Source organism: Thioclava sp. L04-15, assembly GCF_002020275.1.
GTDB lineage: Bacteria > Pseudomonadota > Alphaproteobacteria > Rhodobacterales > Rhodobacteraceae > Thioclava > Thioclava marina.
This window is the reverse complement of the sequence record NZ_MPZW01000004.1, coordinates 224,623-282,293: the sequence shown is the minus strand read 5'-3', so window position 1 is coordinate 282,293 and position 57,671 is coordinate 224,623. Positions and strand designations below refer to the sequence as shown.

At 63.6% G+C, this 57,671-nt stretch carries 39 protein-coding genes, 2 tRNA genes and 2 pseudogenes (2 of these 43 only partly in view); 13 read left to right on the top strand and 30 right to left on the bottom strand.

Annotated elements, in window-relative coordinates:
* The 6 genes from BMI90_RS11460 to tnpA form a co-directional block, all read right to left on the bottom strand.
* A protein-coding gene (locus BMI90_RS11460) for a ribonuclease E/G (protein ID WP_078529468.1) crosses the window boundary here: on the bottom strand, positions 1-931 show its 5' portion. Its footprint begins 122 nt before the window's first position; 931 of the gene's 1,053 nt are visible here — the first part of the coding sequence; its start codon is at positions 929-931; the stop codon falls past the left edge of the window.
* Entirely contained in the window at positions 928-1,500 is a 573-nt protein-coding gene (locus BMI90_RS11455) for a Maf family protein (RefSeq protein ID WP_078529467.1), read from the bottom strand. Before BMI90_RS11455 ends, BMI90_RS11460 begins: the two co-directional genes overlap by 4 nt.
* Complete coding sequence (gene infA, locus BMI90_RS11450) at positions 1,497-1,715, bottom strand: translation initiation factor IF-1 (protein ID WP_010397442.1); 219 nt, start codon at positions 1,713-1,715, stop codon at positions 1,497-1,499. The genes BMI90_RS11455 and infA overlap by 4 nt, the downstream gene beginning before the upstream one ends.
* Before the next feature lie 81 nt (positions 1,716-1,796).
* Positions 1,797-2,690 (bottom strand): carbon-nitrogen hydrolase family protein, encoded by an 894-nt coding sequence (locus BMI90_RS11445; protein WP_078529617.1) that lies wholly within the window; start codon positions 2,688-2,690, stop codon positions 1,797-1,799.
* Between the two features lie 8 nt (positions 2,691-2,698).
* Complete coding sequence (locus BMI90_RS11440) at positions 2,699-3,280, bottom strand: GNAT family N-acetyltransferase (RefSeq protein ID WP_078529466.1); 582 nt, start codon at positions 3,278-3,280, stop codon at positions 2,699-2,701.
* A complete protein-coding gene (gene tnpA / locus BMI90_RS11435; RefSeq protein ID WP_246831544.1) occupies positions 3,280-3,762 on the bottom strand; it encodes an IS200/IS605 family transposase in 483 nt (160 codons plus the stop codon). Before tnpA ends, BMI90_RS11440 begins: the two co-directional genes overlap by 1 nt.
* A gap of 9 nt (positions 3,763-3,771) precedes the next feature.
* Here tnpA and BMI90_RS11430 point away from each other — a divergent pair, with 9 nt between their 5' ends.
* Complete coding sequence (locus BMI90_RS11430) at positions 3,772-5,049, top strand: RNA-guided endonuclease TnpB family protein (protein ID WP_078529465.1); 1,278 nt, start codon at positions 3,772-3,774, stop codon at positions 5,047-5,049.
* A 43-nt stretch (positions 5,050-5,092) separates the two neighbouring features.
* Here BMI90_RS11430 and BMI90_RS18960 read toward each other — a convergent pair.
* The 8 genes and pseudogenes from BMI90_RS18960 to BMI90_RS18745 form a co-directional block, all read right to left on the bottom strand.
* Positions 5,093-5,191 (bottom strand): annotated as a pseudogene (locus BMI90_RS18960) (GNAT family N-acetyltransferase); the annotation flags it as partial.
* Complete coding sequence (locus BMI90_RS11425) at positions 5,191-5,598, bottom strand: ketosteroid isomerase-related protein (RefSeq protein WP_078529464.1); 408 nt, start codon at positions 5,596-5,598, stop codon at positions 5,191-5,193. The gene BMI90_RS11425 and the pseudogene BMI90_RS18960, both read right to left, overlap by 1 nt.
* Positions 5,599-5,602: 4 nt before the next feature.
* Positions 5,603-6,055: a low molecular weight phosphatase family protein gene (locus tag BMI90_RS11420; RefSeq protein ID WP_078529463.1), complete on the bottom strand. Its 453-nt coding sequence runs from the start codon at positions 6,053-6,055 to the stop codon at positions 5,603-5,605.
* A 5-nt stretch (positions 6,056-6,060) separates the two neighbouring features.
* Positions 6,061-6,537 (bottom strand): UPF0262 family protein, encoded by a 477-nt coding sequence (locus tag BMI90_RS11415; RefSeq protein WP_038073687.1) that lies wholly within the window; start codon positions 6,535-6,537, stop codon positions 6,061-6,063.
* The gene (gene hisD / locus BMI90_RS11410) at positions 6,537-7,850 is read right to left on the bottom strand and encodes a histidinol dehydrogenase (protein ID WP_078529462.1); all 1,314 of its coding nucleotides are present in this window, start codon (positions 7,848-7,850) and stop codon (positions 6,537-6,539) included. Before hisD ends, BMI90_RS11415 begins: the two co-directional genes overlap by 1 nt.
* Before the next feature lie 138 nt (positions 7,851-7,988).
* Entirely contained in the window at positions 7,989-8,468 is a 480-nt protein-coding gene (locus BMI90_RS11405; RefSeq protein ID WP_078529460.1) for a DUF2948 family protein, read from the bottom strand.
* A gap of 51 nt (positions 8,469-8,519) precedes the next feature.
* Positions 8,520-9,788, bottom strand: coding sequence for a UDP-N-acetylglucosamine 1-carboxyvinyltransferase (murA, locus tag BMI90_RS11400; protein WP_078529458.1), 1,269 nt, complete (start codon positions 9,786-9,788; stop codon positions 8,520-8,522).
* Between the two features lies 1 nt (position 9,789).
* Positions 9,790-9,960 carry a hypothetical protein gene (locus tag BMI90_RS18745; RefSeq protein WP_158521731.1) on the bottom strand — a complete coding sequence of 57 codons (171 nt, stop codon included), beginning with the start codon at positions 9,958-9,960 and terminating at the stop codon, positions 9,790-9,792.
* Positions 9,961-10,080: 120 nt separating this feature from the next.
* Here BMI90_RS18745 and BMI90_RS11395 point away from each other — a divergent pair.
* Positions 10,081-10,155 (top strand) — tRNA-Thr (locus tag BMI90_RS11395).
* A gap of 167 nt (positions 10,156-10,322) precedes the next feature.
* On the opposite strand, the gene BMI90_RS11390 is transcribed toward BMI90_RS11395, so the two are convergent.
* The 8 genes and pseudogenes from BMI90_RS11390 to BMI90_RS11360 all read right to left on the bottom strand — a co-directional run bounded on the left by BMI90_RS11390 (position 10,323) and on the right by BMI90_RS11360 (position 33,656).
* A complete protein-coding gene (locus tag BMI90_RS11390) occupies positions 10,323-28,202 on the bottom strand; it encodes a leukotoxin LktA family filamentous adhesin (RefSeq protein WP_168172764.1) in 17,880 nt (5,959 codons plus the stop codon).
* A gap of 51 nt (positions 28,203-28,253) precedes the next feature.
* Positions 28,254-28,889 (bottom strand): invasion associated locus B family protein, encoded by a 636-nt coding sequence (locus BMI90_RS18530; RefSeq protein WP_146671267.1) that lies wholly within the window; start codon positions 28,887-28,889, stop codon positions 28,254-28,256.
* Positions 28,890-28,903: 14 nt separating this feature from the next.
* Positions 28,904-29,998 carry a ShlB/FhaC/HecB family hemolysin secretion/activation protein gene (locus BMI90_RS11380; protein WP_281491815.1) on the bottom strand — a complete coding sequence of 365 codons (1,095 nt, stop codon included), beginning with the start codon at positions 29,996-29,998 and terminating at the stop codon, positions 28,904-28,906.
* A gap of 135 nt (positions 29,999-30,133) precedes the next feature.
* A pseudogene (locus tag BMI90_RS19075) lies at positions 30,134-30,271 on the bottom strand (POTRA domain-containing protein); the annotation flags it as partial.
* 15 nt (positions 30,272-30,286) lie between these two features.
* The gene (locus tag BMI90_RS11375) at positions 30,287-30,469 is read right to left on the bottom strand and encodes a hypothetical protein (RefSeq protein ID WP_078529452.1); all 183 of its coding nucleotides are present in this window, start codon (positions 30,467-30,469) and stop codon (positions 30,287-30,289) included.
* Positions 30,466-30,933 carry an invasion associated locus B family protein gene (locus BMI90_RS11370; protein WP_168172762.1) on the bottom strand — a complete coding sequence of 156 codons (468 nt, stop codon included), beginning with the start codon at positions 30,931-30,933 and terminating at the stop codon, positions 30,466-30,468. Before BMI90_RS11370 ends, BMI90_RS11375 begins: the two co-directional genes overlap by 4 nt.
* A 561-nt stretch (positions 30,934-31,494) precedes the next feature.
* Positions 31,495-32,481 (bottom strand): glyceraldehyde 3-phosphate dehydrogenase NAD-binding domain-containing protein, encoded by a 987-nt coding sequence (locus BMI90_RS11365; RefSeq protein ID WP_078529448.1) that lies wholly within the window; start codon positions 32,479-32,481, stop codon positions 31,495-31,497.
* Positions 32,482-32,564: 83 nt separating this feature from the next.
* Positions 32,565-33,656 (bottom strand): transglutaminase-like domain-containing protein, encoded by a 1,092-nt coding sequence (locus BMI90_RS11360; RefSeq protein ID WP_078529446.1) that lies wholly within the window; start codon positions 33,654-33,656, stop codon positions 32,565-32,567.
* A gap of 169 nt (positions 33,657-33,825) precedes the next feature.
* Between BMI90_RS11360 and BMI90_RS11355 the strand changes: the two genes are divergently transcribed.
* On the top strand, positions 33,826-34,293 hold the full coding sequence (locus tag BMI90_RS11355) for a GNAT family N-acetyltransferase (RefSeq protein ID WP_078529444.1): 468 nt from the start codon (positions 33,826-33,828) through the stop codon (positions 34,291-34,293).
* A 41-nt stretch (positions 34,294-34,334) separates the two neighbouring features.
* A tRNA-Arg gene (locus tag BMI90_RS11350) sits at positions 34,335-34,411 on the top strand.
* A gap of 184 nt (positions 34,412-34,595) precedes the next feature.
* Here BMI90_RS11350 and BMI90_RS11345 read toward each other — a convergent pair.
* The 7 genes from BMI90_RS11345 to BMI90_RS11315 all read right to left on the bottom strand — a co-directional run bounded on the left by BMI90_RS11345 (position 34,596) and on the right by BMI90_RS11315 (position 46,538).
* The gene (locus BMI90_RS11345) at positions 34,596-36,455 is read right to left on the bottom strand and encodes a TniQ family protein (RefSeq protein WP_168172761.1); all 1,860 of its coding nucleotides are present in this window, start codon (positions 36,453-36,455) and stop codon (positions 34,596-34,598) included.
* 41 nt (positions 36,456-36,496) lie between these two features.
* The gene (locus BMI90_RS11340) at positions 36,497-37,249 is read right to left on the bottom strand and encodes a SprT family zinc-dependent metalloprotease (RefSeq protein WP_078529442.1); all 753 of its coding nucleotides are present in this window, start codon (positions 37,247-37,249) and stop codon (positions 36,497-36,499) included.
* A complete protein-coding gene (locus BMI90_RS11335) occupies positions 37,239-40,307 on the bottom strand; it encodes a type I restriction endonuclease subunit R (RefSeq protein WP_078529441.1) in 3,069 nt (1,022 codons plus the stop codon). The genes BMI90_RS11340 and BMI90_RS11335 overlap by 11 nt, the downstream gene beginning before the upstream one ends.
* 43 nt (positions 40,308-40,350) lie before the next feature.
* A complete protein-coding gene (locus BMI90_RS11330; RefSeq protein WP_078529438.1) occupies positions 40,351-41,637 on the bottom strand; it encodes a restriction endonuclease subunit S in 1,287 nt (428 codons plus the stop codon).
* Complete coding sequence (locus BMI90_RS11325) at positions 41,634-44,087, bottom strand: class I SAM-dependent DNA methyltransferase (RefSeq protein ID WP_078529437.1); 2,454 nt, start codon at positions 44,085-44,087, stop codon at positions 41,634-41,636. The genes BMI90_RS11330 and BMI90_RS11325 overlap by 4 nt, the downstream gene beginning before the upstream one ends.
* Before the next feature lie 418 nt (positions 44,088-44,505).
* On the bottom strand, positions 44,506-45,864 hold the full coding sequence (locus BMI90_RS11320; RefSeq protein WP_078529436.1) for a HAMP domain-containing sensor histidine kinase: 1,359 nt from the start codon (positions 45,862-45,864) through the stop codon (positions 44,506-44,508).
* Complete coding sequence (locus BMI90_RS11315; RefSeq protein WP_078529435.1) at positions 45,864-46,538, bottom strand: response regulator transcription factor; 675 nt, start codon at positions 46,536-46,538, stop codon at positions 45,864-45,866. The genes BMI90_RS11320 and BMI90_RS11315 overlap by 1 nt, the downstream gene beginning before the upstream one ends.
* 140 nt (positions 46,539-46,678) lie before the next feature.
* Between BMI90_RS11315 and mprF the strand changes: the two genes are divergently transcribed.
* The 9 genes from mprF (at position 46,679) to BMI90_RS11270 (ending at position 56,931) form a co-directional block, all read left to right on the top strand.
* Positions 46,679-49,285 (top strand): bifunctional lysylphosphatidylglycerol flippase/synthetase MprF, encoded by a 2,607-nt coding sequence (gene mprF / locus BMI90_RS11310; RefSeq protein ID WP_078529433.1) that lies wholly within the window; start codon positions 46,679-46,681, stop codon positions 49,283-49,285.
* A gap of 1 nt (position 49,286) precedes the next feature.
* Entirely contained in the window at positions 49,287-51,320 is a 2,034-nt protein-coding gene (locus tag BMI90_RS11305; RefSeq protein WP_078529431.1) for a phosphatase PAP2 family protein, read from the top strand.
* 106 nt (positions 51,321-51,426) lie between these two features.
* A complete protein-coding gene (locus BMI90_RS11300) occupies positions 51,427-52,050 on the top strand; it encodes a hypothetical protein (RefSeq protein WP_078529429.1) in 624 nt (207 codons plus the stop codon).
* An 8-nt stretch (positions 52,051-52,058) separates the two neighbouring features.
* Positions 52,059-52,838, top strand: coding sequence for a hypothetical protein (locus tag BMI90_RS11295; RefSeq protein ID WP_078529427.1), 780 nt, complete (start codon positions 52,059-52,061; stop codon positions 52,836-52,838).
* Between the two features lie 185 nt (positions 52,839-53,023).
* Positions 53,024-53,770: an ABC transporter ATP-binding protein gene (locus BMI90_RS11290; protein WP_078529425.1), complete on the top strand. Its 747-nt coding sequence runs from the start codon at positions 53,024-53,026 to the stop codon at positions 53,768-53,770.
* Complete coding sequence (locus BMI90_RS11285; RefSeq protein ID WP_078529423.1) at positions 53,767-54,699, top strand: ABC transporter permease subunit; 933 nt, start codon at positions 53,767-53,769, stop codon at positions 54,697-54,699. The genes BMI90_RS11290 and BMI90_RS11285 overlap by 4 nt, the downstream gene beginning before the upstream one ends.
* Positions 54,692-55,675, top strand: coding sequence for an ABC transporter permease (locus BMI90_RS11280; protein WP_078529421.1), 984 nt, complete (start codon positions 54,692-54,694; stop codon positions 55,673-55,675). Before BMI90_RS11285 ends, BMI90_RS11280 begins: the two co-directional genes overlap by 8 nt.
* A 2-nt stretch (positions 55,676-55,677) precedes the next feature.
* Positions 55,678-56,289 (top strand): hypothetical protein, encoded by a 612-nt coding sequence (locus tag BMI90_RS11275; RefSeq protein ID WP_078529419.1) that lies wholly within the window; start codon positions 55,678-55,680, stop codon positions 56,287-56,289.
* Between the two features lie 54 nt (positions 56,290-56,343).
* Positions 56,344-56,931 (top strand): tyrosine-protein phosphatase, encoded by a 588-nt coding sequence (locus BMI90_RS11270; RefSeq protein WP_078529417.1) that lies wholly within the window; start codon positions 56,344-56,346, stop codon positions 56,929-56,931.
* Between the two features lie 360 nt (positions 56,932-57,291).
* On the opposite strand, the gene BMI90_RS11265 is transcribed toward BMI90_RS11270, so the two are convergent.
* Positions 57,292-57,671: the 3' portion of a metalloregulator ArsR/SmtB family transcription factor gene (locus BMI90_RS11265; protein ID WP_246831536.1), read on the bottom strand. It continues 265 nt past the right edge of the window; the window shows 380 of its 645 coding nt (coding positions 266-645); the start codon falls outside the window, past its right edge; its stop codon occupies positions 57,292-57,294.

Sequence of the window (57,671 nt, the reverse complement as noted above, 5' to 3'; positions counted from 1 at the left end):
TGATCGCGCGCTGCAGCTGCTGTTCGAGCGCCTGACGGTCGCGTTTGGGCATCGGCGCGAAGTCGATCGCGATCTGGCCGCCCAGGCCCCGCAGGCGCAGCTGGCGCGGCAATTCGCGGGCTGCGGCGATATTGGCCTTGAGCGCGGCGGCAGGCGTCGTGTCATTGCCGGTATTGATGTCGACGGCGATCAGTGCGCGGGTCGGCTCGATCATCATATGGGCGCCGCCGGGCAGGTTCACGCGCGGGGACAGGAGCGCCTCGATCGCATCCGCAGCACCGTGATCGTCGAAACCACCCTCGATCACCTCGTCGGGGACCGGATCGGCCCAGTCGCGCCAGGCCTCTTCATGCGGGCCGGGCGCATCGACGAGCAGCTCGGGCCCACCCTCGAGATCGCCCGTGACCGCCTCGGCCAGCGCGCGCATCGCGGCGACATCCTCGGCGACCTCTTCGGGCGTGGCATGGGCCGCGACCGAGCGCAGGATCACCCCCATGTCGGAGCCCTCCATCACCTCTGTCGCGACCGATTGCAGCTCTTCGCGCAGGTCCTCCTCGCGGATGCGGCGCGAGACGTTGATGCCGGGCGCGCCGGGGGTGACGATGGCAAGGCGCGACTTGAACAGCACCCGCAGCGTGACGGGAAGCGCCTTGCCCGGCTCGGTGCCGCCCGAGACCATGCAGATCACGCTTTGACCCGGCGCCAGCCCCTTGCCCTCGCGCAGGAAGCCGCGCGTGCCTTGGGGCAGATCGACGAAGACCCCGCCCTGCCCTTTCATCTGACGCCCCACGACGCCGCGCAGGATCGCACCGGGCGCGAAGGGCACCTCGTCGGAGGCATCCACGATCAGGTCTTCCAGCTGGCCATCCACCATCAGCGCGGCCGCTTCGCGACCGCCGATCTCGCCCAGCAGAACCACGCGTCCCTTCATTCCACCTCTCCCCGGATGCCAGCGCTTGCGAGCAGGTTTGCGGTCTCGGCCAGCGGCAGACCCACGACGCCCGTAAACGACCCTTGGATCCACGGCACGAAAGCGCCGCCGCGCCCCTGGATCGCATAGCCACCGGCCTTGCCGTGCCATTCGCCCGACGCGAGATAGCCGTTCACATCCGCGTCGCTGAGCGGCTTGAACTTCACCACCGTATCGACAAGCCGCTCGCGCAGCCCATCAATCGTGCGCACCGCCACCGCAGTCAACACATGATGCCGGCGACCGGACAGCAGCCAGAGAAACTCCGCCGCCTCTTTCTCGTCTTCGGGTTTACCGAGGATTCGGCGCCCGCAGGTCACCGTGGTATCGGCGCTCAGGATGACCTCGTCGTCCGAGATCGTCAGCGCCATCGCCTTCTCGCGGGCCATGCGAGCGACGTAATCGCGCGCAGGCTCACCCTTCAAAGGCGTCTCGTCGATATCGGCCGGGCGCACGTCATGGGGCTCCAGCCCGAGCTGGGCCAGAAGTTCGCGCCGTCGCGGGCTCGCCGAGCCGAGGATCAGCTTCACTTGAAGCGGTAGTTGATACGACCCTTCGTCAGGTCGTAGGTGTTCATTTCCACCTGAACCTTGTCGCCAGCCAGAACACGGATGCGGTTCTTTCGCATCTTGCCCGCCATATGCGCGATGATCTCATGGCCGTTTTCCAGCTCGACCCGAAACGTCGCGTTAGGCAGGAGTTCCTTCACGACACCGGGGAATTCGAGCATTTCTTCCTTGGCCATGGTCACTCCAAAAATCGTTACCCGCGCCAGTTGCGGGCGAGCGTTAAATGCGCCCCTAGGCCGCGAAATTCAAGTAGAATGTCAAGGCTGGGTGGGGTTTCCCGAGGCGATCCGGATTATTTGGGCTGCTTCGGACTGCTCGGACCAATGTTTGTAGGGCAAAACGGTTCCTGCGGTGCGGCTTTGCGCGACGCGATCCAAGTCCACCGTCGCGAAAGTCCAGCCGGGTGAGTCGGGCGCCCCTTCGGCCACGACCCCGCTTTCCGGCCAGAGCCCGTCAGGTGGCGCGAAGATCGCAGCCGTTCCGCGGTTTTCATCAACCGCCGGGCACCAGAGCGCATCGCCCACGGTCGGCGCCTGCACGGTCACGCATTGGTTTTCCAGCGCCCGCGCCATCGCCCCGATCCGCACCCGGTTATAGCCAGCGACGGTGTCGGTGCAGGAGGGCACGAGAATGATCTCCGCCCCCGCCTCGGCCAATGCGCGCGCCAGCAGGGGAAACTCGCTGTCGTAGCAGATCGTGATGCCGATCTTGCCGAGCGCGGTGTCGAAGAGCACCAGCCCCTCGCCCGCGTCGACATGCCAGATCTCGCGCTCGAAACGCGTCATGATCGCCTTGTCCTGATACCCGATCAGCCCGCAGGGGCCGAAAAAGCTCGCGCGGTTCACGCGCTTCGCGCCTTCGATCACCGGGCCGGAAGGGGCAAGAATATGCACGCCACGCTGCGCCGCGAGAGCCGCGAACAGCGCCTCCATCTCCGCGCGTAGCCCGGCGACATGGCTCAGCGAGGCGTCCAGATCGGCGGCCACCTCGGTCCCGCCAAGGCTCGCCAGTTCCATCGCCGCATATTCGGGAAAGACCAGAAGCTGCGCACCCTGCCCGGCCGCCTCGGCGACCCAGGCCGCAACCTTCGCCGCGTAGCCCGCCCAGCCCTCGAACCAGTCGAGCGGATAGGCCGCCGCCGCGATCACCACCTCGCGGCTCACAGCTTGCGCCCCCAGAATTGCAGCGCCTTCTCGGTCTGGTGATCCTCGCCCAGATCGGTCCATTTGAACCGCGCGATCACGCCCTCCATCGGCGCATAGCCGCGCTTGCGCCAGAACCCGTCGAGCGGGCGATAATCGGCAGGCTTCATGGGGTGATCGTCGGGCCGGATCACCGAGCAGAAGACCGAATGGCTGCGCCCCAACGCACGCGCATGGGCCTCGCGGTGATCGAAGAAGGCGTGCCCGAGGCCCTGCCCGCGATAGTCGGGCAGAAGGACCGACTCGGCACAGTAGAACACATCGTCCAGCTTCAACCCGGTGCCTACGAAAGGCGCCGCGAAATCATCGGCGTGATCTTCCAGCGGCGTGCCTGTGGCCGCGCCCACCAGCATCGCTCCGTCGAACGCGCCGACGACCACGGCGGCCTCGCTTTCCCGGTAGCTCTGGACATATCGCCGCTCATACTCTAGCGACCCGTCGTAGATATATGGCCAGTCCCGAAACACCGCGATCCGCAGCCGCGCCACGTCGTCGAGCGCGGCGTCGAGCGCCTCACCGGTCAGCCGCCTCACCTCCATCACGAAACGCCCGGTTGGCCCCGCCCTCGAAGTCGGGGAGGGGTAGGGCCACTTTGCGCCGCCAGCGTTCTCTGATTTAGCACATAGTCGCGAATGACATCGAGTGGGGGCGCACCACAGCTGGCGGCGAAATAACTCGGCGACCAGAGCCCTTTCGGGCAGCGGCCCCGCAAATCCTCGCGGTCACGCAGAAGCAGTCTCGACCCGACACCCTTGAGGGAGTTGACCAGCTTCGCAACAGGGACAGTCGCGGGATATTCCAACAGCAGATGCATATAATCGTCTTTGCCGTCACATTCCGCGAGAGTGGCGCCAAAGTCGCCTGCTACCTTCTCAAAGGCGCGGCGCAGGCGTTGGTGAGCATCAGAATCCAGAAGGCCTCGGCGGGATTTGGTCATAAAGACCAAATGAACCTTTAGAGAGTTAACTACATGTCTTCCTTTGCGATATTCCACCTTGATACATCTCAGGCCAAATGACATAATATAATTATGAAGACGATCCGCGGCCATGTCTACCGGCTCAAGCCGACACCGAAGCAGGAAATTCTGCTCGCCCGGACGGCCGGCGTCACGCGCCTCGTCTACAACCTCGCACTCGAGCAGCGACGAACATGGGGCGGCCGGCGCTATGCCGGCGGCGTGACACGAAGCTTCGGAGCCATGGGGATGTCGCGCGAGCTCTCCGAGCTACGGCTATCCTTCGACTGGATCGGCGCGGTCAGCCAGACAGCTCAGATCCAGGCCCTGATCGACCTAGATCGGGCCTTTACAAATTTTTTCGAAGGTCGGGCCGGATATCCGCGTTCGCGCAAGCGGGGCGAGGCCGACAGTTTTCGCCATGTTGGCCGCGAGATCGCGTTGCGAAAACTGAACGCAAAATGGTCAGAGGTCCGCATCCCGAAGATCGGCTGGATCCGCTATCGCGACACCCGTCCACTGCGCGCGAACGCAGATGGCACAGTCGAGATCCGCAACGCGACGCTCCGGCGCCGCCCCGACAGCGGCTGGGAGATCTCGATCGCGACCCGCTGCGAGATCGAAGAGCGGCCGGTTTCGGCCGCCGCCGTGGGCATCGATCGCGGCGTGGCCGTGCCCTACGCGCTTTCGACTGGGGAGATGGTCCATCTTCCGAATACAGTGAAGCGGCGCCGGGCCGCGATCCGCCGCGCCCAGAAGACGCTGTCGCGCCGCAACCGGGGATCGGCCCGCTATGCGCGGGCACGTCGCCGCCTGGCGAACCTGCGGGCGCGGGACGCTCGGGTTCGCGCCCACCTGTCCCAGGTGCTGTCACGCCGATTGGCGCGGGACCATGGGCTAGTGGCGATCGAGGATCTCAAGATCGGGGCCATGACCCGCTCCGCGCGCGGCACCGCGGAGGCGCCGGGGCGTAACGTGGCGCAAAAAGCCGGGTTGAACCGAGAGATCTTGAACGTCGGCTGGCATGCGCTGGAGCGCATGCTCGGCTACAAGCTACAGGAAACGGGAGGGATCTTGATCAAGGTCCCCGCCGCTTACACCAGCCAGACCTGCGCCGTATGCGGCCATGTGGATGCGAGGAGCCGCGAGAGCCAAGCTCTCTTCGCATGCACCGCCTGCGGCGCGCAAATCAATGCCGATATCAACGCGGCGAAGAATATCCTGTCCCGGGCCCTCGCCCAGGACGAGGATCAGCGGGGGAACACTCCGTTGCTGGACGTGGAGGCTCAGGCATCAGCCGCCCATGAAGCGTCAACTCATCTCGGCCCGGAGCGGTTCGATGCCGCATAGGGCCGAAATGGAAATCCCCGTCCTTCAGGGCGTGGAAGATGTTAAAGATATAGGGCCAGTCCCGGAACACCGCGATCCGCAGCCGCGCCACATCCTCGAGCGCCGCATCGAGCGCTTCCCCGGTCAGCCGCCGCACCTCCATCACGAAACCTGCGCGATCCAGTCGGCGAGGTTGTAATAGGTGACCACCCGCGTGATCTTGCCTTCGTCGAGCGAGAAGAACGCGCCCGCCGGCAGCACATAGCTTTGGCCGCGCGCCTCGGGCAGCCCGTCATCGGTTTCCAGATAGACGCCGTTCACGATGAACTCGGCGGCCCCGCGCGTGCCCGCGTCATTGGCCATGATGACCAAATCCGTCAGATGCTCGCGATAGCAGCGGCTCATATGCTTGTTGAACGCGCGAAACGCCTCGACCCCATGGCGGATCTTGCCCTCGTTCACATGATGCGCGAAGGGCTCGCCCAGCAGCGCCTCCATCCCCGCGGTATCGCCCGCGTTGAAAGCGTCATAGTAACGCGTGATCGTGTCGAGGGCGCGGGCGCGGGGCATGGGCTTACTCCTGAGGCGGGCCGAAGCGGTTGATGATATGGCGGCGGATCTGGTCGCGCGTGTCGCGATAGGCGGCGAGCTTGGCCTCGCGGCTCTCGCCGATGCCGGTCGGGTCGAGGATCGGCCAGTATTCCACGTCGAGATGGAAGAACCGGGTCAGCTCCAGCGCCTGACGCTGCGAGGCGGGCGAGAGCGCGATCACCAGATCGAAGGCCGACAGATCGTCGCCCCATTCCTGAAGCTCGGTGAAACTGCGCGCGCGGTGCCGTTCGAGGTTCACGCCGATTTCGGCCATCACAGCGATGGTGAACCCGTCGATCTCCAGATCGGATTTCACGCCCACCGACTGCACATAGCACTCGGTGCCGTAGAATTTCTTCATCATCCCCTCGGCCATGGGGGAACGCGTGGAATTGTGATCGCACGCGAACAGAACCGAGTTGGGAAGTTCGCCCATTGCGCTTACCTCGGAGCAAGCACTGCGACGAGAGTGAAGAGGCGGCGCGCCGTGTCGATGTCGATCTCGGCCTTGCCTTCGAGGCGTTCCTGCAGAATGCGCGCACCTTCGTTGTGGATGCCGCGCCGCGCCATGTCGATCGCCTCGATCTGGCTCGGGGGCAGCTTCTTCACCGCCTCGAAATAGCTCTCGCAGATCTGGAAATAATCCTTCACCGCCTGCCGGAACGGGCCGAAGGACAGGTGAAACTCCGCCACTTTCGCGCCACTCTCGGTCTGGGTGTCGAAGACCAGCCGCCGGTCGCGCACGCCGAGCGTCAGGGCAAACGGCCCTTCGGGCGCAGGCTGACCGTCCCGGCCCGGAATGTTGAAACTGTTATCTTCCAGCAGGTCGTAGATCGCGACCTTGCGCTCCTGTTCGATCTCGGGCGAGGGCGCGGGAATGCCCCCAGTATCGAGCTGGATATGAGAAATCCGGGCCATCACTGCCCTCCTTCGTCATTGAGCGCATCGAGCCGCGCGCGGACCGACAGCCCATGCGCCTCGAGGCTTTCCGATTTCGCCAGCACCTCCGCCGAGGGACCAATCGCCTTCAGCGCGCCGGGCGTCATCTTCGCCAGCGTCGTGCGCTTGACGAAATCCATCACCGAAAGCCCCGAGGAGAACCGCGCCGAGCGCGCCGTGGGCAGGACGTGGTTCGGCCCGCCGATATAATCGCCGATCGCCTCGGGCGTGTAGGCGCCCAGGAAGATCGCGCCAGCATGGGTGATCGCCTCGGACAGCCAATCGGGATCGGCCACGCAAAGCTCCAGATGCTCAGGTGCGACCCGGTTCGACAGCTCGGCGGCTTCCATCAGGTCGCGCGCCACGATCACCGCGCCGAAATCGCGCCAGCTCGCGCCCGCGATCGCACGACGCTCCAGCGTTTCGAGCCGTTTCTCGACCGCCGCCACGACCGCCTTGCCGAAGGCCTCATCGGTAGTGATCAGGATCGCCTGCGCGCTCTCGTCATGTTCCGCCTGGCTCATCAGGTCGAGCGCGATCCAGTCCGGATCGCCCGTGCCATCCGCGATCACGAGGATCTCCGAGGGCCCCGCGATCATGTCGATACCGACGCGCCCGAATACGCGCCGCTTGGCGGCGGCGACAAAAGCGTTGCCCGGCCCGGTGATCTTGTCGACGGGCGTGATCGTCTCGGTCCCGTAGGCCAGCGCCGCGATCGCCTGCGCGCCGCCCACCCGGTAGACCGTATCGACACCCGACAGTTGCGCGGCCAGCAGCACCAGCGGATTGACCGCCCCGCCCGGGGTCGGACAGGCGACCACCAACCGCTCCACGCCTGCGACCTTCGCCGGGATTGCATTCATCAGCACCGAAGAGGGATAGCTCGCGAGGCCACCGGGCACATAAAGTCCCGCCGCCGAGACCGGCCCCCAGCGCCAGCCAAGCTCCGCCCCGCTCGCGTCGATCCAGCGTGCGTCATGCGGCATCTGACGCTCGTGATAGGCGCGGATGCGTTCGGCCGCGAGTTCCAGCGCCGCGCGCTCTTCGGCGGGCACCTTGGCCACTTCCGCCGCGATCTCCTCGGCCGAGAAGGCCAGCGTCTCGGGCGTCAGTTCCAACCGATCGAATTTGGCGGTCAGTTCGATCAGCGCCGCGTCGCCGCGCGCGCGGATATCCGCGATGATCCCGGCCACGACCGCATCCACATCGGGGCTGTCCTCGCGCTTCATACCCAGAAGCTCGACAAATCGGGCCTCGAACCCATCCTCGCGCGTGTCAAGAAAATGCGGCATCGACAGTCTCCTATTCCGCCTTTCGGATTAGAGGCTCCGCGAGCCCCCCGCAAGCGCCGCCCCTGCCGATGAAGACATTTCCGCTTCGCCTTTGTGAAAATATCCCCGCCGGAGGCATCCCCGACCGCAAAGCGCGGCTCAGTCGGGATGATGCGGCGCGTGTCCCGAGGGCGCGCGATAAGGCCGCTCCACGTCGCGCAGATCGACATCGAGGCATTCGACATCTGCCGCCAAGGCGCCATCCCCGGCCAGCGTCAGGGTGACACGCCCCGCCCCGTCGTCTTTCTCCTCGAAAGAGATATCGAGGATCGACAGCACCACATCGCGATCCGAGCGATCAATCCCCATGCTCGCGACATGGGTCACGTCCGACAGCACCAGAAGCGCGCGCACGCGTTCGTAAGGGCGTTTCTCGGCCTCTGCCGCCGTCTTGTCTTCCCAGCGGAAACGGTTGATCAGCAGCGCCAGCCTGCGGGCCTTGGCCTCCCAGGCGATCTCGGTGATGGGCAGGATCGCGTCCTGTACCAGCGCGGCGATCACCGCGAGGTCTTCCTTGGTCTCGGCGCGCAGCGCAATCGCGCCTTCGCCACCATCTTCGAATTTCGCGTCACGGGTCATGGGCCACCTCTGCTACTCGATATGGGAAGACCGGGCGCGATTGCCAGTCACTCAGCTTGCTTTCACGCGCTCGATATGGGCACCGACGCCCTTGAGCTTCTCCTCGACCCGCTCATAGCCGCGATCGAGGTGATAGACGCGGCTGACCACCGTTTCGCCCTCGGCGGCGAGCCCTGCGAGAATCAGCGACACGGAAGCGCGCAGATCGGTCGCCATGACCGGCGCGCCTTTCAGCTTCTCGACGCCGTGCACGGTCGCGTGCCCGCCATGCACCTCGATATTCGCACCCATCCGCATCAGCTCGGGCGCATGCATGAAGCGATTCTCAAAGATCTTCTCCTCAAGAACCGACGTCCCCTCGGCGGTGCACAGAAGCGCCATCATCTGCGCCTGCAAGTCGGTCGGGAAGCCGGGGAAGGGTTCGGTCACCACGTCGACCGCGTGGATGCGGCCATTCTTGCGGCTCACCTTGACGCCCGTATGGGTCTGCTCGACCGAGACACCGGCGGCGTCGAGCTTCTCGCAGAAGCTCTCGATCAGGTCGATCCGTCCGCCCAGACACTCCACCTCGCCGCCGCAGATCGCGGGTGCAAGCATATAGGTGCCCAGCTCGATCCGGTCCGCGACGACCGGGTGCGTCGCACCATGGAGCCGGTCCACGCCCTCGATCACGATCTCCGAGGTGCCGTCGCCCTCGATCTGCGCCCCCATCGCGCGCAGGCATTTCGCGAGATCCACAATCTCCGGCTCGCGTGCGGCATTCTTCAGCACCGAGGTGCCCTTCGCCAGCGACGCCGCCATCAGGAAGTTCTCGGTCGCACCGACAGAGGCGAAACGCATCTCATGGACGGCGCCTTTCAGCCCGCCCTTCGCCTCGGCATGAAGATAGCCGTCCTTCAGCTCGATCTCCGCACCGAGCGCCGAGAGCGCATCGACATGAATATCCATCGGGCGCGCGCCGATCGCGCAGCCGCCGGGCAGCGACACGACCGCATGGCCCAGACGCGCCAGCAGAGGGCCAAGCACCAGATTCGACGCCCGCATCTTCCGCACGATGTCGTAATCGGCGACCGGGTTGATCTCACCGTGGCACGAGGTCGCCAGAACCTTGCCGTCCTGCAGCGCCGTCACCTCGGCCCCGAGAGAGGCCAGAAGCTCGGTCATCGTGCGAATGTCGGAGAGGCGCGGCGCATTGGTCAGCGTCAGCGGCTCGTCGCTCAGAAGCGTCGCCGGCATCAGTGCCAGACAGGCGTTTTTCGCGCCCGCGATCGGGATTTGCCCGGAAAGCGGCCCGTTGCCGCGCACGACGATGCTATCCATCTCAACTGCCCTCGTTCTCGTTATCCTTGGGCGCGGAGCTGGCGGATTTGCGCGCGCGCGCCTGTGCCTTGCGCCGGTGCAAATTCGCCCGTAGCGCTTCGGCGCGGCGCTCCTCGCGGCTCATCTGCGCCTCGCGGGACTTGCCCGATCCGTCTTTGTCTTCGCCCGTCATGGCGCCCCGTTTAACGCGACCTGCAAATCCTGTCGAGAGAGAGCAAGATTTACCCTTGCACCCCTCGGCGATTGCGTCTAAATCCCCGCCCACGGTCGAAGCGACGGACCGAAAACCGGCGCTGCTGTAGCTCAGCGGTAGAGCACTCCCTTGGTAAGGGAGAGGTCGAGAGTTCAAGTCTCTCCAGCAGCACCACTTCCCCCCTCAAAGAAGTTACCCGCGATTCGTTGTCGAAGTGCTTGCGCCTTGCGCAGCGCAGCCGGGCCTCTGCCGCCCTGCGCCCGTGGTCCTCTCGGCTTTGCATCGACAAAGAAAGGGCCACCTCTCGGCAGCCCTTTCCCTGTTTCGCTCTTTGGCAACGCTCACTCCGCCGAGGAGATCACCCAGGTGACGCGCGGATCTTCCTCTTCCGCACTGGAACTCGGAAGTCGTATCAAGGCCCCCGGACGCGTCACGCCCGCGGGGGCACCCGAGGTGGTATAGGGGAAGCCAAGGATATCGGTCTCCACGCCCACCTCGAAGCCATAGCCCTGACCGCCATTGACGCCTGCCCCGCCGAGGCGACGGTTCAGTACCAAGCCTTCGGTCACGGTCAGGTCGATCCGGTTCGACTGGCTGAAACTGTACTTGCCGTCGTTGATCGCGAGCGTCTGCGCATCCGCCACGGTCGAGAGCCGGTCATAGACCGCCTGCGCCAGCACCGAGAAGCCTTGCTGATAGAACCAGACATCGCCGCCGATCACCACGTCGAGACCGTTGAGCACCGGCCCGGCATGGCTCACCTGACCCGTCGTGATCCGGCCCCGCACGAGGTTGAGCGTTCCGCGCGCCCTGTCACGGCCCGTCAGGCGGTCGCGCACATCGTCGAAATACTGGCCCTCTGGGATGAACAGGATCGGACCGTCACCGATCGAAGCCACATCGACATAAGAGGCCATGCCGTCATCATGCCCGTCGAGGGTCAGCGCGAGCGCATCCTCGGGGGTCATGTCATAGAGCTGGGCGTCGATGTAATCGGCATGCAGCCCCAGCGTCTTGCGCACGTTCACGAAGCCCGCATAAAGCGTCGAGCCCGGATTGCGCGCACGCAGATCGGCATTGTCGGGCGCCTGTGCCTCGCGCCGCCCGTAGAGTTCGGGATGGATCAACGCCATCGCGGTCTCATCGGCCAGATCGACGCTCGCCCCTCCGATGATATTCACATGCAGCGCGTCGTCGGCTGCCAGCATCACATCGGTCCGCGCGCCCAGCACACCAAGCTCCATCGTCCCGCCCATCGTATCGAGATAGAGCCCGCCATTTTGCGAGAGCGCGAAGCCTACCCGCATATCACCCGCGGTCTCCGTGTAGTTCACGTCGCCATCGGCGTAGAAATGGCCCGTGGTGCCGGGGGACATGTCGCCCATGAAGGTCGCGCCGGTCTCGCCGGTGATCGCACCACCGAAGGCGAAGAGCCGGACATCGCCACCCGACATCGTCGCGCCATCCGAGCGGATATCGCCCGTGCCCGCCGAAATAACGATCGGCGAGGCGTCACCGGAGATGACATCGCGCACGGTGATCGGGCCACCCGCATAGAGGTCGATCAGCCCACCATCGGTGCGCAGCTGATCCAGCCGGATCGCGTCGCGCTCGTTGAGATGCATCGGACCATTCGCGACCTGCGCCGTGACATGGTCGAAGGCGACCGGTAGCCCATCGGGGCCGAGCGGCGTAAGCGACCCGAGGGTCAGGACCGCGCCCGCCCCCGCAGCATTCGCCTCGAGCACCGTGCCGGTCTGGCCCGAAGCGATCGAGAGCGCGCCATCGACCGAGAGGGTCAGCGCCGGGTCAGCGGTGCTTTGCGTCACCACATGCGATGCGATCATGTCGCCCTTCACGCCGATATTGATCGTGCCGGTTCCGGCGTCGATCGCGGTCCCGGCCGCCTGTCGCAGCAGCCCCGCGGACAGGATCGAGATCGCCCCGCCATGGCTGAGAATATCGGCATTCGCGACAAGGCTGGTCACATCGAGACCGATCGCTCCACCTTGCGTGGTAATCCCCGGACCTGCCAGCAATGTCAGCGGCGCGTTGGTCGAACTCAGCGCAATCGCACCCGAGCCGCCTGCCGTCACCTCTTCGATATCGGTCGCACGATCGCGCAGCCCGATCCGGATATCGCCGTCAACGGTCTTCGCGTAGAGGCGTCCGGTTTTCACGTTCAGCGGCGCCGCCGAGCCGATCGCGCCGTTCGCGCTCAACTGGGTGCGGCTCGCGATGATGCGGCCCTCGGTGATCGAGCCCGCCGCGACATGCACTTCGTCGGGCGACGAGATGGCGCCGATGGTCAGCGCTCCGTCCACGACCAGATCGATCATCGACCCGGCGGTGAGCTGGGTCAGGCTGGTGATCGTCAGATCATCCGCCTCGTGAAGCCAGAACGGCGTGAGCGCGGTGCCAGTCGCGGCGTAGTTCAGCCCGACAAGCGCGGTCTCGAGGCGCTTGGTCTCGGTGCCGACCGGACCGCCGGTGACTATGGTGAGCGTGCCGCCCTTCACATCGGTGCCGCTCGATCCGGTGAGCTCGATGCCACTTGCCGTGCTCAGCGTCAGGGCCGATGCGGTGCCGAAGCTCACCGTGTCGGTGCCGATGAAGGACATCAGCGCATCGGTGCTGATGGCCCCGCCGCCCGCGATCGAGGCCCGCGTGATCGGCAGGTCTTCCGTGGCCGTCAGCCAGGCATCGCCCGAAAGCGTCTCAAGATCGAGTGCGCCGCCATTCGCGGTATCGGTCAGTTCGATCGGAAGCGGCGTGGCCTGCGTGCCAACCGAGGCGCCCGAGAGCGTCAGGCTGCCCGCACTGATGCGCACCGCACCCGTCGCCAGCGCATCGGTGATCGCACCAGTCGCGCTGATGCGCACTGCACCCGGTGCATAGATCTCGGCCAGGGGCAGATCGCCGGTCGCCGCGATATTCACCTCGACGCCCGAACGCGCGGTCAGCATGCCACCGGTGCGAACCGCGACGGTCAGCGGGTTGTCCTGCGTCGCGATCGGCGCGTCGTTGCCGCTTTCGAGAATGATGATCCGACCGGTGACCGCCGGAGCGCCGTCATGAGCATCCGACATCATGCCATTGATCTTGACCGTCACGTCACGCGCTGCGTTCACTTCATGCAGCGCGGCCGGGGTCTCGGCGCCGAGATAGACATCGGTGCCCGCCGACAAGGCCGTGAGCGTGCCGACCGGCACATTGTTCACGTCGAAGCCGGTAAAGGCGAAGTTCAGATCCTCGGCGCGACGCACGACAACCTTGCCGTCATCGGTGAAGGTCAGATCGGACGGCTCGGCCTGCGACAGGATCTGCAGATCCTGCGTGAGATCATTGGTCGAACCCACCGTGTAGGGATCGAGCATCTCACCGACCGTTCCGCCGGCGCTCAACGTGATGTCGCCATAGGCCGTGACGTTGGGATCCTCGATCCGGGTATTGGTATCGCCGGTGCCCTTGATCAGACCCGCCCGGATCCAGTGCTTGAGCTCATCCGTGGTCCAGCCGATCCCTTCGAGGATCTGCGCCTGATCGGTGGCCGTCGGGACGTAGGTGAAGGTCTCCTGCTCTGCGCTCTCCGCGTTCCACTCCGCATAAAGCCCCTGCTGCTCTGCCACGTAATTGTCGAGCTGCGTCTGGGTCCAGCCGCCAGAGCTCAGGGCATCCGCCGTGGCCTGATCGATCGTGTAGTCGATCGGATCGCCACCCGCCGCACGCCGCTCGCGCCAGTATTCGCGATAGGCATGCTCGCGGGCATTGGCGAGCGCGTCGAGCTGCTGCTGGGCGCGATCGTCCTGCGCGACCGTATCATCGAGGCCCATGTCCTGCGTCCAGAGCTTCGCCAGTTCGGACTCGGAGCGGATATCGCGGACCTCGACATTGTTGCGATCGAGGATCGACCCGCTCGCCGCACTCAGCGTGACCGAGCCAAGCTGCGAGGTGACACCATGCAGGGGCAGATCGCCCGTCAGCGCGCTCACATGGACATCGTTGAGCGCGGTCACATCGAGCACACCGCCCTCATGGGTCACCCAGATCGGGGCGCCCGACTGACCGACCGCGCCGTTGATCGAGACTAGGTCGATCGAGCTCGCGACAATCCCGCCCGTCGAGGCATCCGCCATGGTGATGTCGCCATCAGCGGTCAGCGTCACCACCCCCGTCATCGGCGCGTCGCTGGTGGCCGGACGATCTTTGGTGGTCACGCTCACGAGGTTCATCGCCCCCGACAGCTCGCGGATATTGACCGCGCTGCCGCCCGCTGCCGTCAGCGTCGAGCCGTCCGACTGATCGATGCGGAACGCGCCCGAGCTGCCCGCGATCCGGCCGTTGACGGCCGAGACATCGAGATTGGCCAGCGTGGCGGTGACTTCCGAGCCTGCGGTCAGCACAGAGCCCGCGCTCGAGGTGATCTTGCTATCGCCAACCACGTTGGAGACCGTATCGGTGAAGATCACGTCCCCTTTCGAGGTGATGTTCAGCCCACCCGTATCCGAGCCGCTGAACACGATCTCGATCGGGTAATCGGCCTTCAGACGATGCGTATAGAGCACGTTCGACGTGACCGTCTCGTTCCAGCTCTTGTAGACATCGCCGATCCCGAGGATGCGGCGGTCATCCGTTTTGACGGTGCCTTTCTTGGTGTTCTGCGACGTCAGCGAGCCGGTGAAGCCATAGTCATACACACCGCCATTGATCGAGGTGTTTTCCGAGGCGACGTAATTGCCGTCGGCCCCGAAGGCGACAGTCGGATCGAGCGGCGTGACCTTCGGATCGTAGACCTTGGACGAAATCGACTCGCCAAGCTTGAACCAGAAGTAGGAAGTCTTCTGGCTATACTCGACAACCTGCGTAACGACCTCGGATTGCAGCACGACGAAGTCTCGGTTCAGCGTCGGCTGGTAGCTGCCCTCGCGCCCGTCGCTCACGCTGCTGGACGAAACCAGCGTCGTCGGGATCACGCGGGTGACACTGACGCTGTTGGAATCGCCGGGATCGCCATAGGTAAGGGTCTCGGTGTCGAAGGTGCTGGAGTTGTCCCTGACGTAGAGCGTGCGGCCGATGCGAGTGAATTCGGTGACCCGCGCGGCCCCGTTGACCGCCTTGGCAGGATCGGTGTCGGTGATGCGCACCACGCCTTCGATGCCCTGCTCGTTCGCCCCCGGATCGCCGGTGTCGACGCGGCCGAGCACGACCGGAAGCGAGGTATCGTTGTTGACGGTGATGCTTCCATAGCCGTCGAGAGACTCGATCTTGCCACCACCCGTGGAGAGGATCTGACCTGTGATTTCGACGCGCCCACCCTGCACGACCATCGGATCGATCACGATCGCGCCGGTCTGCTCGCCCTTGTCGTTGAGCATGGTCGGGTCGTATTTCACCCAGACATCCGAGGTGACATTGGCATTGCGCGTGACATTGGGCGTGACCGGCTCGGACGGGTCGAACAGAACCGTCGGCGTGGTCGTCGAGAAGCCCGCGATGTCATCCATCAGCCCCGCCGCAATGTCGATCTCGTAAGAGCCCACACCCGCCTGGATCAGCCCGTTGATATTGAGCTTGTCTGCGGTGATGTAGACATTGCGCCCGGCGCGGATCGCGGTCGGCCGCGCGCCGAGCTCGAAAGTGGCGACATTGCCGATATCCAGCGTGGTGGTCGAGATCGGGACCGTCAGGTCGCCGCCTGACCTGCCGGTCACGGTGAAGCCGCTGGTGATCCATGCGCGCGCGTCGTCATCGACCTGCTGGAAGTAGTTGTCATAGATCGAGCGCGGATCTCCCGAGACATTGCGCAGCCCCGGCGTGTAGCCCTGCGTGAAGTCGCGCCCGGCGCTCAGACGGATCGTCTTGGCCGAGATGTCAGCCTGTACGTCGAGATCGCCGAAGTTGGAATTGATCAGGACCGTGCCGCCCATGTTGGTGATCGGACCGCCAACCTCGATCGAGCCGTTGCCATAGGTCACGACCTCGATCTTCGGCTCGCCCGCATCGGTGCCCGAGATCATCGTGTAGTCGATCGGCGCGCCCTTGGGGTTGGCGAGGTTCTGGATGTCCTGCGGCGTCTTGACGGTCACGTCATTGAAGACGATCCGCCCGCCCTCGTTCCACGGGATCTCCATCGAACCTGTGTTCACATAGGCATCGGAATAGACATGCACGAGGATCAGCGCATTGCCCGGCGCATCGAGCGTGCCGGTCGAGGCGCCCTGGACCGTGTCGGCGCGCAGATAGATGCTGCCTTCAGAGGCACGGATATCGGGCAGATCGATGAAATCGGCATTGCCACTGAAATCGGCCTGACGGGTGATGAGCGAGGCAAGCTCGTCATTCCACGCCTGCACGGCCTGCGCATCCTGGCTCAGAATCGGATCGTTGATCTTCGACTGAAGTTCCGCAATGCGCGCGTCGAGCAGATCGCTCAGCGGCACGTTCTCGCGGATCATCGCCGCGATCTCGGCCGCCGAGTTGGTCGGATCCTCGAGGATGCCGCGGGCGTCCTCATCGGTGAACCAGATCTGCTGGCCCGAGCCGTTGACGTAATATTCCGACGAATTGTCGAGCTGGTTGTTCTGATCGAGGATCAGAATCTGCTTGTTGCGCGAACCCGCGCGGACATAGCCGTTCACCGTGATCAGGTTGTCGCCGGTATCGGTCGAGGTACCGCTCTCGATGTCGAGGCTGACCGGATCACCGCCGAAGGCTTCGCTCAGTGCCGAACCGATCGCCGCCGCGACCTCGCGGTAGAGATCCTTGCCACGGCCATAGCCGATGACCTCTCCACCGCCACGCTCCGCGAAGATGTAGACGTCATGCACCGCCGCGACGCTGGAGCCGGTGCCGATATTCACGCGCTGATTGGCGTTGGCCGTCGCATCCGCGACCGGGGTGATCGGGATCGGGATCGCGGTCTTGTTGAAGACGCGCGTCTCGGCCTTGACCGCGACCTGCTGCGCCCCGTTCGACGTATAGCCGGATTTAAGCTGGATATCGGTCAGCGACTGCAGGTCCGCACCCGAGTTCAGCGTGATCTGGTTGTCGGCGTTATAGGTCGCGTAAGTCTTGCCCGAGGCCGCCCCCGAGAGACCGTAGGAGGTCGTGTCCACCTCGGAATAGAGGTTCGCATCCCCGCCCGCATAGAGTTGAAGCACATCGACCGCGAGCAGCTTCGCAGCACCGATCGTCACATGCGCGGTATTGCTCTGCACGTCGAGCGTGCTCTGGCCGATCGGGCTTGCGATCGCGCCCCCGGAATCGAGTTTGAGCCGGTCGGTCAGCGCCATGTTGGTCGCGGCGCCGAGACGGAAGACCTGGTTGTTGTCCGGCAGCCCGGTCTGCACCAGCGCCGCATCGTCACTGACCACGAGATCGGTGGAAGCGTTGACCGTCACCTCGCTGCGCATCGCCGCGACGTCGATCGCACCGCCCGAGCCGGAAACGACGTTGTAGCCGTCATCGGGCCGGTTCATCGAGGTTTCCGCCCCGATATCGATGTTCTTCGCCGCGATCGTGGTCTTGCCACCCAGCGTCAGCGCGGTCGTCGCCGCGATCGTCGTTTCGCTGAAGGCCCCCGAATATCCCAGCGCGGCTGCGCTGGTGGAATCGACCTGGCTGCCGAACGTGCCTGATTGCGCTGCGGTGATCTGGAGCTGATCCGTTGCGGTGATGACGGTTGTGGTGGTCGCCCCGATATTGAAGATCGAGCGCGTGTCCGTCCTCACATGGGTCTCTGCCCCAGAGCCCGAGACAAGCCCGCCCGAGCCGGAATCCGATTTGGCGACGGCACTGGGCGCATTGCCGGTCGAAAGCGTCACGACCCGTCCGCTCAGACGCGCGTTGTCGAGATTGAAGACGACATCGCCGCTGCCGCCATTCGCGATGTCCTGACCGGCGGTCGCCAGCGTGAGGCCGATCGCGACCGCGCCGCCGGAGCGGCCCGTCGCATAGGCTTCCGCCTTCACCGCGCTCGCATCCGCGCTCAACTCGAGCGTGCCGGTCGCGATATAGGTGCCGCTCATCGTCGAGGTGATGGCGTATCCCGTGAAGGCCTTGGCATCCGCGCCGTTGCCCGACAGCAGCCCGCCAGAGGTCGAGTGCGCTTCGGCATAGCTCGATGTGAAGCCGGAATTGAGCTTAATCTCGGAATTGATCGCAATGTTGTTCGCCGTGACGTCGGCCTCGAAAATCGTCGCCACGTTCATATTGGCGCGCGAGGTCGCGACACCGGCTCCGATGGCGATACCGCCGCCGACCGCGATACCTTTCGCATAGGCCTTGGCCGAACCCGCGCTCGTGTTCTCCAGATCGAAAGTGCCGGAGCTGGTAAAGATGTAGTCGCGGGCCGTGACAAGGCTGTTGCCGCTGTTCGTCGCGGTCACGATCACCGCGTTGACGCCGCCCGCGATTCCGCCCGAGCTCCCTTGGCCCGTCGCGGTGGCGCGCGTGGTGTCGCTGGTCGAGATATTGGTTCCGCCCGATCCGCTCGAGATCGAGCCCGAGTTGCCGCCTGCCGCGCCGATGGTGATTGCGCTCGTTCCGACGCTCGTCGCATCCGAGACGGCAACCCCCGCCGCGCCGACGATCGCGACATTCACATTGTAGCTGTCGGTGCTGACCAGACCCGAACGGTCCGCGCTCAGCGCGACCGACTTGCCCGAGATCGCGACCGCATCGCCCACGGAGACCGAGGCGCCCGCGTCGAGCTTGGCCACCGAGACGCCCGCGCCGCCGGTATACCCGCCCGAGGCCGAGGCCGTGGTCACCGAGGAGGAGATCAGCGGATTGGTGTCGAGCTGACCGGTCGCCGCGCCAAGATCGACCGCACCGCCCGCGCTCAGCACCGCGCCGCTTTGCAACTCGATGCCCGCACCCGTCGCCACGTTCGAGATCGCGATACCGCTCGACGCGCCGCCGAAGATCGAGCCCGAGCCCGCGCCCGCATCCTGCGTGACGCGGATCTTGGCCGAGCTGTCGACCTTGATATCGCCGTCGGAATAGAGCTTGGCCGAGCCGATCGTGACCGAGACCTGATCGGAGCCAGCCGCGGACGGGTCGAGGCCCTGGCGCGTCGCGACGATCTGGCTTTGCGTGTCCGAACCACCCGCGAAGCCGACCACCGAGCCTGCGGTATTCTGCATGTCCTGATCGCTCGCGTTCGCATCCAGACCGCTATCGCCGTTCTGATTGCTCGACAGGTCGCTGTCGATCGACGCGAGCGCATCCGAGAGGTTGCCGCTTTCATCATCGACGGCACCGCCCAGTTCCACGACGGACAGCGCTGCGCCGACGCTGATTGCCCCGCCGCCAATCGCGACGACAGTCGAGCCGAGTTCACGCTCGGACGCCGCCGAAATGGTGATGCCCTTCTGGCCCACGCCGCGCGTGCCGCCCGCATTGTAATTCGCGGTGATCGACGCCCCGTCACCGATATTGACGGTCGTCGTGCCTTGCAGGTTCGCGTAATCGAGGCCAAGCCCCACGCCCACTGCGCCGCCCCCAACGGAGCCCGCGACACCGGTGATCGTCGCCTTCTCGAAGGCCGTCAGATCGATCTTGCCCGCGGCACTCAGGCTCTGCCCGTCAGCGATGGTCACGCCGGTAAAGGTCCGGTCCACGAGCACATTGGCCGAGAGCGCAACGCCCATGCCGCCAACCGCACCCGCACCCACATAGCCCTGCTGGGTCAGGTAGGATTTCGCGTTGACCCCAAGATCGCCGCCTGCCGTCAGATAGGCTTTCTGGCCCGCGCGGCCGTTTCCGACCGTCACCTTCGAGCTGCCATCGACCACGGTCACCTGAATCGCGCCGCCCACCGCGACGAGCCCGCCGCCGCCGCTGCCGGTCATCGCATAGATGTCGTTGTCGATCTTGCTGTCGATGTTCAGCGCACCGCCCGCTTCAAGCGAACCGCCCCCGATGGCGACATCCGCCGTCGAGGAGAGCACGTTGACGTTCCCGTTCCCGGTCACCCCGACGAAACCGCCACCGATCCCTGCCACAAAGCTCGTGAGCACGGATTTGCTGTTGGCATTGATCGTCAGCGCATCTGCCGCGTTGAGCTGCGCATCATAGGTCGCGACCTTCGCCGCCGAAGTGACAACCGTGGTCGCCACGCTCGCGCCAACGCCCGCAGCGCCGCCGATGCCGACATTGACGGTGTAGGAGGTCGACGAGTTCGCCACATCCGCGTTCACCAGAACGTCCTGGCCCGCATTCGCGGTGGCGGTGCCGATATCGCCCTCGAAATCCGCGTCGTTCTCGGGGTTGATCCGAACGAGGCTTTCGCCGGTCTCCGAGCCGAGCTGCACCAGTGCCTCGTCATCAATGAGATTGAGGGCGAAGAGCGCACTCACGCCCGCGACCCCGCCAACCGAGCCATTCGCGGTCAGCATCGAGATCGCGCTGCGCGCCTGAGCATTCACCGCGAACCCGCGCGTCGAGCGCGTTGCGCCGTCAGCATCATCCCAGCTGATCGCGCTTTCACCCAGCGCGGTCACGCGCGCCGTGTCGAGAACGGCCGCCTTGACGCGGTTCTTGATCGTGTTGATCGAGGCCGAGACGCCGACACCCGCCGTCGCCCCGCCCGAGAAAGACAGGTTGACGCCTGGCGTGTCGCCGCGCGCGTCCTCCGTCGAGCCGGGCTTCGACTCTTCCGACCCGCCAAGAAGCGAAATCGTGGTCTTCGACTGGGCATCGACCAGGATCGAGCCGCGCGCCACCACATCCGAGCCATAAAGCGTATTCGCGCTCGTGCCGCTCACCGGATCGACGAACGCGATCGGCTCGCCCTGGATCAGCGCCTCGACAGTGTTCGCGGCAGTGTTGTTGACACCCGTGCCGGTCACGCCGACCGTGCCGCCTGCCCCCGAGATCGCGCTGCCCGAGAAGGTCGTGGTCTCGTAAGCGCCAAGCACCACCGAGCTTCCGCTGCGCACCGTGCTTGAGGTGATGTCGGCACGCACGGTCTGATAGGAATTGTTGATCACGATACCAAGACCGACCGAGGCACCGCCCGAGCCCGCGAAGGCACCGGCCTTGCCCGTCAGCGACGGAGTCGAGGTCGCTGAAACAGAGAGGCTGCCCACCTGCTCCTCGGAGCGACGCAGCCCTGCGTAGACCTCGCCATTGGCCACGTTGACGGCGAAGCTGCCCGCGAAGGCGCCGCTGCCACCGCCGCCCGCGCCGACCGAGAGCGATTCCAGCGTCATGCCTTGCGTCGCCGAGATCGTCAGCGCGCCCGCATTCGCCAGCGGATTGGCCGCATCCTCGGTCTCCTGCCGCGCCAGGATCGCGGCATCCTCGATCGCTGCTTCAGTATCGTCGGACATCACGTTGACGACGATCGCGCCTCCGATACCCGCCTGCCCGCCGATCCCGGCGGAACCGGCCAGCGCCTTGATCGTGCCGGTTTGCGTCGTACTCAGCGAGACATCGCCGCGATCGGTGCGCAGCGCGGCGCGCGCGCCCGTGCCATTGCCGCGAATATGCGCATCAGCCTGGCGGTTCATCACGTTGACGAGAATCGAACCCGCCCCGCCGACACCGCCCGAGCCGCCGCCCGAAACGGCGGCCGTCTCGATCGTGCCGGTCTGCATCGCACTCAGCGCCACCGAGGGAGCGGTAGTTTCCGCATCCGTCGGAAGCACCAGTTCCGCTTCGGTCTTGCCGAAGAGCAGGTTCACCCCGATGCCCGCGCCGACCCCTGCGCCGGAGCCGCCGATCGCGACCGCACCCGCGAGCGAGCGGATCGTGCCGGTGGTCGAGGCATTGATCGTGGTGGCGGGAAGCGCGGGCGCCGTGCCCGAAAGCTCGACCCGGGCGCGAGTGACCGCATCGGCATCCAGCGTCAACGCCAGTTTGTTCGCGTCGAAATCGGGTGCCTTGGTCGTGTCGCTCACGCTCGTCGCGAGATTTGTCAGAGCCGTATCCCGAAGGCCGGCAACCTCGCTCTGAGCACCACCGACCGGATCATCGCTCGCCGGTCCGGGCAGCGGATCGACGCTCGGACCATCCGTGCCGGGCTGGCCAATCTGAGCATAGACGACGGAGCCGCCAACCGCAGCCTGCCCCGAGGCCGCGCCCGAAACCGCAATCGCGTCAATCCCGGCGGTATCGGTCGCCGAGACGGACAGCGAGTCGCCAGTCACTGCTTCGGAACTCACGAGATCGGCGGTCGTGCCGCCATGGATCGTGGCCACGGTCAGCGCCACGCCCACCGCGGTCGCGCCACCCGCTCCGGCAGCGGCTCCAGACAGGATCGAAATCTGCCCCGTGCGCGTCGCACTGAGCGAAATCGCCCCGGTGCCTGCGTCGATCGAGGTGTTCGTCGCATTCACCGAGGTCGTATTGCCGATATCGCCGATCGCGAGCGAACCCGCCACGGCAGTCGGACCTGCGCCTGTAAGCGTCAGTCCAACGGCCGCCGATTTGAGCGTCGAGCCATTCGTGGCCGTCAGGCTCACGCCCTCACCCGACAGCGTCGCGCCATTCGTCAGAACGCCGGTATCATGGCCGATGAAATTGGCCGAGATCGCGCCGCCGACTCCGCTGCCGTTCGCACTCACCACCGCACCGCCAGCAAGGCTCTCGATCAGGCCCGTATCGTCTGCGGTCAGGCTCAACGCGCCACCTGCGCCAAGCGTCGCGCCGACGCTCGAGACCTGCGTGACCGCTTGCGAATAGTTCACTGTCACCGCCCCGCCGAGCGAGGTGTCGCGCGATGCGCTCAGCGCCACGGCGGCCGAACGGATCGTACCATTCGCTGTCGCGTCGGCCGCGATCGTGCCCGCTCCGGTGGTGGTGAGATGCGCGCCGTCGAGATTGACGCTGGTGGTGTTCTGCGTCAGCAGGTTGAGCGTGCTCGCGAAACCACCCGCGCTGCCATTGGAGGCCGCCGCACCGCCGCCGATGCTGGAAATCGTCCGCGTGCCGGTCGCATTCAGAGCGATACTTTGCGCATCCAGCGCCTCGGTCCCAGCGGCCGAAACGATGACGCCTGCGGTGATGTTGTTGGCCGAGATCCCCGCCCCCGCAGCCGTCTGCTCGTTCGCCACCGCGCCCGCGACGGCGATCGAGAAGATCGTACTCGTGCCGGTCGCATCGAGCGTGATCGTGCCCGTCCCGCCGGTGCCACCCTGTCCTGTCACCACGGCATCGGTCATCGTCGCGCCGGTATCGGCCGAGATGACGTTGACCGTCGCAGCACCGCCATAGGCATTGTCGCCATTGGCAAGCGCACCGCCGAGCGAGAAGATCGAATTGGCCTCGGTTGCGCCGATATTGATGGAGCTGGCCGAGATGCCCAACCGGTCCGCATCCGGCCCGTTGCCGGTCACATCCGCCCGCGCGCCGCCGGTGATGTTATTGACCGAAACAGAGCCCGCGATACCGGTCTTGCCGGAACCCGCCGAAACACCAAAGCCGTAGATCGACTGGGTGCTGTTGGCGATGATCCCGAAGGCACCGGTGTCGATCGTGCTCGCGCCGGTGAGCTTGGCCGTCGCGCTGCGGGTCACGGTGTTGACCGCGATCCCGATGCCGACGCCGTAGCCTTTGGTCTTGTCCATGTTGATGCCGACGCCGCCGCCGATCGCGACCGTGGTCGAGCCATCGGTGGCCGAAAGATCGAGCTGGCTCGAGGTGATGTCGGCATCGGCGATGCTGGCGGTCGTACCGCCATCGAGTACCGCGACCGCGACCGAGCCCGCCAGCGCGATATCGCCGCGCGAGGTTCCCGCACCGCCCACGGCCACGTTCACCACCGTCGCGTGATCCTCGGCGCCGATCGTCACCGCGCCACCCGCGTTGATCGTGGCGTTCGAGACCTCGGAACTGAGCTTGCGCGTGTCGACCATCACCGAGAAAGCCCCGGCGATCGCGTTGGTGTCCTGCGCCTGACCCAGCCCCGCCGACACGGCCCCGCCAACCGCGATCTGCACCGCGTTGTTCTTCGCCGTCTGGCTCAGGGTCGAAGCGAGCTCGATCGTGCCCTGGGTGTTGATCGCCGCCGTGGTCTCGTTGCCGAGCGACAGGTTGAGCGACGCGACGCCGGTAACCGCCCAGCCCGATTTCTGCGTATTGCCGTCGCTATCGGATGGCGTGTCCATGCTCTGCTGGGCATCGATCGCGTCGTTCTCATCCTCGGCAAAGAGCCAGGACGGAATGATCGTGTCATCGTCCTGGCTCGTCTGATCCGGCTCGGCTTGCTGCGTGGGCTTGCCCTGGACCTTGGAACCGGCCACGCCGACGACGACATCGACCGTTGCGTTCTCGGCACTGATGACGAGGCTGTCCGCGTCGATCACCGTGCTGCCCGCGTTCACCGCCGGGGCCGCCGGGTCGTCAGGGCCAATCCCTGCCCAGACCTTGCGACCGGTGATGTTGAGGCCGACCGAGGCCCCGACACCGATGTTTTCCGAGGCCGAAATCGCGCCCGCCGCCGCCCAGTCGACGGACTCGTCCTTGGCCGAGATCGTCACGGCGCCTGCGGTGACCGAGGCGTCGTCACCGATCCGCGCCGTGGTCTCGGCATCGGCGATATTGGTCGCCACCGTCGCGTTGACGGCCGTGCTCGCGCCCTGCCCACCCGAGAAGCTCAGGATGCCCGTGATGTTGCGGGTATAGGCGGTGACATTGGTCGCGTTGGTGCCCGCATTGATCGTCGCCCCGGATTCGACCACCGAGGAGACCTTGCTGCCGACGCGGTCCACATTGATAGCGACACCGATCGCGTCGTTGACCTTGGCATCGCCCGAGATCGGGTTCTTCTTGGGCAGGTTGGCGACGTGGAGGAACCAGCCCTCCTGGCTGGAGAGCACATTCATGTCGCCGGTCAGGATCAGCACCGCGCCGTCACGCACCACCGCCTGCGTCGTGTTGTCGGTGTTGAAGACATTCGCGGTGATACCGAGGGCGAGCTTCTGCTGATCCTCGGGAACGACCGGGCGCGAGCCATCGCTCGGGACGGGAGCTTCGGCTTTGCTCTTGACGTCGGTTGTGATGAGGTTGAGCGGATTGAGCGTGTCGAGCAGACCCGGCGCGTCAGGCGTCTCGAGATTGGCTGCATCGGTCGGATTGTCGGGCAGCGCTTCGTAAGCGGTGACCTGACCGACGAACTGCTCCCACTTGTCGCGAATATCCTGAATCGGATCCGCATGCGGGAAACGGGTCCGGGCTTGCACCGTGGCACCAGCTGCATTCACCGTGGCGTCCGCCCCGATCTCGGCCTGCGTGTCGCCCGCCATGGTCGAGACCGATGCGGTCAGCATCAGAGCCTGCGAATATTTGCCGAGCAGTTCATCTTGGGTGATCGTCGCGTTCGGGTGCGCGGCATTGTACCGGTCGAGCACTTTCTTCGCCGCGAAATTCAGCGTTCCAAACGCCGCCGAGACGCTGCGCGATAGCGCACTGCCGCCCTCGGTCACCGAGGCAAAGCGATAGGCTGAATTCACAGATACATTCTGACCAGTCGCGGTGACTGTGGTCGTGCCCAGCGCGGTGAGCGCATTGGCATTGCTCAGATCGTGGTAATTCCCGCCCAGCGTCGCGTAGGTGCTGTCATTGTCGACTTGCACGTCGATCGCGACGCCAAAGCCCAGATGCGGAGCGCGGTTCGGATCGACCGGCTTGCCCTGGATCTTGCTCTGCGCGCCGGGGATCGCCTGAACGAGGGTGCTGTCGGCCGCCTTCTGCTTAGCGATCTTGGTCGCCGGATTGGCCACGCCCATCGTCGCGGTGGTCGCGTGAACCTTGTTGAAGAACAGCGTCTCGGCGTCGAGATCGAGTGCACCGCCGGTATTGACCGTGCCGCCCAGCGCCGCCTCGGTGAGCGATTTGGACACATCGACGCTGACCGCGAGCGCCCCGAGGCCTTCCATGCCGGCATTGGCGCCGGTGGTTATCGAATGGGATTTGCCGGTATAGGCGCCCGCATAGAGTGCGCCCGCCGAGGTCGTGGTGCCCCCTTCGACAATCAACTGATTGGTGAGGTTGCGCGTCGTGACCACGACCGCCGCCGCGACATCCTTCACCTTCTTCGCAGCGATCGAGACCGTGTGATCCTCGGCTGCGGTGCTGGCGAGGCGCATGTTGCCTGCCCCGGTCGTCAGCGTATTGCCCGAAAGCAGCACTTGGCTCGCAACCTGGCTGTCGGCCACGACAACGCCCAGCGCATAGGCCTTGGGGGCGATCGAATAGCTGGTCTGCGCATGCGACTGGATCAGCATCGCATCCTGCGAAGGATCCCATGCCGCAGGCAGCTTGATCGACAGGCTGTAGGGCACGCCGCCGCCCAGCAGGCTTCCGGTCGCATTGTCCAGAATATCCTGCGGGGTCGAAGTGAAGCTCAGAGGCGGATCGGACAGGAAGCCGTAAGTGTTCTCGAGCAGACCCGTCGCACCAAGCTGGCCGTTATCGGCCGCGGTATCGGTGTTGAGCACGCGCGGCGCGAGGTTGCGGTCCTTCCAGTTGCCGTCCGCCGTCAGGGTGCTGTCGGTGATCGTCACATTGGACTGCGCGTTGAGCACCTGAACCTGAAGCGGCACGAAACCGTTTGCGGCGCTCGCGCCTTGGGTGAACAGCCCCTCCATCATGTCGATGCCGGAATTGACGGTCGTCAGCAGGCTGTCTTCGTTCGTCGCGTCCTCGAGCCCCTCGACTTGCGCGGCCTCGACGCTGTCGACATCGCTGCCCAGCGTATTCGAGACGGTCGCGACCGAGTTCACCACGATCGAACCCGCTTTCAGATCGGCGTTGGTGATCGTGATCGAGGCGGTCTCGCTGTCGGGGTTGATCGCCCAGACGATCCCCGTGTTGAAGGAGCGCGCCGAGAGCAGCAGCATCCCGCCGCCATCGGCGCCGGTGCTGTCGGCCCGGATCGTGGTGCCGGACTCGACGCTGATATCCTGCGCGGCGACATAGATCGACCCGGCGGTGCCCGCGCCGGGCCCGCCGGTGATCGGATCGCCTGCACTATCGGCGCGCGTCGAGATATTGTCGCTCAGCGTGACGGTCTTGTCCGCCGCGATGGCGAGGTCGCCGCCATGGGTCGTGATCGTGCCCGCCGTCGAGATATCCTGCCCGCGCAGGAAGACCGAGCCCGCCGTGCCGCTCGGCGCGGACATGTCGAAATCACCCTGTGCACTCAGCGTCTTGCCATCGGTGAGTCCGGCGCGCAGCACGAAAGCCCCGCCGTCACCCGCCGTCGAGCTCGCATCGACCTTGAGGCTCGGCTCCATCGAAGCCGAGCCTTCGGTGTAGAGGAATACCGTGCCGCCCTTGCCGGTGCCTGTCGGATCGCTCGCGCCCGTGCCGGAGACGTCATAGGTGCCGCCTGCGCTCAGCGTGCCCTGCGCTTCACCAAGGACGACGCCCCCCGTCGCAGTCGTTCCCGTTCCGCGCTTGGCCGAAATCGTGCCCGAGCTGGAGATCCCGCCCTTGGACACGAGACGGATCACCCCACCCTGACTGACAAGCCCCGCCGCCTGCGGCGTTCCGTCGACGTTGACGCCGACCGAGACCGGACCGGGCGCCGTCGGATCCTCGACCGTGATCCGCCCCCTCAGCAGCATCCCCGCCCCACCCGAACGCAACGCCAGCCGCGCCGCATTGATCTGGCCGTCGATGGTGATCTGGCCCGTATCGCTGAGCGGTTCGGAGCCCGCAAAAAGCTGTGCCGTGGGCGAGTCGAGCCCGACGGTGAGGTTGCCATCCGCCTCATTCGTCAGGCTCGCGACGAAATCCGAGGTCGGAGCACTCATCGTCAGCTGTCCGGCATTGATCGTGCCGCTGGAGCTGACGACGAAGCCGTCCGAATTCACGAAGAAGACGTTGCTGCCGATCGCGGTCGCCGAATTCAAGACATTCGGATCAACGATTTTCATCGCATTCAGCGTGCCCGCGATCGTGCTCTGCCCGCCATTGATGATGTTGACCAGCGCATCCGTGTTGAGCGGCTGATACACATTGACGGTCGAGCCTGCGTTCACATTGAACTGGCTGAACTTGTTGTAGGCGGTCGAGCCCTGAATGTTCGAGGTGGTGACGTCGGTGGTGGTGCCCGAGGTCACGACATTCGTGGTGGACGTGGCCGCGATCACATCGGCAAAGGTCGGAAGGGCTGCGAAGAGGGCCGCCGCAGAGACACTGGAGAACCAGCCAAGCCGCATGAGGATCAGGCGGCTCAGAGAGCGTTTCGTCGTCTTACGGCGGTCCATCATCGCATTTCCCCGTATGCTTCGCGGCCCCCCACAGGCCGCGTCAGACACTTAGCCTTCGGCTTTCTTCAGAACTTCGAGAGCCTTATTGAAATCCTGGGTGCTGACGCGCAGCACGATCGGCTTTCCGGTCGCGGTCGGCTTGTAGCCGAACAGGATCGCCGCGTTCTCGTCGAAGAGTTTCAGCTCGTCTGCGGAAAGCGGCGCGGCGGCCTCGCAGATACCGTTGAGGCAGGTCTGCCAGACCATGTCGCGCTGCTTGAGGTCTTCCTTGTTTTCGAAACGGTAGACCGCGCCGCCGGGCAGATAGACACCCATCGGCACCTGCGCGATCAGCACCGCGCCATCCTTGGCGGGCATCGCGATGAACCGGGCGAGAAGCTGGTTGGAGCTCTTGACGCGCTGCTCCTGCACGAGCTGACACACCGTCTTTTTCACGGTCGCGGCTTGGCAAGACAGGATCCAGTCGCCAAAGGCCGTGTTGTTGGCGATGTCGGCCACTTCGGTCGGCGCGGTGGTTTCTGCCGTCTGCGCCATGGTCTCGGGCTTGGCGGCGGGTTTGGTCGCATCCTTCGCTGCGGTCTCGGCCCAGCCAGCCGGAGCGAGGCAGGTCAACGCGAGCGCCCCCGCCGCAAGCCCCTTCGCGATCCGCGACCCCGTCACGCCCTTGTCTTTCATCCAGTTCATTCGCTCATTTCTCCTCAGAATTTGTAATCGAGCCCGACATAAACCGTCGGCTTGCCCACATCGGTAAACCCAAGCGTTTCCTTCAGCGGCACACCGACGCTTGCCAGCATTGCCGTCTTCTCCTTCAGCATCACCGCCGCGCCGACCCCGGCCGAGGCCAGCACGTCCTGACTGGAGTCGAACCCGCCCGACTGGCGGTAGGGAACGATCACGGCCGCATCGATGAAGGCGAAAGGACGCACGTTCAGCTTGCCTTCCATCAGGCTCCAGGGCTGGGCGCGCGAGAGCTGGAGGTTCAGCACGAGACCGGAATCGCCACCGCGCACCTCGCTCGGATAGCCGCGCACGCTGCCCGCGCCACCCGCGGTGATCAGCCGCGAGACTGGCAGGTTCTGGCCCGGAGCTATCTGGTAGGTCGCGGTCGCGTCGAATTGCAGCCGCTCGCCCAGCCGCGTGCTCAGGGAGGCATCGCCATAAACCAGCTGGTAAGAGCCCTCGGTCTCGGAAGTGCCTTTCGCATCCGCCCGTCCGATCCGTGCACCTATGCCGAAACTGATCTGCGTCCGCGGCCATTGCCGGTAGAAACGCCCGACCGCGTAGATCTCGCGCAGCGTGATGTCGGAAAACCCGAGCGTCCCCGCCTTCGAGCGGTTGCGTCCCGCATCAACCCCGGCCACGATGGTGAAGTAGCGATCGGGACGGATCTTGACGGGCTGGCGGTAGTTGATCGTGAACTCGGTCGAATCCGAGGTGATCTGGACCGGGGTGAACTCGCCGCCGATGATCGAGCTGTTCGACGAGCTGATCGCGCCGGTGATCACGCCCCCGCGCGTGCCGATGGGCCGAGAATAACCCAATGACAGCGCATAAGCCCCTTGCGATTTCTGCGCCTGGAACGAGAGCGCATCGCGCACGCCCGAGACGTTCGACCAGCGCAGGAAGACCGAGGCGCGCTCGCGCCCGGTTTCGGGGCGGCCGTAATTGTCGAGCGAGAGCGTGGCGGCAAAGCGCTTGGGCGGCTCACCATAGATCGTGGCGATGGTCGTGCCCGGCTCGGTACCGGGGGAGAATTTCAGCGAGGGCTGGATGTCATAGGACAGATCGAACACCCGCAGCTCGCGCGAGATCTGGTCGAAATCGGGCTTCTGGCCGGGGGTGACGCTGATCCGGTCGTTGAGGAAGGTCGGGTTGGTGCGCGGGAAACCGTCGATGCGCACGCTTTCGATCTTCGCCTCGATCAGCGCGACATGGAGCACCCCATTGCGGATTTCCTGCGGCGGCAGGATCGGTTCCGCCGTGGGCACGCCCTGTGTCAGGTACAGCCGCTTGATCTCCGCGATCATCGCTTGCAGATCGGCAAAGCTGATGGGGCGTCCGGTGTAGCGGTCGGCAACCTCCTAAAGCTGATCGGGCGTGAGATAGCTCGAGGGATCGAAGACCACCTTGCTCAGAGTAAAGGTTTGAACCGGCGTTGCCTGGGCGGCGGGCTGTTGCTCTGCGCGCGCCTGCGACGGCAGCACAAGCGGCGACAGGGCGAGCACGGCGCCGACAAGCGCGAGAGAAAAGATCCACGGTCTCACGGTGCACCATCCCCCTCGCCGGCGCGTTCGAGTGCCTTGGTCAGACCCATCAGTGAAACGTCGAAGCTGATCGGCGGCACATTGGGTGCTGGCCGGTAGGTCAGGGTGGCGGACGAAGCGCGTTTCCAGCCCGCGAGCCCCTGCGCGTCGAGGTCGAGCCGCGCTTCGCAAGCACCAGGAACACATTGGATGAGGCGCAACTCTTGCGCCTTGTGACCCGGCACTTGCGCAAACGCGCCCGAGCCGAGATGGATCTGCTGCGGCAATAGCACCTGCAAGCGCACGCCCCCCTTGTCTGCGGGCTGCACCCGCAACGTCGCCAGCCAGGTCCGGTCCTTCGCGAAAGTCGTCGTCGATGCGATGCAGGGTTGCGGGGTGCCGGGACAGGTCACGGACCAGTCTCGGAACGCCCAGCTCTGCGGCGCAGCATCAGCGGAACTCGAAAAGAGGGTGATCCCGACCACACACAGGACCGCCCGCGTCAAAGACACTCGAACCAAATCCGCCGTCAGACATTCAAACATGCGCAACCCATTTGAAAACGGCCCGGAGGCCGAGACAAATGGTCAAAACGCCTGGACCGGATTTACGGCATATCCACGGTGATGACCGACACCGTGCGTCTTCAGACACGAAAAGGTTAATTTTGGGTGCGACGTTTTGTCAATGCATTCTGGGCCAAGAAAAAAAGGGTTGCGAGCGGGCAACATCCCGTTCATGCGTCGCAGTTTGCGAAAATACGGAGGTCTGAATTTCGGCTGCGCAACCGATGAGCCGCAGAAAACGGCTGGCCCGGACGACAGGCCAGCTCACGCCATATCACGCGTCTGTGCGTTAATTTCAAGGCTTTCTCAGTGCACAGGGATCGCGTCGCGACCGGATCGGAGAGTTGTTTTTCGAAGGTCACCCTTCTGTCACAAACCTTTTCAACCTGCGAAGGTCATGGCCCGAACGCCATCGAGGGCCGAGGCGTAAAAATTGCCCTAAGGTAAAGAAAGTGATCAAAACTCGCGCCGTGACCGCGCTCAGTTCATCCGAAGCGCCATATCGAGCATGCGATTGGAGAACCCCCACTCGTTGTCATACCAGCCAAATACTCGAATCAAACCGTGATTGGTCGCACGCGTTTCCGGCAGCGCCATCACGACGCTTTCGGGCCGCGCGCGCAGATCCGTCGAGACGAGCGGGCGCTCGGTGACACCGATCACCGCACCGGGCGCCGCCGCCGCTTCGCGCAGCACCACGTTGACCGCCTCGACCGATGCTGGACGCGCGACCGTCACAGCGAGATCCACCGCCGAGACGGAGGCGGTGGGCACACGCACCGCCTGCGCGATCAACCGGCCTGCAAGATCGGGCAGTACCTCTTCCATCAGGCGGCCCGCCGATGTCGTCGTCGGCACCATCGAGAGCGCCGCAGCGCGCGAGCGCTCCATCGGGCCGCGCGGTTTGTCGACCGTGGGCTGCGAACCCGTATAGCAATGCACCGTCGTCATCGAGCCGGTCACGATGCCGAATGCCGCATCGAGCAGCCGCGCAAGCGGCGCCAGCGCATTCGTCGTGCAGCTCGCATTCGAGACGATCTTCTGCCCGTTGAGCGCCGCGTCATTGGCCCCAAGTACGACCGTGATCTCCGCCGCTTTCGATGGCCCCGAGACCAGCACCCGCGCCGCCCCCGCGGCCAGCCCTTGCCCTGCGATCTCCGCGCTGTCGGCGCGCCCCGTACATTCCATCACCAGATCGACGCCCGCCAGATCAAGAGACGAGATATCGGAGGCGCGATGGAGCGCGATGCGCCGCCCGTTCACCACGAGCGCGCCATCTTCAAGACTCACCGTCCCGCGCCACGGACCGAAGACGCTGTCATATTCGAAGAGATAGGCGAGCATCTCGGGTGCTTCGATATCGTTGACGCCCGTGATCTCGAGCCCCGGCCAGCGCTCGGGCGCCTCCGCCCAAGCCCGCAGGACCGAACGTCCGATCCGCCCGAAACCGTTGATGAAAACACGCATCGCGCACCTCCTGCTTCGCCCTTACCCCCGCGCGGGGCAAAGGGGAAGCGCGCGATTGTCACCGATACGGGCCCGCCTGGTCCTCAGGCGGCGATTTCGCGCACCGTGATCTCGTAGGTGAAGCTCGCCGGGTCGAGACTGTCGCGCCTCACCCCGTCCAGTTCCGCCTGCGGATACATCAGGTAGGGAACCTTGGGCCCATCCGAGCCGGGCAGCGCCACGTCATGCGCATAGTTATAGGCCACCCAGTTGCCTTCCCACGCCCCGAACAGAGCGCGGCGCACATCGACCACTTTCGGATCGTCGAGCTTGAGATTTCCGGGCGGTTCTTCGAGCATCACCTTGCGCACATCGGCGGGGTCCACCGGCACCCAGCCATGCGCGTCGAGGTAGACCTCGGCGCGGCAATGCTGGGCCTTGGTGATATCGGCCGACTTCGCACCGAGGCTCTTGTAACCGAACCGCGAAGGCGCGACGCGCAGGCCATAGACATCGCGCGCCGGAAGCCCCGCCGCCCGCGCCAGCCCCACGAAGAGCGCGTTGAGATCGGCGCATTTGCCACTCAGATCGCCCATCGTCAGCATCGAAGCGATATCGCCCAGACCGCAGCCCCGTGTCTTCGGGTTGCGCGCGGTGTTCTCGACGATCCATTCATAGATCGCGCGCGCCTTCTCGAGATCGCCGCGCTTACCACGGGTGATCTCGTCGGCGGTCTCACGCACGATCCCGTCGGTCGGCAGCAGATCGGTCGGCGCGAGGTAACGCGCGCGTTCGTCCGCGCTCAGCGGAGTGACCTCCTGCGCCGCGTTGAGATCGACGACGAAATCCTGCGTCGAGGCGATGGCGACGAGCACCAGTTCGCGCGGAGCGTCGGACGGACCCCAGACCGCATGAAGCATGCGTGTACCCTTTTCGGGGTCGACCACCAGTTCGGTGCTTTGCGCCCCGCTCGTCCAGCTCGCCTCGCCCGGTTTCATCCAGCCCGCCTCACGGACCGACGGCACCGGCAACCAGAGCTGCGCGCCCTTGTCGCTTGCGGGGAGCGTGACCTTGGTGACCAGCTCGAACTTGCGCCAGCCCTCGGGCTTCGGCGTGAAGGCCGCCAGCGACATGCGCGGCATCATCATCAGGCCCATCGCTGCCGCACCGCATTGCATCAGGTTGCGTCTGTTCATCGCCTTGCCTCCGGCTGTGTCCGCGTTGGCGAAACTTCTAGGACCGCCACCGGCACACCACAACCTCGCACCCGCCGTGGCACGCAAAGAAATTTCTGCGATTGCGCTCGGCAGGCGCTGAACTATCTTGCCCCGGTCATCGACGCGCCTGCACGAAGGATAGCCCGGCATGAGCACCGACATCACCATCGCCCGCGAAACCCCGCTCGGCCCCGATCTGACCGAGCTTCACGCGCGTCATACCGCAGCGATGCATGCCGACACCCCGCCCGGTTCGATCCACATGCTGCCCGCCGATGCGCTGGCCGCGCCCGAGATCGCCTTTTTCGTGATGCGCCGCGCAGGTACGCCCGTGGGGATGGGCGCCTTCAAGCGGATGTCGGCGCAGGAGGCCGAGATCAAGTCGATGCATGTGCTCTCGGAGCTGCGTGGACAGGGGCTCGCGCGGGTGATGCTCGATCACCTCATCAGCGAGGCCCGCGCCGAGGGGATTACCCGGCTCAGCTTGGAAACCGGAGCACAGGCCTCCTTCGAGGCGGCGCGTCAGCTCTACCTGCGCGCGGGCTTCACGGAATGCCCGCCCTTCGCCAGCTACCGCCCCGATCCCAACTCGGTCTTCCTGACGCGCACGATCTGAGCTTGCACGCCCGGGCGTGATCGCGCATTTAAGGGTCGCGCGGTCCCTTAGCTCAACTGGATAGAGCAGCTGACTTCTAATCAGCAGGTTGAGGGTTCGAGTCCTTCAGGGATCGCCAGTTTTTCCGACAGGTTGCCAATGAGGCATAAGCTTGCGCAAAATCGGCGTTTTTTGCGCATCCCCTGTCAAGAGATTTTTCGTGTTGCACGGCGAAATCAGGTTAACGCCTTGATTTGGAAGACGAGACTCTTGGGGAGTGAGCTGAAGGGGCGCCGATCGCTCATTCGCGCCTGTTAAGCGCACTAGCGCCCTGCATACATCGCAGCCCCATCGGGCAGGATCGCTATCACCTCTTTGCGAAGGTAGATGCGCCCAAATTCATGGCCGTCTGCGCTGAAGGGCGCGATATCATGGTCATTCAAAAGCGCCCGAATGGTATTCCTATGCAAGCCGGTTTCTGCGGCGATCGTGTTTGATGTGGCGAATTTCTCATGAAACACCGCAATTTCGGCTTCGGTCATCCGCAAGTGGTTTTGCCCGGTCCTTGGGTTGCGCACCAGATGCGCAGGGCAGTGCCCGGCCTCAACGAAACGCGTGAAGGTGCCATGATCCCGAATGCCGATTGATCGGCCGAATGCTGCGATCGAGATCGAGCCTTCCCGCCACTTTTTGGTGGCTCGCGGGGCGTGATTTTCCAATGCTGTTATTTCGTTCCGCGACACGCAGATGCCATGATAGCCAGGTTCTCCATCGCGAAGTCCGACACGAAGAGCCTCGTTCCGAATGCCAGCCAGGATCCGGCTCACAGCGATTCCGGTATGGGCGCTGGCCAATTGGATGGTGCTCCAGCCTCGCTCTCCGTTGGGGATCGGGCCGCCTTTCCGGCGGAGACTCTCGACAAAACGTATGCCTTCGGATGCAAGCCAAGGCGTCTTGAAGCCGGCGATCCGCGTAACGGGGCAAAGCTCCCCGATCTCCACCAAAGCCCGAAACTCCGAGCGGGTCGCACCCATCGCTTTCCGCATCTCCATCGGCCCAACCAGTTGAGGGATTATGGCGACGAGCCCGGCATGTTCTTTTGCATCGAAAGTCTTGCGCGCTCGTGGCCTGGGATCATCGGCCCTGACTGCCCCGGCCTCGATCAATAGCGCTTCGACGACAGCGGGACCTACACCGCTCTGCACCGATACGCTCGTCACCGAATGGAGGCGGCGTTCCGCGAGCGCTTCTCCCAATACCAATTCGCCGCTTCCCACCGCCCAATTCTCAAGAATACAGTCGCGGAGACACTGGCGGAACTCGGCGAATTGGGGATCTTTCGCGTAGTCACGGCTAAGCTTCTCGTGAAGAGAGCCGAAAGTTTTGCTTGGACCAAATTGGGTGCTGTCGCAGTGATCGGTGAGTTGGTCGAGAGCATCCCGAAAACTTCTCTCGCCATTTCGTAGGGCGTTGAAACCAAGTTGGTGCGGATCTTGTTCCGCTTGACCGGGAAGCCTTTGCAAACTGGTCCCGAGAAGGCGGCACATGATGGTCGCTGCGTAGAGTGAATGTCGGGCTAGCCAAGTGGCGTCGGTTCCATTCTCAAAACGTGCATCGAGCCAGTGATCATATTCTGTTACCTCGCGCCTCGGCTGAGAGAAATCTCCTGCGAGGAGCGCGGGTAATATTTCTTGGAGCCTCGATCCGATGTCGTATCGGGCTGACGGTGAATTGGCCCGCCACAGAGGCACGAGATCGGCTCCGTGTCGAACGCAGCGGACGGTTTCCTTGAACTGCCAATCGCCACGCATGACCATTGCCTTGAAAGGTGATCCGTCACCGGCTGCCGCATCCTCCGCGAGACACAACGGACACCCCCGGACCACCGGATTGCGTAGAGAGCGTGATCCGACAAGCTCGCCGCGGAACTCTTGTTGAATGTCTCCTGCGCCTACGCCTGTCCACGAGAGGAGATCGGCAAATTCCGTGTCCGTGAGCCTGCTCCATATGCGCAACTGTTCCAAGGCTTCTGGATCTTGCGTCACCACGCGTTTCAAAGAAACGCCCATGTCCAAGGCGAGGTTTTTGGCACTAACCCCTTTCGATGCAGAAAGTCGTGAGACAAACGACGGCAGCGTTTCCCGATGAGCCGGGCGGAGAGGTTCAGGAAGCCAGTGGGGCATTGCTTTCCTTGAGCATTTTGTCGTTGAAACTCGACGGGGCTTTAAGGGCGGTGAGTGCCGATTTGTTCGCTGGTCGCGTCGGTCCATGCAGACAGTGGAAGAGCATTCAGCTCGCTGCGGATATTTCTCCAGCGCGGCAACGCATTATCAAGAACCGCACGGAATTTCTCGTCGTGTCTTGGCGAGACGAGGTGCGCCAGTTCATGCACGATGACATAGTCGATCATCCTCATCGGCTTCTTGGCGAGATCGGAGTTCAGCCAAATAATTCGTTTGTGCGGGTTGCAGCTGCCCCATTTGGTTCGCATCGGGCGGATGCCCCATTTCGAGGTGCGCACACCTAGACGCGCCTCCCAGGTTTCAAGACGAGGAGTCGCCTGTTTTCTCAGCTCTGATTTTTGCCAAGCTTCCATCCAACGACGCATTTGTCCCAAGGTGCTTTCAACAGGCACGCGGAATAGCAGACGATCGTTTCCCAATCTGGAAATCCGATGGACTTTCTTATCCCATCGTTCGACTTCCAATCTGAGTGGTCTGCCGAACAAGAAGTGCGTCTCGCCGGAGACGAAGCGGCGTTCTGTCTGACGTTCCTGCTTGAGGAAAGCTGCCTGTTTGCGCCTGATCCAAGACATTCGTGTCAGGACCGCAAGTCGGATCGCATCAGGGCTCAAGCTTTCCGGGGCTGCAACCCTTACACGCCCGTCGGGGGGGTAGCAGCCAATATGCAGGTTCTTGATCTTCTTGCGCACGATCTCGACGCGAACGCCGCCGATCTGCGAGCACTCAATATTCACTTTGGTTTTTCAGGATCTCGAAGATCCTCTCCACTGTCTCTGGGTCGTCCAGAACTTGTTCAAGACAGCGTCGGACCTTCCGCTCCTTCATGGCGTTGCCCCGCCAACCGAAGGGTGCCGTTTCACGAACGGCCCTATCGACTTCGAGGGCCGTCGTCTCGTCGCCTTCCAAGTTGTCGTAAAGAGCCTTTCGGCCAGCGCTGTCGATTGTGCCGGGATACTCGTTGCCATGGCCAGCTTTTGCATCCCGAACCAGAGCCGCGATCCGCTCGAGGTATTCAGCGTATGCGATGGCTTCGTCGCGCCGCTGCCGTATCAGATCGGTTAGAAGCTCGGACATCTTTTCATAGAACCGCGGATTGACCGGCGTCTCTTCGATGATCAGCTTGCGCACGTTGTTCTCAATCGCTTCGGCCACGTTGTCGCGCTTTCGCTTCGACATGGCGGGCAAGTCGTTTACGGCATCGGCGCCTTTGCTTTCGACAAGGTCGATCAGGCTGATGTCGTCGAGATGCGAAATGACCTCGGAATCGTCAGCCCGAATATAGTTGTCGATCAGATGGCGCATCGCCGGTTCGAAGAGCTTCATGTCCACCGCATCACCGCTGTGAAGACGCACGGCATCCCTGATCCCAATAGCCCGCTCTACCTCGCGGCGGATTTCATCGAGTTCAAGATCGTTGAACGCAGACCCTTCGGGCTCGGCCGCAATATTGGCATAGGCTCGCGCGAAGCGACCGGAGATCTTGTAAAGGGCTTGGCGTCGACGTGCCTTCTCCTCGGAATCCGGATCCTGGTCGATGCCCTGAGGGCTCGAGAAATAGGCGTAGATCTCGTCGTCGGACTTCGGCTGCTCAACGCCATCCATCAGCCCTAGCCACGCATCGCGGGCAGTCCGCAAATCCTGGTCTGCTTGTTCGGCACGGTCAGTGATCAGCCCCTCGACATCCTCCTTGTCGAAGGCGTCGAAAGCCTCCGAGGTATAATCATCCACCGCACTCTCGATGTTTCGGAACAGGTCCTTGTAATCAACGATATAGCCGAAGTCCTTGTCGTCCCCGTCGAGGCGGTTCACGCGGCAGATGGCCTGGAACAGGCCATGATCCCGCATTTGCTTGTCAATGTAGATGTAGGTGGCCGTCGGGGCATCGAAGCCGGTCAGAAGGCGGCTGACGACGATCAGCAATTTCATTCGCCCCGGTTCTTTCTTGAAGAGCCGCAGCGCCTCTTCCTCGTAATCCTCTTCCGACGTGTCACCAAGGAGGTCGGTATAGACCCGGTGAACATACTGCTTTTCGGTTTCGCCCATCCCGGCCTCTTCGCCGGTAATCTCGGGCGCCGCGCGCTTGTAGGAGGTCACGATGGCGCATTTGTCGGCCAGCACAGACCCGGATTTGGAAAATATCTCGAAGAATTTGCAGGCTTCGGGGATCGAGCCGGCAACCAGCATGGCGTTGCCCATGCCAGCTTTCAGGCGCGGCTTCATCTCCATGTCCAGGATGATGTCGTTGGCGATCTGATCCAGCCGCGACCGGCTCGATAGCACCCGTTGCAGCGTTCCCCAACGTTGCTTCAGCGTCGCCTTGGCGACGGGCGTCAGCCCTTTCGTCTTCGCTTCGAACCAAGCGTCGATCTTGCCGGGCGCAGTGATCCGCTGATCAATGTCGCGCGCCTCGTAACGCAGGTCCAGCACCACGCCATCCTCGACAGCCTCGTCGAAGCGATAGGGCTTGCCGATATAGGGGCCGAAGGTCTCGAGCGAGGTCTCCTTGTCGGAGCGCAGCAGCGGCGTGCCGGTGAAGCCGATGAACATGGCAGAGGGCAGGACCTGACGCATGGCGCGCGCCAGCTTTCCCGACTGGGTGCGGTGCGCCTCGTCGATGAAAACGTAGAAGTCGCCCACCGGCGCCCCGATCTGCGATGCCTGGATTTCCGAGATCATCTCGGCCAGTTCGCTCTCTTCGCGCTTGCCAAACTTATGGACCAGCGAGCAGACGACGCGGTCTGTCGGATCGGCCAGTGCCGCCATCAGATCATTGCCGGATCGTGCGCGTCGCACCTTGTCGCCGGTGTTGCCGAACACGTCCTGGATCTGACCGTCCAGCTCCTTTCGGTCGGTGACGATCAGGATGCGGGCGTCCGGCAGGGCCTCCCTGATCCAGCGCGCCAGCATCACCATGATCAGGCTCTTTCCCGAACCTTGGGTCTGCCAGATGATCCCGCCCTCGCGCGTGCCGACGCGGTCCTGCGCGGCCTTCACGGCGAAATACTGGTTCGGGCGAGCGATTTTCTTGATGCCGGCGTCGAACAGCGTGAAGTCGTGGATCAGCTCAAGGAACCGCGCCGGTTCCATCATCTGGGTCACGTCGCGGTCGAGCGGGCCGGTGATCTCGCGCTCTTCTTTCCAGGCTAGCCAATAGGGCTGGGGCGTCTGGATCGGGGCATAGCGCAGCCCCTCGCTGTCATTGCCCGCAAAGGTGATCTGCACCGTGGTGAAGAAGTGCCGGATGAATTCGGGCCGCTGGTTGTCGAGCGTCTGACGGATGCCTTCGCCCACACCCACGGTGGATTTCTTCAACTCCACCACGCCAAGCGCGATGCCGTTGACATAGAGCACCAGATCGGGCCGCTTGTTCCAGGCCTTGGCGTCGCGGCCCTTGATCGAGACCTCTTCGGCCACGCCCATGTCATTGGCGCCCACATCGCCCCAATCGACGAAGCGGACGGTGACGGGGGCCTCGCCCGGTCCGGGGGCGATGGCCACGCCGTAGCGGAGCATGTCGTAGAAGCTCTGATTAACCTCGTAAAGCTTGGTGCCCTCCATCCGCGCCTCGCGTTCAAGGCGGGTGATGGCCTGGGTGATGACCTCGGGCGCATAGCCGCGCGCCTCCAGCCAGGGGCGCAGCAGGGTGGGCTCGATGTTGGCGTTGCCCTTGCGCTTTTGCCAGTCGCCAAGGTAGCGCCAGCCGAGGCCGCCGAGGGTGCCGGATTTGTGCCCACAAAGCAGGTCAATGACCCTATCTTGCGCCTTGCGTTCCGCCTCGCCGATCTTGCTCATGGGGACCTCTCCGTGTCTCAGAAAATACTCTTTGAAAAATGTGTCAGACCAGCCTGATCCGTCCGGTCAAAAGGTTCTGCATCATGCCCTCCTTCACCTGCCGCGCCTTTTCGAGGCGGGTGTCGAGGGCTTGGATTTCGGCATCCATGTCGTCGAGAACATCGGCAATTGCTTCCTGTTCCAGCTTGTCGACGGCAAAAGAAAACTTGAAATTTTCTATTTGGGAGGGAGCCAAGTTGTTGATGGCTGAGCCCGATAGGATAACGCCGAGCATGCGGCGATAACGATCTGACTGGAGAAGGTGGGCGATATACCGACCGCTACAAGCGTCTGAAGTCATGCGAAAGGCGCCCATAAAGGCTCCGAATGTATACGCCATCTCGTCGGGTTCGCTGAATTTTGCAGACTTGCCCACAAGTGCCCGACTACCATTTGCCATGCAAATCAACATGTCACCTTCTTGAAGAAGTTGATGATTTCTGACCCGATCTGAGTTCACGAATTGCATGTCTGAAAATACTATTTGGCCATCCTGAACGTTGTTGGCACGAAGCAGCCGAACAGTGCCAGACGTATCTGTTTCGGAAAGGTCGGCCTGCCCATCATAGCTTACGCCGCGAAGGCACCTTCCGTAGTCGCCAAGCTTTCGCTCCACCCACTCCCCCGAGAACCCTGGAAGGCGGCGCTTGGCGGTCAGGAGGTCCTGCATCGCGCCCTGCTTGATGAGCCGCTTCTTGGCGATCAGCCGCTCCAACCCCTCGATCAGCGCATCCGCATCCGAAAGCGCCTCGGCTATGGCTTCCTGTTCCTCCATGGGGGGAACAAGGATCTGCATGTTCTCAAACGTCGGCATGTAGATCGTGTTGTGGGTGCTCCCCGCCATCAGGCGATCCCATTCAGCTTCCATGCCTCGGAATAGATGAGCCAAGTATCTGTTGTGGAGACGGGGCCCGCAGACGTAGCAGGCAAAGTCTTGGCTGGTCGCCATTTGACGACCCAGGACAGCCACCTTGCCAATCGTTGCAGTCCTGGAGAGTGCAACAGTCCCCTCGGGCAAAAGTCGGGCAGAAGAATTCGCGAGACCCAGTGCCGACACGGTCATCTTCGTATCGTGAAGAACCTTCCCCTCAATCGTCTTCGAGTCGTGCAGAGAGAGCCACGGGATACCGCCGTCCCAATAGTCAGGACGGTTGCGACTTGGGGTGTGACCACTCTCCAGCTTGGCGATGTCGCAAAGCTTCTCCAAGGTCCAACCGTCCGGTTCCAATTCCGGCGTCGGATGAATGCGACCAATGTGCCAGCGCGAAACGAGGTCCGATACCTGGTTCATGCCTCGACCCCGAGCGCGGCGAGATGTTTTGCAACCTTCGCTTCCAGATCGCTCATCTGTTGAGAAATTTCCGGCAATGTATGCCCATACCGCTCGGTCAGCACCCGCACCCGGGCGGTCATCTGCTCGGTCCGCGCCTCGATCTCGGTCTCGATCAGATCGGCGATATCGGTCAGCCATTTGTCATCCACCACCAGGGAGCGGATCTCTTCCTCGATCAGCTCGGAGTATTTCGCCAGCGTGGCCTCGGTCAGCGCCTCCTCGGCTTCCTTGGCGGCCTTTTTCGCCGCCGTCTCGGCCGTCATCAGCTTGGCCACCTGTTTCAGCAGCTTCGCCTCCTCCGGCTCGGCCTCGCCGGATTTCTGGCGCGCCTTGACCGAGGCCGCGGTTAGCTTGCCTGCCTCGGTCAGCACGTCAGCCAGCAGGCCGCCCTCGACCCCGTGTTCCTCGACCAGTTCCTCGATCTCGCGGCCCAGATCCTCGGCCTTGGCCTGCGCGTCATCGAGGGCTTGGCTCGCATCAGGGAAGAAGCGCGCGACGATCAGCCGGGGCGGGATGACATCGGCCACAAGCCGCGCCTTGTTCACGGTCAGGTCGGCCTCTTCTAGCCAATTGATCTTATCTTTCTTGCCGTCTTTTGACTTTACGACCTCATGCCGTGCGGGGCGAAGTTCCTTTGCGGCCTCCCAGCCGTCATGGGCGATGATGAAGACATCGTCCTGCATGGATTCGGCCCAGTAGGACATGAGCCGCTGATAGGCCTCGTAGCGGTCGATCAGCGGCGCATCCGCGAAGCGTGTCAGCATGTTCTCGGCGATGGTGCGGATCAGGTCCTTGGGCTTGTCACCAACCTGGATGCCGTCCATCAGGGGCGCGTTCTGCCCGGCCCAGCCGTCGAGGATGGCATGGACGCGATCCCGGAAGGCGCCGAATTCGGGGTGGTTGCGGATGGTGGAGCGCACCTCCTCCGGCTCGACCAGCGGATCGGAATAGCCCGGGCGCGGGTTCGGCCCGAACAGCGTGGCGCGGATGCCGGGCATCACCTCCCAGAACGCGGCCAGCCCGTCGATGTCGCGGTTCGGCACGCCTCCCTTGAGGTGCGCCTCGATGTCCTGCAGGTCCTCGGGGTCGGAACCGTCGATATAGCGCGGGATGTTGAGGTTGAAGTCGTTGCGCGTGATCTCGGCGTAGGGGACGAGGCGGGAATAGCCTGCGATCTCGGCTTGGCGGGTGTAGGCATCGGTGATCTTGTGGATGTCCCGCTCGCGCAGGCGGTTCTTGTTGCCGTCCTTGATGAAGCCACGCGAGGCGTCGATCATGAAGACGGGGCGCTCGGCTTGCGCCTGGAATTTATCGAGAACGATGATCGAGGCGGGGATGCCGGTGCCATAGAAGAGGTTCGCGGGCAGACCGATGATCGCCTTGATATAGCCGCGCTTGAGGATCTTCTCGCGCAGTTCGGCTTCCTTGTTGCCGCGGAAAAGCACGCCATGGGGAAGGATGACCGCGCCGGAGCCGGTGGCCTTCATCGAGCCGAGGATGTGGAGGAGGAAGGCGAAGTCGCCATTCTTCTCGGGCGGCATCCCGAGATCGAAGCGGCCGAACTTGGTAGCGTTGGTCAGGCCCGAGCCCCATGCCTTGGCCGAGAAGGGCGGGTTGGCGACGACGAAGTCGAACGTCTGTAGCTCGGTTTCAGAGGCCTTGAACTGCGGTTCGCCGATGACATCGCCCTGGGCAATCTCAGCATCCTCACGCCCGTGCATGATCATGTTCATCTTGGCGAGGCCGCGGGTGGTGATGTCGAATTCCTGTCCGTAGATCGTCAGGGCGACATCAGCTGCGTCAGCAGCTTTCAGCAGCAGCGAGCCAGAGCCACAGGTAGGGTCATAGACGGTCTGTTTCGGGCTGGTGGCGCGGTTGATGCCTGCGACGGCGGCCACAACCCGAGACACTTCGGCCGGGGTGTAGAACTGGCCTTTGCTTTTACCGGACTCGGTCGCAAAATTCCGCATCAGGTATTCGTAGGCGTCGCCCAGAATGTCATCGCCATCCGCCCGGTTGCGGCTGAAGTTGAGTTCCTCTCGGCTGAAGATGTTGATCAGCGCGGTCAGCGTGGCAATCATCTTGGCGCCACGCCCGAATTTCTCCGCGTCGTTGAAATAGGCGCGATCGATGACGTTCTTTAGGTCGTTCGCCTCGGCGATACCGGCGATAGCGGTATCAATGCCCTCCCCGATGTCCTTGTTGCCGCGAAGCTTTCGGATGTCCTCGAACGAGCAGCCCTCGGGCACTTCAATCAGCGCGTCCGGCTGGCCGGCACGATCGGAGACATATTTCAGGAAGAGCAGGGTAAGGATGTAGTCCTTGTAGAGCGATGCGTCCATGCCGCCGCGCAGCTGATCACAGCTGTCCCACAGAGACCGGTAGATGTCGCTTTTCTTGATTGCCATGGCTCGCCTCGATGCCTGAAATCGGTGGCCCGAATTTCGGTTGTTGTCCAAAACTATGGACTCGCAGAGGAGGCCGCTGCAAGCAATCGAATTTCGTTTGGGTGACGCGCAGCAGGCCTTATGGAATTCAATGCGATCGGCCCGAAGCGGTCATACGCAATGAGTGGAACGAATGACCGCAGACGGCTCGTGACGCCCTAACGCAGATCACCCAGAGCTGCCATTTGCTCCGCAAATGACGAAACCGCGGGATTTACGTTCCAGATTGTGCCAAAGGATCGGTGCGAGAAAATCGTCGACCGACGCCAGCCCCAATTCAGTGGTCAGCTTGAAAGAATTTTGCGCCAGTCTGGCAAAGAACTGGCGGCGAGAAACACACCCGATCAACAATTGTTGCCTCGCTTGTGATTATTCGATGTCAACCCTTCGGAAAGAGCAATTCCACCCGTAAGCCAGGTGAGTCGTTCTGCAAGCGAAGCTCACCTCCATGAATATGCACAATGGCTTCGACAAGGCTCAGACCCAGCCCGCTTCCTTGGGTGTTCCGGCTCTGGTCGAGGCGCACGAAACGTTCCCGCACCCTGGCAAGATCGTCCTCGGGAATGCCCAGGCCGTTATCCTTCACGCTGAGAATGATCTCTCTGCTGGTCTCTTGCACCGCAATCGTAACGCGCGCCGGTGGCGGACTGTAGCGCAACGCGTTGTCGACGAGGTTTACGAGGGCCTGAAACAGCAGATCGCGATCTCCCTCGACCGATACCTCGTCTGGCAGATCCAGCACCAGCTTATGGCCCGCATCCTCCGCGCCAGGTCCGAGCAGCTCCGCAACGTCCCGACAGATTACTGTAAGCTCTAGCGGCCTGCGCTCGATTTCGACCATCCCGGCTTGCATTCGAGACAGGCGCAAGATTGCGTCGAAGGTCTCGGAGACCTGATCAAGATCGCTGAGCGCTTTGCCCACCTCTTGACGATGCGAGAAAGACAGAGATGGATCGAGTGCGACAGGCTCCAGACGCAGACGCAACCGCGCGAGAGGCGCGCGCAGATCGTGGGCGACATCGGTCGTAACCTGACGGATCGCTTCGATTCCGGCCTCGAGCTGGTCGAGCGTGTGATCGACGCTCTGGGCCAACCGTGCAATGTCGTCGTCACCTTGGTCGCGTATCCGCAAACCGTGGCGGCCTTCACCAACCGCATCCAGAACCCGTTCCATTCGGTCGATCCGGGCCTCATTGCGCCGTGCGATGAAAATCGCAAAGCTGATAGATAGGAGCAACGCCAGCCCCAGCCCCCAGCCGAAGCTGGTGGCGAGGATTTCTCCCTGTTCGCGCAACCAGGCATCGTCCCGCCCCGTCATCAGCCAGCCTGTCGGAAGCTGCATCCCGAAGGTGACATACCCCTCGGGCGCATTCTTGGCGGGCGGATAGAGGAGTTTCAGCGCAGCGCCTGGTTCGATATGGCGTATGCCTTCAAAAGGGGTCACGACACGGATATTTCCGAGCGCGGCCGAGCTGTCATTTGGAATGAAGGCCACGATATTGGTGCTCTCGTGGCTTGTCCTGACCCGAGCGGAAATCTGCTCCGTGAGATCCTGAAGGTCACCGCCTTGCGCCGAAAGCGCGAGCGCCTCGGTATCGGCTTGCACCTCGGCCTCGAGGCGGCGGCTCATCTCCTCGGATTGCAGAATGTAGGAAATCCCGCCCGCCACCAGCGCCGCGAGCGCGAACACTGTCGAGATTGCGATAGCGAAACGCATTGACCAGGTGAAGGCGCGCATCACGAGGCCTCGAAGACGTAGCCGATCCCGTGCAGCGTCGTCAGGTAAGACGTCTGGAAGGGTTTGTCGATCTTGCCGCGCAGGCGGCTGATATGGGTCTCGACGACGCTGCTTTTAGGATCGAAATGGATGTCCCAGATCGCCTCGAGCAAAATCGTCTTTGTCTGAACCCGGCCCGGACGCTCCATGAAATGCTTCAGAAGCATGAATTCGCGCGGCTGCAAGTCGATGCGCTGGCCCTCGCGCCAGGCCTCGCGCGAAAGCAGGTCAAGGCGCAGATCGCCCTGAACGAGTTCAGTCACTTCGGCCTTGAGCGCGGGCCGGCGCGCGATCGTATCGATCCGTGCGAGCAGTTCTACGAAAGCAAAAGGCTTTACCATATAGTCGTCAGCGCCTGCGCGCAGCCCCGCGACGCGATCCTCCACGCTGCCCATCGCAGTCAGGAGTATCGCGGGCGTGGCGATCTGCGCGGCGCGCAACGCCTTGAGCAGGGCCAACCCATCGAGCCCCGGCATCATCCGGTCAAAGATGAACAGATCGTAGCTCTGCGTGGTCGCTTGCGTCAGCGCCTCGCGCCCGTCGCGGAGAAGGTCGACGGCATGACCTTCTCCGGTCAGCCCCTTGCGCAGGTAGTCGCCGGTTTCGGCATCGTCTTCGGCAATCAGGATCTTCATCGCACCATCTTTCGATATCGGGTCGCTATTGTCACGGTCGACACCGCACCGTCTGTTCGCTTTCTTACGAATTTGTAAGATCGCCATAAACTCGTCTTGCGCGACGGTCGGCATAGACGAGTAAACTTGGGAACGTAACGATGACACTCTCCGATCCGGCACAGATGCGGCCGACCCTGTCGCGGCTGAAGACGATCTGGCCGATCGTGCTTGGACTTGGGCTCTTTCTCATGGGGCTCTGGGCGTTGCATCACCTGCTGGCGAGCATCGACGTTCACCAAGTCATCGCACAGATCAAGGCGACGCCCTTGCCGACCCTCGGCGCGGCGCTCGGGGCGACGGCCTTGGGCTATCTCGCGCTCGTAGGGTATGATTTCTGGGCGCTGCACTATCTCGGAAAGCGCCTGCCGCTACGCACCGTCGCCTTGGGAGGGTTTCTTGGCTACGCCTTTGGCAACACGGTCGGCATCAGCGTGATTTCGGGCGGGGCCGTGCGCTACCGTATCTATTCAGCTGCCGGGCTGAACGCCTTCGAGGTCGCCGGATTGTCTTCCTATATCGCGGTCGCGATGGGCATGGGGCTGACGCTTGTGGGCGTGCTGGCGCTGGCGGTGCATCCTGCTGCACTCGCCGGCGTGATCCCGGCGTCGGAGGCAGCGATCCGACTCGGTGCGATCGGGATTTCGGCGCTGATCCTCGGCGGGGCGTTCTGGCTTTCCGTCACAGGGCGCGCGCTGCGTTTTCGCGGTTTCGAAATCGCGATGCCCGCGCCGCGGATCCTTCTCGGTCAGCTTGTCGTGGCGCTTTTCGACTCGACCATGGCCTCGCTCGCGCTCTGGGTGCTGATGCCCGAAGGCACGCCGCCCTTCGCGAGCTTCCTGGCGATCTACGCGGCGGCGACGATGGTGGGCGTGCTCAGCCATGTGCCCGGCGGGGTGGGCATTTTCGAGACGATGGTGATCGCGGCGCTTCCCGCGGGCGTTCCGGTGGGCGAGGCGGCGGCCGGATTGCTGGCCTTCCGCATGATCTATTTCCTGCTGCCCTTCGCGCTGGCCTTCGTGATCGTGTCGATCAACGAGGCCCGCCTCGCGGGTGGCTGGGCGGCGCGCATCTTCGGCGAAATTTCCGAGCCCATGCGCCCGGTCATGGGCGGGATTGAGGGCGTCGCGCCGCGTATCGCGGGAATCGCCGTGCTCGGGCTTGGCTTCTGGCTGATCATCGTGGCGCTGATGCCATCTCTCAAACTTCACATGGACGATCCCGGGTTGGTCGGCGCGATCCTGGCCGAAGGGGGAACGCTCGCCTGCGCGCTTGCGGGCGTTTTGCTGATCGTGCTGTCACATGCGCTGGTGCGCCGGGTGCAGCTTGCGCACAGTCTTGCAATCGGTGCGCTGATCGTGGGGGTCTTTGCCGTGCTGGCCGACGATCTCGACGTGGAATCGGCGGTGGTGCTCGGCCTTGCCGCGCTCGCGCTCTGGCCGTTCCGCCGCGCCTTCCACCGTAAAGCGGCGCTGAGCGAGGGTGGCTTCGGACCGATCTGGATGGCGATGATGGCGGGGATGCTGGCCTCCGCGGCCGTGTTCTTCTTCCTCGCCCATGAGGCGACGCCTTATACCAACGCGCTCTGGCTCGATTTCACGGCCAGATCCGCCACGCCGCGTGCGCTGCGCGCGGGACTTCTGGTCAGCGCACTGATGCTTGGGTTGCTGCTCTGGCTCGCGTTGCGCCCGGCACGGCGGCTCTCGCTGGCGCCCGATCCCGAGCAGGATCGCGTAGTCTCAGAGATCCTCGCGAAGCAGGACGTGCCGCAGGGCTGGTTCGCGCTGACCGGTGACAAGAACGTGGTCTTCTCGTCCGAACGTGACGCGTTCTTGATGTATGCGCGCCGCCACGGACTTTGCGCCGTTCTGGGCGACCCGGTCGGCCCGCCCGAACCCGCGCGCCAGCTCGCCTGGGACTTCCACGAACGCGCGCGCCGCGAGGGGATCACACCGGTTTTCTACGAGGTCTCAACCAAATACCTGCCGCTCTGGATCGAAATGGGCTATGCGCTGCACAAGATCGGCGAGGAGGCGGTGATCGACCTTCAAAACTTCTCGCTCGCGGGATCGAAATACAAGACGATGCGCGCCGAGCAAAACCGGGCGCTGCGTGAAGGCTTCTCACTCGAGATCGTCTCGCCACCGCATGATCCCGCGCTGATCGATGAGCTCCGCGCAATCTCAGATAGCTGGCTTGCGGGGCAAAAGGGCAAGGAGAAGGGGTTCTCGGTCGGTCGCTTCGAGCCCGCATATCTGAACCATTGCGAGCTTGCCCTGATCCGGCGCGACGGCCAGATCCTCGGCTTTGCCAACCTGCTTGGCAGCCCCGGGGCGCAGCATTTCGGGATCGATCTGATGCGCTATCGCCCGGAGGCCGCAGACGGCGTGATGCAGTTCCTGTTCCTCGCGCTGATTGAGGCTCTGCGCGACCGCGGCGGGACTGAATTGAGCCTTGGGCTCGCGCCGCTTGCTGGGCTATCGGACCGAACGTCGGCCCGTCTGACAAGTCGTTTGGGCAATCTCATCTACCGACACGGCGGCAGTTTCTACAATTTCGAGGGGCTCAGGCGCTTCAAGCAGAAGTTTCGCCCCGACTGGCGGCCGCGCTATGTTGCCTTGCCGCCAGGAACCTCACCTTATCTCGCGTTGACCGAAATCGCCCTTCTGATCTCGGGCGGCGCGCGCAATCTCTTCACGAAAGACTGACATGCTGAGCGCCATTCATCAGGTTCTGCCCTCCATCGTTGCGTTGGGCATCTTCGGCTACTGGATCATCGCGGCGGCGGCGGCACTTGAAGCTTTTCTCCTCACGGGAATCTTCATTCCCGGCACGCTCATCGTCGATGCGGGCGGCGTGATGGTGCAACAAGGGATGCTTGATCCGTTCGACCTTATCTGGTTCGTCGCGATCGGCTCCGTTCTGGGCGGCGAGGCCAGCTGGTGGCTCGGTCGGCACGCGCGCCATGGCATGTTGGGGCGCTGGAAAGTCGAGGAGATGAAGCCCTACAAACGTGCAGAAGAGCTTTTTAAGCGACGGGGCGGCATCGCGCTGGTTATTGGGCGATTTCTTGGCCCGGTGGCAGCATTCGTGCCCTTTGCCGCCGCACTTGCGGGCATGGAACGAAAGAAATTCCGGCTCTGGAACATCCTGAGCGGGTTTCCTTACGCGATTGCGCATGTCGGCTTCGGCTACGCTTTGGGCGCGGGACTCACGACATTCAGCCCGTTGATGACGCGCAATACGCTTTTCTACCTTGCATTGCTTGTAATCGCCGCAGTGCTTTATTGGACCCTGCGTCGGCTCGATCGCGCCATTCCGCATCTTCTTGAGATGATGGGAGGTCTGCTCGACGAGATCGCGCGCCATCCCCGCGTCGACAGCTGGGGTGGGCGTCACCCGCGTGCGGCGAAATGGATCACGCGCCGGTTGGATCGCAGTCATCTGGCTGGGCTGCCTCTGACGCTTGGTGTGCTGGCCTTTGTTTACCTGTTCGCGCTGCTGATCGGTCTTTCGCTCGATTTTCTGCAAGCGGCACCCATCGTGCAGATCGATGCACAACTGGCCGAATTGATGCGCCTGTTCTGGACGCCGGGCCTGATCCAGATCTTCACCTGGATCACGGCGCTCGGCGATACGCGCTTGGTGCTGGCGGTGCTTGCGCTTGCGCTGACCTGGCTCGCCGTTCTGCGCCGTTTCGATCTTTTTTCGGGAGTGCTGATTGCGCTCGGGCTCGATCTGGTCTCGGTGGTGATCCTGAAAGCGGGCTTCAGCCGACCGCGTTCGATTCTGGGCTATTTCCAGGAAAGCTCGGGCAGTTTTCCCTCGGGCCACGCGGCGCTTTCGGTCGCCTTCTACGGGATGCTGGTCTTCGTACTCTGGCGCCTGACGCGGCTTGGCGCGGTGAGCGCGGGCGTTCTCGCTGCGCTCTTTGCGGGGTTGATCGGGCTGAGCCGACTCTATCTGGTCGAACATTACCTCAGCGACGTGATGGCGGGCTGGATCCTCGGGGCGCTTTGCCTTCTGGTCGGGATCGCCATCGCCGAGTGGCTGCGGACGCGTATCCGGGAACACGTATCGCCGCGACCGCGCTGGCAGATCGGTGTTTTGCTCGCACTCTCGCTCGGGCTTGGCGGGTTTGCCGTGATGCGTGTGCACGATTATTCCAAGGCGCTGAACCCGCCGCCGATGGCGCAGCCGCTTATCCAGGTTGCGCAAGGCGCAAATTTGCCGGAACTGAGTGCGGGCTCGCTCGAGGCTCAAAGCCTCGATGCAGAGCACAGCTTTCCGTTGTCGCTCGGCATCTGGGCGGGCGGACCCGCGCAGATCGCAAGCGCGCTCGAGACGCAGGGTTGGACCCGGGCGGGAACGCCCAGCCTGACCGCGCTCATGCGGGCGGCGTTCGCTTCGGTTCGCGACAAGGCCATGCCGGGGGCGGCGCTTGCCCCTCTTTTCTGGCGAAACGAGCCGAACGTGCTCGGCTTCAGCAAACCCGGCCCCGAGGCCGAGATGCAGATCCCGCGACTGCGACTCTGGCAGACACCTTATGTCGATGAATCGGGGGCGCGGCTCTGGCTTGCGGTGTTCACACGCGATGACGGCCTGCTTACAGACGATGCGAAACACGCCGAAAATATCGCGCCCGCTTTGGTGAACGCGCTGACCAGCGCGGGGACAGCGCATCTGGCAGGTGGAATCACGACAAGGAATTCGCGGCAGATTCCGGTGCTGGCGCTGAACTGAGAGGCGGTTCTTACAAATCCGTAAGACGCGGGCAAAACGCTTCACGCTCCTGCGGTCGATTGCTGTGTGCATTGATGCCGATGCATCGCAATCGAAGAGGATCTTTATGCGAAACCTGCTTCTCTCCGCCGCGTTGATCGCGGTGCCGGTCGCGTCATTCTCGATGGTCGAAATGGCCATGCATTCCGGGGCGTCGGGCGCTGACGCGGCGCGCTCCGCAAGCCTTGGCGACCTCGGCCCCTACGAGACGATTGTCAGCGACACCCAGAGCCTCGCGAAAAAGGGTGAGTTCGCTGCCGCAGAGAAACGCGCCACCGATCTGGAGACCCTCTGGGATCAGAACGCCGCCAAGCTGCGCGAGGCCGATCCCTCTGCCTGGGGGGTGATCGACGAGGCGGCGGACAAGGTCTTCGCCGCGCTGCGCACCAAGTCGCCGGAGGCAAAGACCGTGATGGAGAGTCTCGACGGGTTGCAGACCGCTCTGGCCGATCCAGTGCCCTCGGAGATCGGTGCCGTGCAGAAGATCGCGGGCGTCGCGGTGACCGACCAAACCGGCCACGCGCTTCCATGCGAAGCGATGATCGGGCAGCTGCGCGACACGCTCGGCGGCAAATCCGCGCCGAAGCCCGTCGCCGATCTACAGGCGAAGGCGCTCGAACGCTGCAATGCCGATGACGACACCCGTGCCGACGCTTTCTCGGCGCAGGCCCTCGCGATGCTGAAGAACTGAGGCCGGACATGACCTACACAGAAATCCTCACCCCGCAGGCTGAAGAAATCTCGAACCCCGTCAGCCGCGTCCCGGAGGTCACGCCCGGCTTCTGGCTGATCAAGCTGATGGCTGTCACGATGGGGGAGACGGCGGCCGATTTCCTGGCCGTCAATCTCGGCCTCGGCCTTACCGCGACGACCATCCTGATGTCGGCGATCCTCGCGCTGGTGATGCGTTGGCAATTCTCGCAGCGTCGCTACGTGCCTGCGGTTTACTGGTCGGCCGTGGTGCTGATCTCGATCGTCGGCACCCTGATCACCGACAACATGACCGACAATCTCGGCATTCCGCTGATCGACTCGACGGTTGCCTTCACGCTGCTTCTGGGTGGCACCTTCGCGGCCTGGTTCGCCTCCGAGCGCAGCCTCTCGATCCACGAGATCTACACCACGAAGCGTGAAGGGTTCTACTGGCTCGCGATCCTGTTCACCTTCGCCCTCGGAACCGCGGTCGGTGACCTGATCTCCGAGCAGTTCGGGATCGGCTATCTCGGGACCGGGATCCTCTTCGGTCTGATCATCGCCTCGCTCGCCGCGGGTTATGTGACGTTCCGGCTCGACGGGCTCTGGGCCTTCTGGCTGTGCTACATCTTCACCCGACCGCTCGGCGCCTCCTTCGGTGACCTGCTGTCGCAGCCCTTGGATTACGGCGGGCTCGGCTTCGGCACGATCCCCACGAGCCTGGGCTTTCTCGTCGTCATCGCGATTACCGTCGCCGCGATGACGGTGTCGCGGCGCAAGGTCTGATCCTCACTCAGGTTGCGTGCCGCGTGGCCCTCCTTTTCGGGCAACCGGAAGGGAGGGCCTTTTTCGTCGTCGCCCGAGGCTTGCGCGGGAAAAAACGACTTCTCACCGATTTGTAAGAAGCGGTCGAACTCAACCCGGTTCGCGCGGGTCATTCTCCTCCCGACACGAAAAGGAGGTGCCACGAGATGCATAGAGACACACCGGCCATCAGCACCAAGGGCCTGACCCTGCGCTACGGGGACTTCACCGCGCTCCACCCGCTCGACATCGAGATCGCACGCGGCGAGATCTTCGGGTTCCTCGGTCATAACGGTGCCGGCAAGACCACCACGATCCGGCTTTTGACGACGCTGCTGGAGCCCAGTGGCGGAACCGCGAGCGTCGCGGGGTGCGATCTGGCGCATAACCGGATCGCGCTGCGCCGCTCCATCGGCTACCTGCCCGAGAACGTCCTCCTTTACGACACGCTCACCACGCGCGAGAACCTCCGGTTTTTCGCGACGCTCTCGCGCATCGAGGACGCCCGCGACCGCGTCGAGGAGGTGATGGATTTCCTCGAGATCCGCGCGCTGGCGGACCGCCGGATCGCGACCTTCTCGAAGGGGATGCGCCAGCGGGTCGGCCTTGCGCAGGCCATCGTGCATCGGCCACAGGTTCTGTTTCTCGATGAGCCGACCTCGGGGCTCGACCCGATGGGGGTGCGCCAGCTGCGCGAAGTGCTGGAGCGGCTCAACGCGCATGGCATGACGATCTTCATGAACACCCACCTGCTGAGCGAAGTGGCGCGGTCGTGTTCCTCCATCGGCGTGCTCTCGCATGGCCGGCTCGTCTTCCACGACACGATCGAGAAGGTGAATGCGCGCTACGGATCGGAAGAGGCGCTCGAGGCGCTTTACCTGTCGGTCGTGCCGGAGCGCGAGGTTGCGGCATGACACCCTCCACGATCCTTCGCCGTCACGCGCTTGCGGCGCTTGCGCGAGAGAGGACGATTGTTCTGGTAGCCGCGCTCTTCGCCGCGTTGGTTCTGGTCTCGGCCTATCTGGGCTGGTCCGCGACCTCGACGGTCGATGCGATCTACGCCAGTGCCAGGCACTGGTTCGAGGCCAATGGCAAGCCCGTGCCGCCGAACCCGGTCACCGAAGGCTCGCCGCTGGCGCTGCTGCGCAATCTCACGATCTATATCAGCCTGATCGGCGCGTTCTCGGCCATCGTGATCGGCTATCGGATGGTCGAGGCCGACCGCCGGGCCGGGGTGCTGCCCCTGATCGGCGTGCGTCCGCTGGAGCGGCTGGATTATGCGCGCGGAAAGATTTCGGCTCTGGCCTTGGCCGTGGGCGGGCTGGCGACGCTTGCAGGTGTGGTCGGGGCCGCAACGCTTGCGATCCTGCCCTCGGTGCATCTCGGGACCGGAGACTGGGCGCGGCTGGCTGCGTTCTTCATCCTGGGCTGGTTCTACATGATGACCTTCGGGTTGATCGCGATCGGCGCTTCGGCACGGGCGCGCAGCGAAACCGCCGGTCTGATGGTGCCGACGGTCGTGTGGCTGGTGCTGACCTTCGTCTGGCCTGCGTTGACCGGGAACATCCTGCCGACCGCCGCGATCAATCCGATCTCGGCCCTCGCCCCGGCCCCGCACTCCGCGACCTTCGACCTTTCGGCCGCGCTGCTCGGACCGCTCTCGCAAGCCGAGGCCTACAAGTATCTCGGCGCGGAGCTGATGGGCTATCTGCCCGAGGGGCTGCCCCCGCGCGGCCCCGTTCCGCCGCTGGTCGTGATGATGCTCTTTGCGGCGGGCTCCGGCCTCTATGCGCTGCGCGGCTGCCTCAAGCTCGACATGACGAAGGGAGGTCCGGATGCGTGATCTTTCCGCCATTCCGACCATCGCGCTGAAGGACGCGCACATCGCGTTGCGCGACCGTTTCCTGCTCGCAGCGACGCTGGCGCTCGTCACCGCCGCGCTCATTTCGCTGATCATCGGCACCATCGCGATGCGCACCGATGTCGCGACCTACATGGCCGCGAAACAGCAATTGCTTGCGCTCGGCAAAAGCCTTGGTTCGATAGCGGCCCCCGAGTTCTACCCGCTCAAGCTGATGCGCGGCACGATCGAGCAGATCGAGATCATGGGCGCGGTGATCGCGCTGATCGCAGGCTATCGCGCCGCTGTCGAAGAGCGAGGGCGCCAGACCCTTGCACTGATCCTGACGCGGCCGCTTTCGAACTGGCAGTTCCTCGCCGCGAAGCTGCTGGGCGGCGCGGGACTGATGGCGACCGCGCTCGCCTTCGTCTTCGCGCTTTGCGCGGTCGTCCTCGCGCTTGGCTCGGGCATCGGAATCGGGCCGAATGAGCTGATGCGCCTCGCGATCATCTGGGGGGCCTCGACGCTTTATCTCAGCGCGATCTTCGCGGTTGGGTTCGGGCTGAGCCTGTGGCTGAAGAGCCCCGCGAGCGGCCTGCTCTATGCTTTTGCGCTGTGGCTGCTGGTGGTGCTGGTCGCGCCGCAGATCGGCGACACGATGGACCCCGACAACCAGGTCGCGGGCGGTGTCTTCGCGCAGCTTTCGATCCCGAAGGCCGAGCAGACCCGGATCAAGCAGGGCTTCGCCACCTACGAGACCATCCGCAACGGGATCGAGGCCTCCTCCGTGACCAAGCATTACGAGCGCTTCACCTTCGCGGTGCTCGGAATCAAGGACATCTACACCGGCAAGGCGCTCGGGCCGATCTGGGCCGACAGGAAGGGCGATGCCTGGTTCCTCATTTTCTTCACCCTCGGCCTCGGCGTGCTCGTCCTTCTGCGTCCGATCCGTGCCGATCGTCTGACCAAGGAGACCTGACGATGAACAAGACCCTTTCCACCCTGTCCGTGCTGCTGATGCTTGCCGCGGGCGGTGCCCAAGCCGCACAGACCGACACTGACAAGGACGGTGTGCCCGACATGGCCGAGCCCCTGCTGCAAACGGATCCGCTCAATCCCGATACCGATGGCGACGGGCAGAACGATCTGGCCGACACGGCGCCGGTGATGGCGCCAAGCCCGATCACAGCCGCAGGCACTGCCGCGCCGTTCCACATCGGAGAGCTGCTGGTCGAGAACAATGTCGATCCCGCGACCCATACGGATGCGCCCGACCATCTCGAAATCGAACTGATCAATGACAGCGCCAAGCCGCTGAGTGGCTTCACGCTCTACTATACGATCACCGATGCCGATAGCGGCGCGCAGGAGGCCTATATCCTTCACCCCGACGTGAGCGTTCCGGCCAACGGCTCTGCCCAAATCCATGTCGATGACAGCGGCAAGGCCGGGCACCTGCGGGCGAACCCGAACTCGATCTACGCCACCGCGCAATCGGCCAAGGACGTCACGGTGAGCTTGCAGCTTCCCGGCTCGGTCGCCGTGACGCAAAGCGTCAAGAAAGACGCGGGCGGCGCCGAGCAGGCCGACTAATCCCAACACGATGTCGCGGCCCCGGTCACGGGGCCGCTCAGGAGCGAGACCCACATGACGTTTCTCAAATTCGGGCGCATCGTCGGAACTGTCGTATTCGGCATCCTTGCGGCCCTTGTGCTTTACCTCTGCTATCTTCAGCTGAGCGGCAATTTCCATACTGTAGTCGCCGGGGAGTTTTATCGATCGAACCAGCCCACCGCCACGCGCCTGAAAACCTACAAGGAAAAGGACCGGATTCAGTCGGTGCTGAATCTGCGCGGCGCGCATCCGGGTGAAGCCTGGTATGACGAGGAGAAAGCCGCCGCCGAGCGGCTTGGCCTGAAGCTGATCGACTTCAAAATGTCCGATAGCGAGGTTCTCGGTCCGGCGCGCGTCGCGGAACTGGAGGCCGTCATGGCGAAGGCACCCAAGCCGATGCTGGTCCACTGCAAAGCAGGTGCCGACCGCACCGGACTGGCATCAGCCCTCTACCTTTCGCATCAGAAGAACCGTTCGTCCTCCGAGGCCGGCTGGCAATTGTCGCTTCTTTACGGCCACATCGGCGTGCCCTTGTTGTCGAGGGCTTGGCCGATGGATGAAACTTGGATGGCTGTGAGCGCGGTTCAACCATTTTCTACCGCTGGGTTGAAGGCCTCATGACGGCCACAAAAAACTGATCGAGGAACCCAGAAAAGGATCGAAACACAAATATTTGGATCAGGAGTGAAAGCACGCAAGTCTTGATCGCATGAAGGGCCGGTTTCCACTTATCCGAGCATTGCGGCGAACGTCCGCTTCCCGCCCAAAGCAGACATGAAGCTGACGTTGTCTTGATCGTGAAATCTCATGCGAAGTCCGGGCGAGTCATCATGGCATTTCGAAGGCCTCGCACCCAGAGAGCTGACATAGTGAGGTCGACACGTTGCGGCATCGAACATCGAACATCGAACATCGAACATCGAACATCGAATATCGAATATCGAATATCGAATATCGAATATCGAATAAAGCCTTTGTAAATCAGGATGTCGACCGAATGGTTCGACCATCTTCGCGCCATTCAGGCAGACCGCCGTCAAGACGACGGGCGTTGAAGCCATTCTTGCGCAAGAACGCCACGGCTTGGTGGGCGTAGACACAGTATGGACCACGACAATAGGCCACAATCTCGGTGTTCCGGTCGAGGTCCGTCAGGAACTTGTCCAGCTCCGTCACGGCCATGTTGAGCGCGCCAGGGATATGGGCATCGGCGAACTCGTCGGCGGGGCGCACGTCGAGGACGGTCACCGACCCTTCACTCAGTCGAGCGGCAAGCTCGTCGCGGTTGATCGGTTCCGGCGCGCCTTCGCCGTTCGATAGTCCGCGCAGTATCTCCCCAACCTGTGCGAGGTTCCTTTCGG

Bases quoted from the DNA above. Each gene is read 5' to 3' on its own strand.
- infA (WP_010397442.1), bottom strand. From the start codon at position 1,715: ATGGCCAAGGAAGAAATGCTCGAATTCCCCGGTGTCGTGAAGGAACTC.
- BMI90_RS11440 (WP_078529466.1), bottom strand. From the start codon at position 3,280: ATGGAGGTGAGGCGGCTGACCGGTGAGGCGCTCGACGCCGCGCTCGAC.
- tnpA (WP_246831544.1), bottom strand. From the start codon at position 3,762: ATGTCATTTGGCCTGAGATGTATCAAGGTGGAATATCGCAAAGGAAGA.
- BMI90_RS11430 (WP_078529465.1), top strand. From the start codon at position 3,772: ATGAAGACGATCCGCGGCCATGTCTACCGGCTCAAGCCGACACCGAAG.
- BMI90_RS11425 (WP_078529464.1), bottom strand. From the start codon at position 5,598: ATGCCCCGCGCCCGCGCCCTCGACACGATCACGCGTTACTATGACGCT.
- BMI90_RS11420 (WP_078529463.1), bottom strand. From the start codon at position 6,055: ATGGGCGAACTTCCCAACTCGGTTCTGTTCGCGTGCGATCACAATTCC.
- BMI90_RS11415 (WP_038073687.1), bottom strand. From the start codon at position 6,537: ATGGCCCGGATTTCTCATATCCAGCTCGATACTGGGGGCATTCCCGCG.
- hisD (WP_078529462.1), bottom strand. From the start codon at position 7,850: ATGCCGCATTTTCTTGACACGCGCGAGGATGGGTTCGAGGCCCGATTT.
- BMI90_RS11405 (WP_078529460.1), bottom strand. From the start codon at position 8,468: ATGACCCGTGACGCGAAATTCGAAGATGGTGGCGAAGGCGCGATTGCG.
- murA (WP_078529458.1), bottom strand. From the start codon at position 9,788: ATGGATAGCATCGTCGTGCGCGGCAACGGGCCGCTTTCCGGGCAAATC.
- BMI90_RS18745 (WP_158521731.1), bottom strand. From the start codon at position 9,960: ATGACGGGCGAAGACAAAGACGGATCGGGCAAGTCCCGCGAGGCGCAG.
- BMI90_RS11390 (WP_168172764.1), bottom strand. From the start codon at position 28,202: ATGGACCGCCGTAAGACGACGAAACGCTCTCTGAGCCGCCTGATCCTC.
- BMI90_RS18530 (WP_146671267.1), bottom strand. From the start codon at position 28,889: ATGAACTGGATGAAAGACAAGGGCGTGACGGGGTCGCGGATCGCGAAG.
- BMI90_RS11365 (WP_078529448.1), bottom strand. From the start codon at position 32,481: ATGCGTGTTTTCATCAACGGTTTCGGGCGGATCGGACGTTCGGTCCTG.
- BMI90_RS11360 (WP_078529446.1), bottom strand. From the start codon at position 33,656: ATGAACAGACGCAACCTGATGCAATGCGGTGCGGCAGCGATGGGCCTG.
- BMI90_RS11355 (WP_078529444.1), top strand. From the start codon at position 33,826: ATGAGCACCGACATCACCATCGCCCGCGAAACCCCGCTCGGCCCCGAT.
- BMI90_RS11345 (WP_168172761.1), bottom strand. From the start codon at position 36,455: ATGCCCCACTGGCTTCCTGAACCTCTCCGCCCGGCTCATCGGGAAACG.
- BMI90_RS11335 (WP_078529441.1), bottom strand. From the start codon at position 40,307: ATGAGCAAGATCGGCGAGGCGGAACGCAAGGCGCAAGATAGGGTCATT.
- BMI90_RS11330 (WP_078529438.1), bottom strand. From the start codon at position 41,637: ATGAACCAGGTATCGGACCTCGTTTCGCGCTGGCACATTGGTCGCATT.
- BMI90_RS11325 (WP_078529437.1), bottom strand. From the start codon at position 44,087: ATGGCAATCAAGAAAAGCGACATCTACCGGTCTCTGTGGGACAGCTGT.
- BMI90_RS11320 (WP_078529436.1), bottom strand. From the start codon at position 45,864: ATGCGCGCCTTCACCTGGTCAATGCGTTTCGCTATCGCAATCTCGACA.
- BMI90_RS11315 (WP_078529435.1), bottom strand. From the start codon at position 46,538: ATGAAGATCCTGATTGCCGAAGACGATGCCGAAACCGGCGACTACCTG.
- mprF (WP_078529433.1), top strand. From the start codon at position 46,679: ATGACACTCTCCGATCCGGCACAGATGCGGCCGACCCTGTCGCGGCTG.
- BMI90_RS11305 (WP_078529431.1), top strand. From the start codon at position 49,287: ATGCTGAGCGCCATTCATCAGGTTCTGCCCTCCATCGTTGCGTTGGGC.
- BMI90_RS11300 (WP_078529429.1), top strand. From the start codon at position 51,427: ATGCGAAACCTGCTTCTCTCCGCCGCGTTGATCGCGGTGCCGGTCGCG.
- BMI90_RS11295 (WP_078529427.1), top strand. From the start codon at position 52,059: ATGACCTACACAGAAATCCTCACCCCGCAGGCTGAAGAAATCTCGAAC.
- BMI90_RS11290 (WP_078529425.1), top strand. From the start codon at position 53,024: ATGCATAGAGACACACCGGCCATCAGCACCAAGGGCCTGACCCTGCGC.
- BMI90_RS11285 (WP_078529423.1), top strand. From the start codon at position 53,767: ATGACACCCTCCACGATCCTTCGCCGTCACGCGCTTGCGGCGCTTGCG.
- BMI90_RS11280 (WP_078529421.1), top strand. From the start codon at position 54,692: ATGCGTGATCTTTCCGCCATTCCGACCATCGCGCTGAAGGACGCGCAC.
- BMI90_RS11275 (WP_078529419.1), top strand. From the start codon at position 55,678: ATGAACAAGACCCTTTCCACCCTGTCCGTGCTGCTGATGCTTGCCGCG.
- BMI90_RS11270 (WP_078529417.1), top strand. From the start codon at position 56,344: ATGACGTTTCTCAAATTCGGGCGCATCGTCGGAACTGTCGTATTCGGC.